This window comes from Caulobacter segnis, assembly GCF_029543125.1.
In the GTDB taxonomy this organism is placed as follows: domain Bacteria; phylum Pseudomonadota; class Alphaproteobacteria; order Caulobacterales; family Caulobacteraceae; genus Caulobacter; species Caulobacter segnis_D.
The window spans coordinates 57672-113721 of record NZ_JARQWW010000007.1 but is presented as its reverse complement, the minus strand read 5'-3'; the positions used below and the strand labels follow the sequence as shown (position 1 = coordinate 113721).

The 56050-nt window shown below is 68.3% G+C and carries 50 protein-coding genes, 1 tRNA gene and 1 pseudogene (2 of these 52 only partly in view); 21 read left to right on the top strand and 31 right to left on the bottom strand.

Annotated features, from left to right (window positions below; translation table 11 throughout):
• Together P7B02_RS18635 and P7B02_RS18630 are read right to left on the bottom strand one after the other, a co-directional pair.
• Positions 1 to 519, bottom strand: partial view of a hypothetical protein gene (locus P7B02_RS18635; RefSeq protein ID WP_277787864.1) — the 5' portion only. 78 nt of this gene lie to the left of the window's left edge; only the first 519 of its 597 coding nucleotides appear in the window; its start codon is at positions 517 to 519; its stop codon lies beyond the left edge, outside the window.
• A gap of 201 nt (positions 520 to 720) precedes the next feature.
• A complete protein-coding gene (locus P7B02_RS18630) occupies positions 721 to 1497 on the bottom strand; it encodes a class II aldolase/adducin family protein (RefSeq protein ID WP_277787863.1) in 777 nt (258 codons plus the stop codon).
• Between the two features lie 182 nt (positions 1498 to 1679).
• Between P7B02_RS18630 and P7B02_RS18625 the strand changes: the two genes are divergently transcribed.
• The 3 genes from P7B02_RS18625 to P7B02_RS18615 all read left to right on the top strand — a co-directional run bounded on the left by P7B02_RS18625 (position 1680) and on the right by P7B02_RS18615 (position 4192).
• On the top strand, positions 1680 to 2786 hold the full coding sequence (locus tag P7B02_RS18625) for a DUF2336 domain-containing protein (protein WP_277787862.1): 1107 nt from the start codon (positions 1680 to 1682) through the stop codon (positions 2784 to 2786).
• 40 nt (positions 2787 to 2826) lie between these two features.
• A complete protein-coding gene (locus tag P7B02_RS18620) occupies positions 2827 to 3609 on the top strand; it encodes an NAD kinase (RefSeq protein ID WP_277787861.1) in 783 nt (260 codons plus the stop codon).
• Positions 3610 to 3712: 103 nt separating this feature from the next.
• Positions 3713 to 4192, top strand: coding sequence for an Hpt domain-containing protein (locus tag P7B02_RS18615; protein WP_277787860.1), 480 nt, complete (start codon positions 3713 to 3715; stop codon positions 4190 to 4192).
• Positions 4193 to 4252: 60 nt separating this feature from the next.
• Here the strand turns inward: P7B02_RS18615 and P7B02_RS18610 are convergent, their stop codons facing one another.
• A complete protein-coding gene (locus tag P7B02_RS18610; protein WP_277787859.1) occupies positions 4253 to 4543 on the bottom strand; it encodes a hypothetical protein in 291 nt (96 codons plus the stop codon).
• Between the two features lie 357 nt (positions 4544 to 4900).
• Positions 4901 to 6046: a DUF2336 domain-containing protein gene (locus P7B02_RS18605; protein WP_277787858.1), complete on the bottom strand. Its 1146-nt coding sequence runs from the start codon at positions 6044 to 6046 to the stop codon at positions 4901 to 4903.
• 160 nt (positions 6047 to 6206) lie between these two features.
• Between P7B02_RS18605 and P7B02_RS18600 the strand changes: the two genes are divergently transcribed.
• Positions 6207 to 8000 (top strand): ATP-binding protein, encoded by a 1794-nt coding sequence (locus tag P7B02_RS18600; protein ID WP_277787857.1) that lies wholly within the window; start codon positions 6207 to 6209, stop codon positions 7998 to 8000.
• Here the strand turns inward: P7B02_RS18600 and P7B02_RS18595 are convergent.
• The 3 genes from P7B02_RS18595 to cysT are packed head-to-tail and all read right to left on the bottom strand — an operon-like array spanning position 7997 to position 10736.
• Positions 7997 to 9025, bottom strand: coding sequence for a sulfate/molybdate ABC transporter ATP-binding protein (locus P7B02_RS18595; RefSeq protein WP_277787856.1), 1029 nt, complete (start codon positions 9023 to 9025; stop codon positions 7997 to 7999). The genes P7B02_RS18600 and P7B02_RS18595 overlap by 4 nt on opposite strands.
• A gap of 14 nt (positions 9026 to 9039) precedes the next feature.
• The gene (gene cysW, locus P7B02_RS18590; RefSeq protein WP_277787855.1) at positions 9040 to 9882 is read right to left on the bottom strand and encodes a sulfate ABC transporter permease subunit CysW; all 843 of its coding nucleotides are present in this window, start codon (positions 9880 to 9882) and stop codon (positions 9040 to 9042) included.
• A complete protein-coding gene (gene cysT, locus P7B02_RS18585; RefSeq protein ID WP_277787854.1) occupies positions 9879 to 10736 on the bottom strand; it encodes a sulfate ABC transporter permease subunit CysT in 858 nt (285 codons plus the stop codon). The genes cysW and cysT overlap by 4 nt, the downstream gene beginning before the upstream one ends.
• 225 nt (positions 10737 to 10961) lie before the next feature.
• Here cysT and P7B02_RS18580 point away from each other — a divergent pair, with 225 nt between their 5' ends.
• Entirely contained in the window at positions 10962 to 12665 is a 1704-nt protein-coding gene (locus tag P7B02_RS18580; RefSeq protein ID WP_277787853.1) for a tetratricopeptide repeat-containing sulfotransferase family protein, read from the top strand.
• A 128-nt stretch (positions 12666 to 12793) separates the two neighbouring features.
• Here P7B02_RS18580 and P7B02_RS18575 read toward each other — a convergent pair whose 3' ends face one another.
• The 5 genes from P7B02_RS18575 to P7B02_RS18555 form a co-directional block, all read right to left on the bottom strand.
• Positions 12794 to 13861 carry an acyltransferase family protein gene (locus P7B02_RS18575; RefSeq protein WP_277787852.1) on the bottom strand — a complete coding sequence of 356 codons (1068 nt, stop codon included), beginning with the start codon at positions 13859 to 13861 and terminating at the stop codon, positions 12794 to 12796.
• Between the two features lie 3 nt (positions 13862 to 13864).
• Complete coding sequence (gene nagE / locus P7B02_RS18570) at positions 13865 to 15565, bottom strand: N-acetylglucosamine-specific PTS transporter subunit IIBC (protein ID WP_277787851.1); 1701 nt, start codon at positions 15563 to 15565, stop codon at positions 13865 to 13867.
• Positions 15562 to 18078, bottom strand: coding sequence for a phosphoenolpyruvate--protein phosphotransferase (gene ptsP / locus P7B02_RS18565; RefSeq protein WP_277787850.1), 2517 nt, complete (start codon positions 18076 to 18078; stop codon positions 15562 to 15564). The genes nagE and ptsP overlap by 4 nt, the downstream gene beginning before the upstream one ends.
• Positions 18079 to 18081: 3 nt before the next feature.
• On the bottom strand, positions 18082 to 20328 hold the full coding sequence (locus tag P7B02_RS18560; RefSeq protein WP_277787849.1) for a family 20 glycosylhydrolase: 2247 nt from the start codon (positions 20326 to 20328) through the stop codon (positions 18082 to 18084).
• A 164-nt stretch (positions 20329 to 20492) separates the two neighbouring features.
• Complete coding sequence (locus P7B02_RS18555; RefSeq protein WP_277787848.1) at positions 20493 to 23132, bottom strand: TonB-dependent receptor; 2640 nt, start codon at positions 23130 to 23132, stop codon at positions 20493 to 20495.
• A gap of 254 nt (positions 23133 to 23386) precedes the next feature.
• Here P7B02_RS18555 and P7B02_RS18550 point away from each other — a divergent pair, with 254 nt between their 5' ends.
• From P7B02_RS18550 to nagA, 3 genes are read left to right on the top strand one after another with little or no spacing between them, the layout of a single operon-like run.
• Positions 23387 to 24121, top strand: a complete 735-nt coding sequence (locus P7B02_RS18550) for a GntR family transcriptional regulator (protein ID WP_277787847.1) — start codon at positions 23387 to 23389, stop codon at positions 24119 to 24121.
• Positions 24122 to 24128: 7 nt separating this feature from the next.
• Positions 24129 to 25184: an SIS domain-containing protein gene (locus P7B02_RS18545; RefSeq protein WP_431355833.1), complete on the top strand. Its 1056-nt coding sequence runs from the start codon at positions 24129 to 24131 to the stop codon at positions 25182 to 25184.
• Positions 25184 to 26305, top strand: a complete 1122-nt coding sequence (gene nagA / locus P7B02_RS18540; protein ID WP_277787846.1) for an N-acetylglucosamine-6-phosphate deacetylase — start codon at positions 25184 to 25186, stop codon at positions 26303 to 26305. The genes P7B02_RS18545 and nagA overlap by 1 nt, the downstream gene beginning before the upstream one ends.
• 30 nt (positions 26306 to 26335) lie before the next feature.
• Here nagA and P7B02_RS18535 read toward each other — a convergent pair whose 3' ends face one another.
• Positions 26336 to 26995, bottom strand: a complete 660-nt coding sequence (locus P7B02_RS18535) for an RpiB/LacA/LacB family sugar-phosphate isomerase (protein ID WP_277787845.1) — start codon at positions 26993 to 26995, stop codon at positions 26336 to 26338.
• 196 nt (positions 26996 to 27191) lie between these two features.
• Between P7B02_RS18535 and P7B02_RS18530 the strand changes: the two genes are divergently transcribed.
• The gene (locus P7B02_RS18530) at positions 27192 to 27776 is read left to right on the top strand and encodes a hypothetical protein (protein WP_277787844.1); all 585 of its coding nucleotides are present in this window, start codon (positions 27192 to 27194) and stop codon (positions 27774 to 27776) included.
• Positions 27777 to 28627: 851 nt separating this feature from the next.
• A complete protein-coding gene (sugE, locus tag P7B02_RS18525; protein WP_277787843.1) occupies positions 28628 to 28948 on the top strand; it encodes a quaternary ammonium compound efflux SMR transporter SugE in 321 nt (106 codons plus the stop codon).
• A gap of 14 nt (positions 28949 to 28962) precedes the next feature.
• Here sugE and P7B02_RS18520 read toward each other — a convergent pair whose 3' ends face one another.
• Positions 28963 to 29655: a GNAT family N-acetyltransferase gene (locus tag P7B02_RS18520; RefSeq protein ID WP_277787842.1), complete on the bottom strand. Its 693-nt coding sequence runs from the start codon at positions 29653 to 29655 to the stop codon at positions 28963 to 28965.
• Between the two features lie 110 nt (positions 29656 to 29765).
• On the opposite strand from P7B02_RS18520, the gene P7B02_RS18515 reads away from it, so the two are divergent.
• Positions 29766 to 30608 carry a hypothetical protein gene (locus P7B02_RS18515; protein ID WP_277787841.1) on the top strand — a complete coding sequence of 281 codons (843 nt, stop codon included), beginning with the start codon at positions 29766 to 29768 and terminating at the stop codon, positions 30606 to 30608.
• Here the strand turns inward: P7B02_RS18515 and P7B02_RS18510 are convergent.
• The 4 genes from P7B02_RS18510 to P7B02_RS18495 form a co-directional block, all read right to left on the bottom strand.
• Positions 30605 to 31666, bottom strand: coding sequence for a sensor histidine kinase (locus P7B02_RS18510; RefSeq protein WP_277787840.1), 1062 nt, complete (start codon positions 31664 to 31666; stop codon positions 30605 to 30607). The two genes, P7B02_RS18515 and P7B02_RS18510, sit on opposite strands and share 4 nt — an antisense overlap.
• Positions 31667 to 31762: 96 nt before the next feature.
• Positions 31763 to 32116 (bottom strand): DUF1428 domain-containing protein, encoded by a 354-nt coding sequence (locus P7B02_RS18505; protein WP_277787839.1) that lies wholly within the window; start codon positions 32114 to 32116, stop codon positions 31763 to 31765.
• Between the two features lie 74 nt (positions 32117 to 32190).
• Entirely contained in the window at positions 32191 to 32850 is a 660-nt protein-coding gene (locus P7B02_RS18500) for a lysoplasmalogenase family protein (RefSeq protein WP_277787838.1), read from the bottom strand.
• 266 nt (positions 32851 to 33116) lie between these two features.
• Entirely contained in the window at positions 33117 to 33761 is a 645-nt protein-coding gene (locus tag P7B02_RS18495) for a DUF2306 domain-containing protein (RefSeq protein WP_277787837.1), read from the bottom strand.
• A 105-nt stretch (positions 33762 to 33866) separates the two neighbouring features.
• Between P7B02_RS18495 and P7B02_RS18490 the strand changes: the two genes are divergently transcribed.
• Both P7B02_RS18490 and P7B02_RS18485 read left to right on the top strand, forming a co-directional pair.
• A complete protein-coding gene (locus P7B02_RS18490; RefSeq protein WP_277787836.1) occupies positions 33867 to 34637 on the top strand; it encodes a LytTR family DNA-binding domain-containing protein in 771 nt (256 codons plus the stop codon).
• Positions 34638 to 34694: 57 nt separating this feature from the next.
• Complete coding sequence (locus P7B02_RS18485) at positions 34695 to 35468, top strand: pseudouridine synthase (protein WP_277787835.1); 774 nt, start codon at positions 34695 to 34697, stop codon at positions 35466 to 35468.
• 46 nt (positions 35469 to 35514) lie between these two features.
• Here P7B02_RS18485 and P7B02_RS18480 read toward each other — a convergent pair whose 3' ends face one another.
• Positions 35515 to 36168, bottom strand: coding sequence for a hypothetical protein (locus P7B02_RS18480; RefSeq protein ID WP_277787834.1), 654 nt, complete (start codon positions 36166 to 36168; stop codon positions 35515 to 35517).
• A 290-nt stretch (positions 36169 to 36458) separates the two neighbouring features.
• On the opposite strand from P7B02_RS18480, the gene P7B02_RS18475 reads away from it, so the two are divergent.
• Positions 36459 to 36599 carry an entericidin EcnA/B family protein gene (locus tag P7B02_RS18475; protein ID WP_277787833.1) on the top strand — a complete coding sequence of 47 codons (141 nt, stop codon included), beginning with the start codon at positions 36459 to 36461 and terminating at the stop codon, positions 36597 to 36599.
• Here the strand turns inward: P7B02_RS18475 and P7B02_RS18470 are convergent.
• The gene (locus P7B02_RS18470; protein WP_277787832.1) at positions 36596 to 37162 is read right to left on the bottom strand and encodes a hypothetical protein; all 567 of its coding nucleotides are present in this window, start codon (positions 37160 to 37162) and stop codon (positions 36596 to 36598) included. The genes P7B02_RS18475 and P7B02_RS18470 overlap by 4 nt on opposite strands.
• A 69-nt stretch (positions 37163 to 37231) precedes the next feature.
• Positions 37232 to 37453 (bottom strand): hypothetical protein, encoded by a 222-nt coding sequence (locus tag P7B02_RS18465; RefSeq protein ID WP_277787831.1) that lies wholly within the window; start codon positions 37451 to 37453, stop codon positions 37232 to 37234.
• Positions 37454 to 37572: 119 nt separating this feature from the next.
• Here P7B02_RS18465 and P7B02_RS18460 point away from each other — a divergent pair, with 119 nt between their 5' ends.
• From P7B02_RS18460 to P7B02_RS18445, 4 genes and pseudogenes are all read left to right on the top strand, one after another.
• The gene (locus P7B02_RS18460) at positions 37573 to 37968 is read left to right on the top strand and encodes a DUF983 domain-containing protein (protein ID WP_277787830.1); all 396 of its coding nucleotides are present in this window, start codon (positions 37573 to 37575) and stop codon (positions 37966 to 37968) included.
• Between the two features lie 76 nt (positions 37969 to 38044).
• A complete protein-coding gene (locus tag P7B02_RS18455; RefSeq protein WP_277787829.1) occupies positions 38045 to 38200 on the top strand; it encodes a DUF3309 family protein in 156 nt (51 codons plus the stop codon).
• 65 nt (positions 38201 to 38265) lie between these two features.
• Positions 38266 to 39600 (top strand): annotated as a pseudogene (locus P7B02_RS18450) (MFS transporter).
• A 3-nt stretch (positions 39601 to 39603) separates the two neighbouring features.
• Positions 39604 to 40338, top strand: coding sequence for a DUF599 domain-containing protein (locus P7B02_RS18445; RefSeq protein WP_277787828.1), 735 nt, complete (start codon positions 39604 to 39606; stop codon positions 40336 to 40338).
• On the opposite strand, the gene P7B02_RS18440 is transcribed toward P7B02_RS18445, so the two are convergent.
• Positions 40324 to 40674: an MmcQ/YjbR family DNA-binding protein gene (locus tag P7B02_RS18440; RefSeq protein ID WP_277787827.1), complete on the bottom strand. Its 351-nt coding sequence runs from the start codon at positions 40672 to 40674 to the stop codon at positions 40324 to 40326. The two genes, P7B02_RS18445 and P7B02_RS18440, sit on opposite strands and share 15 nt — an antisense overlap.
• On the bottom strand, positions 40671 to 41324 hold the full coding sequence (gene msrA, locus P7B02_RS18435; protein WP_277787826.1) for a peptide-methionine (S)-S-oxide reductase MsrA: 654 nt from the start codon (positions 41322 to 41324) through the stop codon (positions 40671 to 40673). The genes P7B02_RS18440 and msrA overlap by 4 nt, the downstream gene beginning before the upstream one ends.
• 116 nt (positions 41325 to 41440) lie before the next feature.
• On the opposite strand from msrA, the gene P7B02_RS18430 reads away from it, so the two are divergent.
• Both P7B02_RS18430 and P7B02_RS18425 read left to right on the top strand, forming a co-directional pair.
• A complete protein-coding gene (locus P7B02_RS18430; RefSeq protein WP_277787825.1) occupies positions 41441 to 42343 on the top strand; it encodes a 3'-5' exonuclease in 903 nt (300 codons plus the stop codon).
• 336 nt (positions 42344 to 42679) lie between these two features.
• A complete protein-coding gene (locus P7B02_RS18425; RefSeq protein ID WP_277787824.1) occupies positions 42680 to 42952 on the top strand; it encodes a hypothetical protein in 273 nt (90 codons plus the stop codon).
• 320 nt (positions 42953 to 43272) lie between these two features.
• Here the strand turns inward: P7B02_RS18425 and P7B02_RS18420 are convergent.
• A tRNA-Ser gene (locus tag P7B02_RS18420) sits at positions 43273 to 43362 on the bottom strand.
• Between the two features lie 174 nt (positions 43363 to 43536).
• Between P7B02_RS18420 and P7B02_RS18415 the strand changes: the two genes are divergently transcribed.
• Positions 43537 to 44229: a Crp/Fnr family transcriptional regulator gene (locus P7B02_RS18415; RefSeq protein WP_277787823.1), complete on the top strand. Its 693-nt coding sequence runs from the start codon at positions 43537 to 43539 to the stop codon at positions 44227 to 44229.
• 630 nt (positions 44230 to 44859) lie between these two features.
• On the opposite strand, the gene P7B02_RS18410 is transcribed toward P7B02_RS18415, so the two are convergent.
• From P7B02_RS18410 to P7B02_RS18380, 7 genes are all read right to left on the bottom strand, one after another.
• Positions 44860 to 45141 (bottom strand): DUF5985 family protein, encoded by a 282-nt coding sequence (locus tag P7B02_RS18410; protein WP_277787822.1) that lies wholly within the window; start codon positions 45139 to 45141, stop codon positions 44860 to 44862.
• Positions 45138 to 45410, bottom strand: coding sequence for a DUF5985 family protein (locus P7B02_RS18405; RefSeq protein WP_277787821.1), 273 nt, complete (start codon positions 45408 to 45410; stop codon positions 45138 to 45140). Before P7B02_RS18405 ends, P7B02_RS18410 begins: the two co-directional genes overlap by 4 nt.
• The gene (locus P7B02_RS18400) at positions 45407 to 45781 is read right to left on the bottom strand and encodes a hypothetical protein (RefSeq protein WP_277787820.1); all 375 of its coding nucleotides are present in this window, start codon (positions 45779 to 45781) and stop codon (positions 45407 to 45409) included. The genes P7B02_RS18405 and P7B02_RS18400 overlap by 4 nt, the downstream gene beginning before the upstream one ends.
• Positions 45781 to 47805: a response regulator gene (locus P7B02_RS18395; protein ID WP_277787819.1), complete on the bottom strand. Its 2025-nt coding sequence runs from the start codon at positions 47803 to 47805 to the stop codon at positions 45781 to 45783. The genes P7B02_RS18400 and P7B02_RS18395 overlap by 1 nt, the downstream gene beginning before the upstream one ends.
• A 3-nt stretch (positions 47806 to 47808) precedes the next feature.
• On the bottom strand, positions 47809 to 53634 hold the full coding sequence (locus P7B02_RS18390; protein WP_277787818.1) for a HAMP domain-containing protein: 5826 nt from the start codon (positions 53632 to 53634) through the stop codon (positions 47809 to 47811).
• Positions 53635 to 53823: 189 nt separating this feature from the next.
• Positions 53824 to 55419: a fatty acid--CoA ligase gene (locus P7B02_RS18385; RefSeq protein ID WP_277787817.1), complete on the bottom strand. Its 1596-nt coding sequence runs from the start codon at positions 55417 to 55419 to the stop codon at positions 53824 to 53826.
• A gap of 20 nt (positions 55420 to 55439) precedes the next feature.
• A protein-coding gene (locus P7B02_RS18380) for an acyl-CoA dehydrogenase family protein (RefSeq protein WP_277787816.1) crosses the window boundary here: on the bottom strand, positions 55440 to 56050 show its 3' portion. It continues 589 nt past the right edge of the window; only the last 611 of its 1200 coding nucleotides appear in the window; the start codon falls outside the window, past its right edge — the gene reads right to left on this strand; its stop codon occupies positions 55440 to 55442.

Genomic DNA, 56050 nt, shown 5'->3' with positions numbered 1-56050 from the left:
CGCCTGCACCCGCCAGGTCTCCCCCACCCGCCGGACGACGGAGACCTCGCCTTTCAGCCAGACGGGCTTGGCGAAGTCCCGCTCGGCGCGGCCGGCATAGGCCTGAACCAGCACCTGCCACGCCCGCGCCACCTCGACGCCAACGGTGGCGTCCAGCCGCATCTCGTCAGGCATTCCATTGCGAAACAATCTGGCGACCTGGGCTTCGCCGAACGCCTCGCGGCCCAGCACCTTGATCGACCGGCCAGCCAGCAGGCGAAGCGCCAGATCGACAGCCCCGCGCCCTGGCGGCGCATAGATGATGTTCCGCCCGACCCCGTCGATGATCGCCCCGCCATAGACCGCCACCGCCGTGCGTTCTCTCTGCACAACCGCATAGCGCGCGCCGACCTCGACAGGCCGCTGCCCCCAGTAGGAGATGTGAAGGTTCTGGTCCTCGAGGACATGGCCCTCGACCACGCTGACCTTGGTCTGCACGGTCAGTTGATCGCTCACCCCGCGCTCGCGCCACTGAGTCACCGCCCTCTCGGGGCGGGTTTGCCGGCGGAGCGCCCCCCTCGGTGATCGAAGTCCAGCTTCGAGCGAGTGGACTCATACTTGACGATCGACTGCCCCGATCCCGCCTCCGGCGCCCAGGCCCCTGCGTGGGCTTTACCGCACATAAAAACCGCCGCGAACCCGAGGCTCGCGGCGGCGAATTTTCGTCCCTGGGACTTGGTGTCAGGCGTCGTAGCCAGGCAGTTCCCGATCCAGTTTCCGCAGGCAGCCCGGCCAGGCCAGCCCGCCGATCATGCCCATGCCCATCCCCGTCTGGCTGCGCACCTCCGCCTGGGCGGCCTCCGGCGCCAGCAGGACCTTGTCCCGCCCGATGCTCAGGGCCATCACCTGCTGGGCGCAGGACCGCTCCAGGAAGAAGATCCCCAGCCACGCCTCGGCGGCGGTGGAGCCCACCGCCAGGGTGCCGTGATTGCGCAGCAACATCAGGCGCTTGTCGCCCAGATCGGCGACGATGCGTTCGCGCTCCTCCAGGTTCAGGGCGATGCCCTCATAGTCGTGATAGGCCAGTTGCGGCTGCGTGATCAGGCAATGCTGCGTCAGCGGCAGCAGGCCCTCGGCATGGGCCGACACCGCCGTCCCCGCATCCGTGTGCAGGTGGATGACGAAGTTGGCGTCCTCCCGCGCATTGTGGATCGCGGAGTGGATGGTGAAGCCCGCCGGATTGATGAAGCCGGTCGTCTCCTGGACGATGTTGCCCTCCAGATCGACCTTCACCAGGCACGAGGCGGTCATCTCGCCGAAGAACATGCCGTAGGGATTGATCAGGAAGTGATGCTCCGGTCCCGGCACGCGGGCGGAGATGTGGGTGAAGATCATGTCGTCCCACCCGTGCAGCGCCACCAGCCGGTACAGCGCCGCCAAGTCGACCCGGGCCTTCCACTCGCCCTCGCTCACGCGTCCCTTCAGCGAGCCAGCGCCCGCTACGGCTCCATCGGCCATGGTGTTCCTCCGTGATCTTATTGGTTTTGATGAAGGTTCGCGCCGCGCCGGCCGTGCGTCAAGAACAATGACGCGGCCGTCAACTTCGCCGCCAAGTCGTTCTCCGTCGGCATTAAAACTCTTTTCACGCCAAGGGGTCAGGGTCAGTACTGAGCAGTACAAGCTTTCCAAGGATCGATCGGGTGACCAAAGCCGCCCAGACCGACAAGCTTCTTTCGATGGCCAAGAGCCGCGATCCCGCCGAGCGCGAGCGTCTGCTGCGCGGCATCGCGGACCTGTGCGACGGCGCCGCCGCCGGCGGCTCTACGACGTCGCCCGCCATCCAGGAGCTGCTGGACTCCATCTTCATGTCCCTGGTCATGCAGGCCGAGCGCGACATCCGCGCCCGCCTGTCTGAACGCATCTCGGAAGCCGCCTGGGCTCCCGCCGCCCTGGTGAAGATGCTGGCCGCGGACGAGATTGACATCGCCCGCCCGATCATCGCCGCCAGCCCGGTCCTCAAGGACCAGGACCTGATGCGCCTGCTGGTCGAGGCCACCATCGAGCACCAGATCGAGGTCGCCCGCCGTCCGAAGATCGGCGCCGCCGTGGTCGAGGCCATCCTGCAGAAGGGCGAGCCGCTGGTTCTGGCCGCCCTGGCCGGCAACGACAGCGCCGACCTCAGCGAGGCGGCCATGGAGCGCCTGGTGGACTTCGCCAAGCGCGTGGCCGGCGTCCGTTCTCCCCTCGCCCGCCACCCCAGCCTGTCGGCCGAACTGGCCGAGCGGCTCTATCAGTGGGTGGGCCAGTCCCTTCGCGCGGCGCTCGCCTCGCGCTTCCGTCTCGACCCGACCAAGCTGGACGAGGCCATCGCCCGCTCCATCCAGGACGCCCATACCGGCTCGCCCACCGTCGCTCCGGCGCGTGAGGAGGACCGGGACATCATGGACCGCATCCTGATCGAGAAGCTGCACGCGGCCGGTCAACTGCGCCCCGGCTATCTCGTCCGCACGCTCAAGGAAGGCCAGCTGGAGCTGTTCGTCCTGGCCATCGCGGTTCTCGGCGGCTTCGAACCTGATCACATCCAGCGCGCCATCGACGGCGACCGGCCGGAGCTGCTGGCCCTGGCTTGCGCCGCCGTCGGCATCGACCGCAGCGTCTTCCCCACGGTCCTCGAACTGGTCCGTCGCCTGAACGGCGGCCGTCCCGGCGGCGGAGCCGAGGGCGCCCGCCGCGCCATCGGCGCCTTCGGGCCGTTCCATGCCGACATCGCCGGCACCGCCTTCCGCAAGGCCGCCGCCCGCGCGTGATCTTGACGGAGCGCGGCCGTTCAGGCCTTGCTCCGCAACGATGTACAGTCCCCAGCCCGTCGTCACGCGCTTCGCCTTCACGGCCAGCGACCGCCCCGAAGCGCAGGACGCCAAGGCGCGTCTGTCCAAGCGTTACGGAGAGGTCTCCGAAGAAGACGCCCAGGTGGTCGTGGCCCTCGGCGGCGACGGCTTCATGCTGGAGACCCTTCACCGCCATATCGAGGCGCCGAAGCCGATCTACGGCATGAATCGCGGCTCGGTCGGCTTCCTGATGAACGAATACAGCGAGGATGATCTGATCGAGCGGATCAACGCCGCCGAACGGACCATCATTCACCCGCTGAGCATGGTCGCCATCGACACCAAGCGCCGTCAGCATCGCGCCTTGGCGATCAACGAGGTGTCGATGCTGCGCCAGACGCGGCAGACCGCAAAGCTGCGCATCTCCATCGACGGCAAGCTGCGCATGAGCGAGCTGGTCTGCGACGGCGCCTTGGTGGCCACCCCGGCCGGCTCCACCGCCTACAACCTGTCGGCACACGGCCCGATCATTCCGATCGAGTCCGACGCCCTGGCCCTCACCCCGATCAGCGCATTCCGCCCTCGCCGCTGGCGTGGGGCGCTTTTGTCGCACAAAGCCCGCGTCACCTTCGAGGTGATGGAGGCCGACAAACGCCCCGTCAGCGCCGTGGCCGACAACTTCGAAGTCCGCGACGTGGTCGAGGTTCACGTCTCGGAAGACCGCTCCATCAGTCTTTGCATGATGTTTGACGCCGGCCGCAGCCTCGCCGAGCGGGTCCTGGCCGAGCAGTTCTCCGCCTGAGGACGCAGATCGGGCTTTTCCCCTGTGGCGTTAAGCCCAATACGCGTTGTTAACGTCCACGCCCTAGCTTGGCGGGAACGTACAGCAGAGCGGAGGCTCCCTCGTGGGCCAGACTCAGACCAAAGCCGAGATCATCCAGGTGCCGAATCTTCTGCGCGCCAAGGTGGGCGGCGGAAGCATCGACAAGTCGGCCATCGCCAAGGCCGAAGCCGCCCTGCAGGCTCTGTCGAGCAATTTCGGCCAATGGCTTCAGGACGAGATCGACAAGCTCGAGACCGCCCGCAAGAAGATCGAGTCCGACGGCCTGTCGACCGAAACCATCGACGGCCTCTACCTGCGCGCCCACGACCTGAAGGGCCTGGGCTCGACCTACGACTATCCGCTGATCACCCGTCTCGCCGGCTCCCTGTGCCGCCTGATCGACGAGCCGGAGAAGCGCATGAAGGCGCCGATGCGCCTGATCGACGCCCACATCCAGGCCATCAAGGCCGCCGTCCGCGACGGCATCAAGGTCGACAGCCATCCGATGGGCAAGGCCCTGGCCACCGAACTGGAAAACCAGGTCGCCCAAGCCCTCGCCTAGTTTCGGCGCCAGAATCCGAGAATTCGAAGGGGACGCTCCGGCGTCCCCTTTTTCGTGAGATCAGCCAGCGCCCATGAAGCTGGCGTAGTCTTCCGCCGACGGGCGAACCTCCCTTCCGCCATGATGCTGGATCAGCTTGTAGCGCGCCACGGCGTAGATCCAGGGACCAAACGGCTCGCGCCGATGGTAGGCGGCGCGTCGCCTGTGGGCCGCCGACAGAGTCGCCGCCACCAGCGCCTCGACCCGATCCGAACCGCCCAGGCGTAAGGTGAAATACCGTCGCAGATGGTCCGCCACCGTCGTCAGCAGAATGCGGTAGGCCTGCGCGTCGCTATCCAGACTGCGCAGCATGAGCGCCCTCAACGCTTGCTCATCCATAGAGAACTTCCCGAAGGAGGGCGTCACCATCGACGGCGTCACCTTCCAGCTGGCCGACCTGTCCAAGTTCGACTTCAGCAAGGTCCAGCACTTCCTGTCCGGAGACTCCATCCGGACCTGCGGCTCGGGCGTGGCCGTACAGGCCGCGAACGAAGTCACGTGGCAGGTTCCGACGTCCGAAGACGGCGCCGTCATGGAGATGGATTTCGCCGGGATTGACCTGCGGGGATCGACCTGTCGGGCGTTACCTTCCACACCTTCGCGTTCTGACGCGGGCGGGTCCGTCCGCGGATCTCCGGGAAGGCGGGGCGCTTCGACGCTCCGCCTTTTCTATGCCGCTCCGGCCAGGGCCTTTGCCTTGTCCTTGCTGCGCAGGCGGTCGAGCTTGCCCAGCAGGTAGTCGGTGTCTTCACGACCCGGCGTCTGCGGCTGGGTCAGGAACCGCTCCAGCATGCGGCGCTGGAAATGCTCCGCGTTCTGGGGAACGCCATCGGTCTCCAGGGAGTGGTAGGCGTCCACCCCGGCTCGGAAGGCGCCGAACATGCGGACCGGCAAGGCCGCCCGCTCATAGATCGCCCGCAAGCCCAATGGCCCGGCGTCGTGGATCATCAGCCAGGTGCGATGATGCGGCACGCCGGACAGCTCCGCCACGCCCCACTCGAAGAAGCTCATATGCCCGTGCGCCAGCCCGCGCAGCAGCAGCGAGGGCGTCAGCCGGCCGCTGCGGTTCAGGTGCTTCACGAAGTCCTTCAAGTCGGCCGCCAGGCCTGCCTGATCGACCAGATCGACGGTCGCCCGCTCCAGCGTATGCTCGACCACATCGTTGGCCACGTCCGCCGGCAGCGGATGGTTGGCGAGGATATGCGCGCGCACCCGCTCGCCGACCATCCTCACCAGACGCTCGGTCACCGACAGGGGCAGCACCCGGCGATAGGCCACGGCGGTCAGAACGGCTTCGGCGGCCTCGAACCGCTTCAGCACGGTCTTCAGACCGCCTTCCGAGAACTCGGCGTTGTCGTTGGCGATCGCGGTGCGCACCACCTCGCCGTCACCGTGGACCGCCAGGGCGTCCGTGACCTTCGCCTTCAAGGCCGGGCGGCGAGCCACAGCCGATTGCCGCGCCGTGTCGCCCAGCCGCACGATCTCGGCCAGGTCTTCATCGCTGAACGACGGCGATTCCATCAGGATTGGAATGGCGATGGTGTCGATGTCGCGCGCCAGCTTGTTCGCCACGTCGCGCGGCACCAGGGGCGAAGCGCGGAGCGTCACCGCCAGGGCGCGCCGCACCAGATCGGCGGCGTCGGCGGCCATCACACGCAGGATGTCCTGGGCGCGCGCTCGCTCCTCGTCGGTCAGTTCGGCGGTCTCGATCTTGTGGCAGATCTTCTGGGCCGCGACCGCCCGCTCATCCGGGGTCGCCCCCTTGATCAGCATGCGGATGTCGGTGTCGGTCAGCGCCCCCCGCGTCATCGACATGCCCCTGATCGTCCTCAAATTGCGGCGTTTTGCGATTCGAAATGATGGCTGAGCATGCTTAACGCTTGGTCACCATCTTCTGCTGGGGATTAAGGATGTCTTGTAACATCTCTCGAACCGCGCCGGACTAGTCTCCCCCGCTTTCCAGGGGGAACAGCGTTTGTCGAAGACCGTCGAGACAGCAGAGACAGGACCGGGCGCGACCGTCGCGCGCCTGCTGTCGCTCGACATGCGTCGCGACACCCTGCGTCACGCCCTCACCACGTTCGCGGTCTTCGTGCCGGTTCTGGCGGTCGCCGCCAGCTTCGCCCGCAACCCCGGCGCCATGTCCCTGAGCCTCGCGCTCTATACGGCGGGCTGCGGCGGGTTCTACGCACTGATGAAGGGGCTTCAGCGCGAACGCGTCACCGTTCCGCACCGCGCCTGGCGCCACCTGGCCGCCACCGCCGTTTGGGCCGGCGCCGCGATGCAGGTGGTGGTCTTCGCCCACGACGCCGGCCCCATCCGCGAGGCGTTGGTGCTCATCGCCATGAGTTCCGGCGTCTGCGCCCTCTTCTTCGCCACACCCAGCCGCACCAGCGCGATCCTCGCCTCCGCCGCCCTGCTTCTTGGTCCGCTCAGCCTCATGGCGGCGCCCGGCGGCGGGTCATCTGCTGCGCTGACCGGCGGGATATCCCTGCTCGCCATCGCCATGGCGGCCATCACCAACCACATGCTGCGCGCCCAGTTCCTGCGCGCGGCGGAGCGGGAGCGCCTGCTGGAGGAGCGCGCCGCCGCCCTCAACGACGCCAAGGCCCTGGCCCAGGCCAAGTCCGACGTGGTCGCCGCTCTCTCGCACGAGATCCGCAACGGCCTGACCGGCGTCACCCACGTCCTGGCCGGCGCCGCCGGCGGCGAGGGCCGCACGCCCCCCACCCGCGAACAGTTCTCCGCCGCCCTGGAAGCCGCCCGCGACCTGATCGGCGTGCTTAACGTGACCCTCGATTCCGAAACCGCCGGCAACGGTTTGCTGGCGGTGGAGATGGGCCGGTTCGACCCCACTCGCCTGGTCCATGACCTGGTGCTGTTGGAGCGCGCCCACGCCTCGGCCAAGGGACTGGAGCTCAACCTGCACATTGCGCCGGAGCTGGAGATCCGCGGTTCAGGCGCCGTGACCGCCGACGCCCTGCGCACGCGCCAGATACTCGCCAACCTGATCAGCAACGCGATCAAGTACACCTCGCGCGGACGGATCGAGGTGCGGCTGGAGCGTCCCCGCCCGGACTGCGTGACCTTCGCCATCGCCGACACCGGCCCCGGCCTGTCGCCGGACGAGCTGGTCTACGCCTTCGAGGCGTTCCGCCGCGTGGAGCGCACCGGCGCCGGCGTGCCGGGCGCGGGCCTGGGCCTGTCACTGTCGCGTCAGCTGGCCCAGCTCATGGGCGGCCGCCTGTCGGCCCAGAGCGCGCTGGGGGTGGGCTCCTGCTTCACTGTCGAGTTGCCCTACGATCCCCACGCCGTTCTCGAAGGCGAACAGCCCGACGCCGACGAGCATGTCCCTGCCCCCGTGCGCGGCCTGCGCGTGCTGGTGGCCGAGGATGACGGCCTGAACGCCGCCATGATGCGCGCCATTCTCGAACAGCTCGGCCATCAGGTGGTCCACGCCCAGAACGGCCGCCGCGCCTTGGAACTGGCGGAGCTGTGCGACTTCGACCTGATGATGCTGGACGGGCGCATGCCTTATCTGGACGGTCCCCAGACCGCCGCCGCAGTCCGCCGCCTGCCGGGCCATCGCGGCCAGACCCCGATCATCGCCGTCACCGGCGGAGATGATGAAGAGACCCAAGCCTGCATGGACGCCGGCGCCGACGCCGCCGTCCGCAAGCCCGTCACCGTGGCGGGCATCGCCCGCGCCGTGTCGGACGTCACCCAGCCGCGCAAGCCCGTCGCCGAAGACCAGCGCGCCGCCGGCTAGACCGGGAAGATATGCGCCTTGGCGGTGCTGAGCTTCAGGGGCTGCCCGACGCTCAGGTTTGAGGCCTCGGCCCGCGCCACCACCGCCTCGATCGCCGCGCCGGCCGAGGTCGTCACATCCAGATGCGCCACCGCCCCCTGCACCGACACCCGCTGCAACGTCGCGGCAAAGGCGTTCGCCCCGCCCAGCGCCAGGTCGTAGGGCCGCACAAAGGCGCAGGCCGGGCCGTCGGCCACGCCCTTGGCCGGCAGCTTCACGCCGCCGCCGTTGAACACGCCAGCGGCCACTAGGCCCTCGATCCGGTTGGCGTCGCCCACAAAGCCGCAGACGAAGGCCGTGGCCGGGCTGTCATGCACCTCGTCCGGCGTGCCCACCTGCTCGATGGCGCCGGCGTTGAGGATCGCCACCCGGTCGGCGAGGCCCATCGCCTCCTCCTGGTCGTGGGTGACGAAGATGGTGGTCACGCCCGTGGCGTCGTGGATGCGCCGCAGCTCCTTGCGCAGCGACTTGCGCACCGTGGCGTCGAGCGCCCCGAACGGCTCGTCCAGCAGCAGCACCGACGGCGACACCGCCAGGGCCCGCGACAGGGCAACGCGCTGCCGCTGCCCGCCCGACAGCTGCGACGGATAGCGCCCGCCCAGCCCGTCCAGCTCCACCAGCTTCAGCAGCTCGTCCACGCGCTTGGTGATGTCGGCCTTCGACGGCTTCTCACGGCCTTTGCGCACGTCCAGTCCGAAGGCGACGTTCTTGGCCACGGTCATGTGCTTGAACAGGGCGTACTGCTGGAAGACGAAACCCACCCGACGCTTGGCCGCGCTGGCGTAGGTCACGTCCTCGCCGCCGAACAGCACCTGGCCGGCGTCCGGAAACTCCAGCCCGGCGATGGTCCGCAGCAGGGTCGTCTTGCCAGATCCTGACGGCCCCAGCAGGGCCAGCAGCTCGCCGTCGGCGATCTCAAGGCTGACGTCGTTCAGCGCCGGGTATCGGCCGAAGCGCTTGTCGACGGAGCGGATCGAGATGGTCATGGACACCCTTGAGGTCAGTGGCCGCGCCCGCGCACGGCGGGCTGGGCGATCTCGAGCAGTCCCTTCAGCACCAGGGTCGCCACGGCCAGCAGGCACAGCAGGGCCGCGACGCTGAAGGCGCCGACGAAGTCGTACTCGTTGTACAGGATTTCGACATGCAGAGGCATGGTGTTGGTCAGGCCCCGGATATGGCCGCTGACCACCGACACCGCCCCGAATTCGCCCATGGCGCGGGCGTTGCACAGCAGCACGCCGTACAGCAGGCCCCAGCGCACGTTCGGCGCCGTCACCCGCCAGAAGGTGTAGAGGCCCGACGCGCCCATCGATATGGCCGCCTCCTCCTCCGCCGTCCCCTGCTCCTGCATCAGCGGGATCAGCTCCCGCGCCACGAAGGGAAAGGTGACGAACACCGTCGCCAGGATGATCCCCGGCACGGCGAAGACGATCTTGATGTCGTGGTCGATCAGGGCCTCGCCGAACCAGCCCTGCATCCCGAACACCAGCACATAGATCAGGCCCGCCACCACGGGCGAGACGCTGAAAGGCAGGTCGATCAGGGTGATCAGGAAGCTCTTGCCCGGAAACTCATGCTTGGCGATCGCCCACGAGGCGCACAGTCCGAACACCGCATTGAACGGCACCGCTATGGCCGCCGTCAGCAGGGTCAGCTTGATGGCCGCGATGGCGTCGGGATTGCTGACCGCCCCCATCACCGCCCCCGCCCCGCGCCGGAACGCCTCCACGAACACCGCCGCCAGCGGCAGCAGCAGCACCAGCGCCAGGAAGCCCAGCACCAGGGCGGTGATCAGCACCTTGGCCCACAGCGGGTCCTCGGTCGGGTGACGCGCGCGGCTCATCCCTCGATCCTCCGCGCCCAGGCCTGGATGGCGTTGATGACGAACAGCATGGCGAACGAGGCCGACAGCATGACCAGCGCGATGGCCGCCGCCGCCGCGTACTCGTACTGCTCAAGCTGGATGATGATCAGCAGCGGCGCGATCTCGGACTGGTACGGCATGTTGCCGGCGATGAAGATCACCGAGCCGTACTCTCCCACCGCCCGGGCGAAGGCCAGGGCGAAGCCTGTCAGCCAGGCCGGGCCCAGCGCCGGCAGCACCACCCGCGCCACGGTCTGGATGCGGTTCGCGCCCAGGCTGGCGGCGGCCTCCTCCACATCGGCGGCCAGATCGCGCAATACCGGCTCGATGGTCCGCACCACGAACGGCAGGCCGATGAAGGTCAGGGCGATCACCACGCCCAGCGGGTTGTAGGCGGCCTTGATCCCAAGGGGCGTCAGGTACTGCCCCACCCAGCCGTTGGGCGAATACAGGGTCGCCAGGGCGATGCCCGCCACCGCCGTCGGCAGGGCGAACGGCAGGTCGACCATGGCGTTGACGATGGACTTGCCGGGAAACTCGTAGCGGACCAGCGCCCAGGCGGTCAGCACCCCGAACACCCCGTTGATCACCGCCGCCGCAAAGGCCGCGCCGAAGGTCAGGCGATAGGCGGCGATGGCCCGCTCTGAAAACGCCGCCGCCGCGAACTCGGCCGGCGACAGCTCCGCCGCCTTGATGGCCACGGCGGACAACGGAATCAGCACCACCAGCGACAGCACCGACAGGGTCACGCCCATGGTGAGGCCGAAACCCGGAATGGCTGACTTGCGCCGGAACAGCGGCCGTCGTCGTGTGGCGGTCGGGGTGCTGGTCAAAGGGCGGGGCTGCGTTCTGCTCACGGTCGGTAACGCCGGCCCCCGCCGCATGTTGCAGCGTGATCCAGCCAGTTCCGCCGATAATCCCCACCCGGAAGCTGGACAATCAAGTTTTTCTGGCTCGGTTGGGAGCAAAACCTTCTAGCGCCCCGTCTCCAGCACGCGTTCCGCTCCCCTGAACGGCGAACTTCCGCTACTCCTCAACCGTCACATTGGGGATCACGCTTGTCGCCAGCCGCCAATCCGCTCATCCAGCAGGGCCGCGACGCCATCGGGCGCGGCGATCTGGCTTCCGCCGAACGGGCCGCCGAGACGCGGCTGATGACCGATCCGCGCGACGTGGACGCCCTGGAGATCCGCCGCTTGGTGCAGGAGGGGCGCGGCGACATCGACGGCGCCGTCGCCACGCTCCGCCAGATCATCACCCTCGCGCCCGACGCCGACTGGGCGCACGACGATCTGGTCACCCTTTTCATCAAGCACGGCCGCATGCGGGACGCCGAGAACGCCGTCCGTGACGCCCTGCGCGCCGATCCGAACAACCCGGACGCCCACAACCTGTTCGCCGCCCTGCTGGCCGCCCGCAACGACCTGCCCGCCGCCGAGCATCACACCCGGCGCGCGCTTGAGCTCGCCGGCCCGCATCCCGGCGTCCTCGCCAACCTCGCCGCCAACCTGCTGCAGCAGGGCCGCGTGGACGAGGCTGAGCCCCTGTTCCAGCAAGCCCATCAGCTGGAGCCGGACAACGTCGCCACCCTGGCCGACTGGTCACGCGTCCATGAGGTCCGCGGGGAACTCGACAAGGCCCAGGCCCTGCTCGACCGCGCCGAGGCCGCCGCCCAGCGAACGGGCCAGGACGTCAGCCTGCGCCGCGCCGTCTATCTGGCCCGCCAGAACCAGCCGGCGGAGGCAATGGCCCTCCTCGACGCCGCGCCCAAACCCCTGGCTGGCGGCGCCCTGCTGGAGCGGGCCCGCCTGCTGGATCGCCTAGGTCGGGCCCGCGACGCCTGGCCCGCCTTCGTTGAGGCCAAGGCCGCACTCGCCGCAGAGATCGGCGCCGCTTACGACCACGCCGCCGTGGCCAGCGAGTTCGCCGCCCTGAAGTCCGTCTTCACCCGCGCCAATCTCGCTCGACTGCCGAAGGCGTCGAAGCGCGCCGACCAGCCGCAGCCGATCTTCATCCTCGGCTTCCCCCGCTCCGGCACCACGATGATCGAGCAGATGCTATCCAGCCATTCGAAGGTGGCCGCCGGCGGCGAGCTGCCCTTCGTCAGCGAGATGGCGGACTTCATCGAGCGCCTGCTGCCCGGCCCCGGCGCCTTCCCGGCCCGCCTGTTGGAGGCGACGACCGCTGACAACCGGCACGCCGCCGACATGCTGCGCGACTACTATTTCGCCCGCGCCGCCAGCTACGGCGTCATCCGGCCGGGCGCGGCGTTCTTCACCGACAAGATGCCGCTGAACGATGTGTACCTGCCGCTGATCCGCATGGCCTTTCCCCAGGCCCCGGTGATCCGCATGGTCCGCCATCCGCTCGACGTGACCGTGTCGATGATGGCCAACAACCTGACCCACGGCTTCAACTGCGGCTTCCGGGTCGACACTATCGCCGCCCACGTCCTGGCCATGACCGACCTGACCGCCCACTACGGACGGGAGCTGGACGATCTCGGCTTCACCCTGCGCTACGAGGATTTCGTGGCGCGACAGGAGATCGAGACCCGCCGCCTGCTCGACCACATCGGCCTGCCCTTCGACCCGGCCTGCATGGCCTTCCACAAGAACCGCCGCTTCGCCCCCACCCCCAGCTACGCCCAGGTGACGGAGCCCCTGAACGACCGCTCCATCGGCCGCTGGAAAGCCTACTTCGCCGAACTCGCGCCCCTGGGCCAGCGGCTGGCGCCGGTCATCCAGGCGCTGGGGTATTAAATCGCCCCCTTCCCCCTTGATGGGGGAAGGGGCGGGTATTGGGGTGATGCGGCATTGAAGGCCGTTCACCGGAACCTCAGCATTCACCCCCACCCTGCCCTCCCCCATCAAGGGGGAGGGTTCCATCTTCAAATCTTGACCACCCAGCCCTCGCGCTGGAGCCAGGCCATGGCCGCCCAGTTCAGGGCCAGGAAGATCAGCACCGGGACCAGCGCCGCCGCCGGCCCGCCCAGCACCGGCAGCGTCCAGTCATAAGGCAGCTTCATCGCGTCCGCCGCCAGCACCACCGAGGCCAGGTAATGCAGCACATAGGCGGCGATGGCGTTGACGCCGAAGGCCGTGGCGATGCTCCAGCCCCGCCCGATCTCGCGCCCGTCCAGCCGCACATGCAGCGCCGCCAGCACCAGCAGGGTCAGCCCGCTGGTCAGCAGCACATAGCTGCTCGTCCAGATGTCCTTCACCACTGGAAACACCAGGCCCCAGGCCAGTCCGGCGACCGTCATCACCGCCCCGCCCGCCGCCAGGGCGCCCGTGCGTTTCGGCTGCTTCAACAGCCACTCACCCACCAGACAGCCGATCAGGCCCTGGGCGATGGCCGGGAGGGTCGACAGGACACCCTCGGGGTCATAGCCCGCCGCGCCCTTCACATAGGCGTGGCTCCCCAGAACGGCGCGGTCGAACCAGGCGACGAAGTTGTAGCCCCGCGCCCAGATGTCGGTGGCCGTGCCGTCCGGCGACGGGATCAGGCACAGCGGCCAGTAGAGGATCAGGATCAGCCCCGCGATCCCCAGCCGCGTCCGCCAGCCCGTGGTCATGAACAGCAGCGCGGCCGCCCCATAGACGAGACCGATCCGTTGCAGCACGCCGAACGGCCGGAACGCATAGGCGTCCATATCCGCCAGCCAGTACATGTTGGTCAGCAGCAGCCCGACCAGGATCAGCCGGCCCGCCCGCGCCAGGATTTTGCCCGCGCTCTGGGGTCGTCCCTGCGCCGCCATCGGTATGGAGACCCCAACCATGAACAGGAAGGCCGGGAACACCCAGTCGGCCAGGGTCAGCCCCGCCCACTCCGAATGCATCAGCGCCGGATAAGCCGGAAAGCCGTTCACGTAATGCACGTAAGCCGCTGAATTGACTAGGATCATGCCGATCACGGTCAGACCGCGCAGCACGTCCAGTGAGACCAGCCGCTGCAAGGCTCAGGCCTTCTTCAACGCCGCGGCCACCGCCTCGGCCTTGGGTCCGATCACCACATGCAGCGCGCCGGCGGGGCGGGCGAAACCGCGAGCGCCCAGCCGCCGCAACGCCGCCTCGTCCACCCTGCCCTCGTCGGCGACCAGCAGCCGCAGACGGCTGGAGCTCACCGACAGCTCGCGAATATTGCCCGCCCCGCCCAGGCCCTTCAGCCAGGGCCCGCTGTCGATCTCGATCACCGGAACCTTGGCGGTCTCGGCCACGGGCGCGGCGGCCTTGGCCTGCCCGCCGCCGGCCGCGCGTATCTCGCTGGCCACGGTATCGGCCACCGGCCCCAGCACCACCTGCAGCGCCTTGTCCGACGGCCGCACGATCCCGCGCGCGCCCAGGGCCTTCAACCGCGCCTCGTCCACCACCTTCTGGCTGTTGACGATCAGGCGCAGGCGCGTGGTGCAGGCGTCCACGGAGACGAGATTGCCCGCGCCGCCCAGCGCCTCCACGAAGTCCGCGCCGCGTCCGCCGCTGCTCGCCAAATCCGCCGCCGCTGCGATCTCCCCCTCCGGCTCACGCCCCGGCGTCTTCAGGTCGAACCTGGCGATCGCCCAGCGGAAGGCGAAGTAATAGACAGCCGCATAGGCCGCCCCGATGGGCAGCAACATCAGCGGCTTGGTCGCCTTGCCGAAGTTCAGCACGTAGTCGAACAGCCCGGCCGAGAAGCCGAAGCCCAGCCGCACGCCCAGAACGTCCATCAGCGCCATGCCCGCGCCGGTCAGCACCGCGTGGATCGCGTACAGCGCCGGGGCCAGGAACATGAAGCTGAACTCGATGGGCTCCGTCACCCCCGTCAGGAAGGCGGTCAGGGCCATGGAGAACAGCATGCCGCCCACGGCCTTGCGCCGCTCCGGCCGGGCTGCGTGGTACATGGCCAGGCAGGCCGCCGGCAGGCCGAACATCATCACGGGGAAGAAGCCGGCCTGGAAACCGCCGGCCGTCGGGTCGCCCGCGAAGAACCGCTTGATGTCACCCGTCGCGCCGTTGAAGTCGCCCACGATGAACCAGGCGATGTTGTTCAGGATGTGGTGCAGGCCGGTGACGATCAGCAGCCGGTTCAGCGCGCCATAGATGAACAGCCCGATCTCGCCGGAATTGACGATGGCCCGGCTCAGCCCGTCCATGCCGCCGTTCACCGCGTCGTAGCCAAGCCCGATCACCAGGGCCACGAACAGCCCCGCGAAGCCGCTGACGATGGGCACGAACCGCCGCCCGCCGAAGAAAGCCAGATATTCCGGCAGTTTGATGTTGCTGAACCGGTTGTAGAACAGCCCGCCCAGCAGGCCGCTGAGGATGCCGATGGGCACCGCCAGCTTGGCGATGGCCTTGGCCTTGAACGCCGCGACGGCCAGGTCCTCCGTCACCTCGGGCGGTACATGCAGCAGCACCTTCGCCCCCTCGGTGGCGATCAGGAAGCCGACCAGCCCGGCCAGCCCCGCCGCCCCGTTGTTCTCCTTAGCCAGGCCCACGGCCACGCCCACCGCGAACAGCAGACCCAGGTGCGCGAAGATCGCGTCCCCCGCCGCCGCCACGAACGGGATGTTCAGCAGGTCCGGCTGACCCAGCCGCAGCAGCAGGCCGGCGATAGGCAGGACCGCGATGGGCAGCATCAGGGCCCGGCCCAGGGGCTGCAGGATTTCGAGCGGCGACTTCATGCGGCGATCCCCGGAATGAATTGGCTGGCCAGGCCGCGGACGTCCTCGGCGGTCGCCTGGGCCAGGGCCTCTTCGGCCAGGGCGCGGCAGGCGGCCCGGTCCAGCGTGCGGATCAGGGCCTTCAGCTCGGGCACGACCGCCGCCGTGGCCGACAGCTCGGTGACGCCCAGCCCGATCAGGATCGGCGCCGCGGCGAGGTCGGAGGCCAGGCCCCCGCACACCCCGACCCAGCGGCCATGCTTGCGCGCCCCCGCCGTGGTCTGGGCGATGAGGCGCAGCACGGCGGGATCGAGCGCGTCGATCCGCGCCGCCAGCTCCGGATTGCCCCGGTCCATGGCCAGCACGTACTGGGTCAGGTCGTTGGTGCCGATGGACAGGAAGTCCGCCTCGGCCGCCAGGACGTCGGCCATCACCGCCGCCGCCGGCGTCTCCACCATCACGCCCAGCTCCACCGTCTCGGTCACGCCCAGCTCGCGCTTCACCTCGTCCAGCAGGGCACGGACGGCGCGCAGCTCGTCCACCCCGCTGATCATCGGCAGCATGATCTTGCACTGGCCCAGGGGCTGGACCGACAGAATCGCCCTCAGCTGCGTCTTCAGGATCGCCGGCCGCCACAGGCCGATGCGCACCCCGCGCAGGCCCAGGGCCGGATTCTCCTCCGCCGGCATGGGCAGATAGGGCGCCGGCTTGTCAGCCCCGATGTCCAGGGTGCGGATCACCAGCGGCCGGCCCTCCAAGGCCGAAGCGATGGCCTGGTACTGACGCGCCTGCTCCGCCTCGTCCGGCGGCGTCTCGCGCTCCAGGAACAGGAACTCGGTGCGCAACAGGCCGCTGCCCTCCGCCCCCGCCGCTACGGCGGCCTCGGCGTCCTTCAGGCTGCCCACATTGGCGAACACCTCGATCCGCGTGCCGTCGCTCATGCGGCAGGCTTCCTTCGCCGCCGCTTGGGCCGCCGCCCGGCGCTGCTGGCGGGTGGCCAGGGTCATCTGCGCCGCCTCCAGCGCCCGCGCGTCCGGCGCGATGCGCAGCAGTCCGGCGTCGGCGTCCAGGATCAGGGCCGTGCCCTTGGTCACCGACAGCACCCCCTCGCCCGCCGCCACGATGGCCGGCAGGCCCATGGCCGCCGCCAGGATCGCCACGTGAGAGGTCGGCCCGCCCCGCGCGGTGCAGAACCCTGCCGCCTGCCCCGGCTTCAACGCCATCAGCTGCGACGGCAGCATTTCGTCGGCCAGCAGGATCGCGTCCGGGGGCAGGTCGAGCGTCCCCTCCGGGTCCTCCCCCGCCAGGGTCAGCAGCACCTGCCGCTCCAGGTCCAGCAGGTCATCCACCCGCTCGGCCATGCGCCGGTCGCCCAGGCTTTTCAGCACGTCCACATAACCGCCCACGGCCTTGCGCCAGGCGAAGCCCGCGCTCTTGCCCGCATCGGTCAGACGGCGCGCGGCGGCGATCAGCTCAGGATCGTCCAGGAACGCCGCGTGCGCCGACAGGATGGCGCGCCGCGCCGCGTCGCCGCTCTGGGCGTTGTCCTCAGTGCGGGCGCGGACGGACGCCAGGGCCGCCGACAGGGCGTCGCCCTCCAGCTCCGCCCCGTGGCCCTGCTCCTCCACCGCGATCTCGCGCGACGCCAACGGCACCGCCCGGCCGATGGCCAGACCGGGCGAGGCGGTCACCCCGCGCAAGGCCCCATCCACCGGCGCTGGGGCGGCTTTGGGCTTCGGCGGCGCGACAACCTCCGGCGCCGGCGCGGCCGCGGCCTCGCCCATGCCGCCCTCGATCAGGCCGGCCACGGCGAACACCGCGTCCTCCGCATCCGCACCCTCGGCGCTGACCGTGATCTGGTCGCCATGACGGACAGCCAGGGACATAATCCCAACCGGGCTTCGCGCGCTGGTCCGGCGGTTTAGGGCGCTGATGAACACCTCCGCCTCGAAGCCCTTGGCGATGGCGGCGATGCGCGCGGCCGGGCGGGCGTGCAGCCCATGCGCCAGCGGCACGGTCAGACCCCGGCTGGCGACGGGCCCGCCGGGCGCGGCCTCCGCCGCCCCGCCGCCGCCCGCGCGGCGCAGGACCAGCAGCGGCTCACCGACCTCCACCTCGCGGTTCAGCTGACGTGTGGAGATGGCGAAGGCCTCGCCATTGGTCACCACCACCGGGGTGATCAGACTCTTCGCGCGCTGGGCCAGCAGGTCCAGGTCGAAGGTCACCAACGGCTGGGCCGCCTTCACCGCCTGCCCCTCGGCCACGTGGACGGTGAAGCCCTCGCCTTCCAGCGCCACGGTCTCCAGGCCCAGGTGCATCAACACCTCGACCCCGTCCCTGGAGCGCACCGTCACCGCGTGTCGCGCCCGATGGATGTTCACCACCTCGCCGTCGCAGGGCGCGTGCAGCACCCCGTCGGTCGGGTCGATCGCCACGCCGTCGCCCATCATCCGTTCGGCGAAGACGGCGTCCGGCGTTTCGTCCAGCGGCGCGATCCACCCCTTGAGGGGCGCGAGGAGGACGATGTCGGCCATAAGCTACTCTTTCGACGTCACGAGCTGCACGCTGTCGATGGTCCACATCGGATCGACGCCGCGCGCGGTGTAGGTGAAGCACAGGTCCTGCCGCCCCGCGGCCGCCTTCAGCGGCGCGGTCAGCTTCGTCACCTGCGGATTGTTCACGGCCGGGGCCAGCGGCAGGGTCGCCACCACCGCCCCGTCACAGCCGCCGGCCCGGACCTCGAACTCCCCGGCCGGCGAGACCGGCGGGCGGAACTTGATCTCGTCCTTGGCCGCGCCGATCTGGAAGTTGAACGGCACCTGCCCCACCGACAGTTCGATCCCGCTCACCCCGGTCAGGTCAACGTTCTTCCAGACCCAGCACGGCTCCATCACGTCGACCAGGAAGAACTTCCGCTCGCCCTTGGCCGGCGCGTCGTCCTCCAGGTTCAGGACCAGCTTGTCGCTGCACATCTTCAGCTGTTGGCTGGTGCGGAACAGCGCGCCCTTCGCCGTCGCCGTCCAGGTCTTCGCCGCGCCCAGCGGCTGGTCGCCCACATAGGTCGCCGCCGTCACCTTGGCGCCCTCGGCCAGGGTCAGCGGCTTGTCGTAAACCGGCGACGCCGCCGTCACCGGCCCGTTCACCGCATAGCGAACCGCCACCTCCGGCAGGGGCGACTTCAGGGTCGCGGTCAGCTTGCCGTCCACCCGGTCGACCACCGCCTGGGCCTGCAGGGACACGCCGTTATAGCCGATGCCCAGCGCCTTCTCCCGCGCCAGCTCGCCCGGCAGGCGCTGGACGAAATCGCCCCAGCTCCGGCGCTTCTCCGGGGTCCAGGCCACCTCGGCCAGGGCCGCAGCGCGGGGGAAGGCCTGGGCCGTCACCCGATCCTGCGTCCGCATATGCTCGGCCCACAGGTTCGCCTGCACGCCCAGCACGTGCTTGCGCTCGGCCTCGGTCAGGGCGTCCGGCGCCGGGTTGAAGCCATAGACCTCCGCCAGGCTGATCACCGCCCCGCGGCCCGGGGCCTCGTCGGGCGAGGTGCTCTGGCGATTGTCGAAATACAGGGTCGGATGCGGCGACAGTACTGTGTCATGACCCGCCCGCGCGGCGGCGATGGCGCCGTCGATCCCGCGCCAGGACATCACCGTGGCGTCGGGCGCCAAGCCGCCTTCCAGGATCTCGTCCCAGCCGATCAGGCGGCGGCCCTTGGACGACAGGTGCTTGCCCAGCCTCTGGATGAACCAGCTCTGCAGCTCATGCTCGTCCTTCAGGCCAAGCTCCTTGATCTTGGCCTGGATGGCGGGACTGGCCTTCCACTGGTCCTTCACCGCCTCGTCCCCACCCACATGGATGTAGGTCGACGGGAACAGGGCCATCACCTCGTCCAGCACGTCGGTCAGGAAGGCGAAGGTGCTGTCGTCGGTGTTGTACAGATACGGGAAGACGCCCCAGTCGCCGGACGTCTGGGTCGGCGGCGTGGGGGCCGAGCCAAGCTGCGGATAGGCGGTGATCGGCGCGTGGGCGTGGCCCGGCGTCTCGATCTCGGGAACGATGGTGATGTTGCGCTTGGCGGCGTAGGCGACCACCTCGCGGATCTGGTCCTGGGTGTAGAAGCCGCCGTACTTGCCGGCCTTGCCCGCCTCGCCCAGCGGAATGCGCCAGGCGCCGACCTCGGTCAGCTTCGGGTACTTCTTGATCTCGATCCGCCAGCCCTGATCGTCCACCAGGTGCCAGTGCAGGGTGTTGAACTTGTAGACCGCCATGCGGTCGATCATCGCCTTGATCCACTCCACCGATTGGAAGTGGCGGGCGCTGTCCACCATCAGGCCGCGCCAGGCAAAGCGCGGGCCGTCCTTGATGGCGACTTCCTCGATGACGGCCGAGCCCTTGCCGGGCGCCGCCTGGGTCATCTGCCAAAGGCTCATGGCGCCGTACAGCAGGCCGGCGTCGTCGCTGGCGGTGATCACCGCCCCCTGCCCGCCCACGATCAGGTCATAGCGCTCCTTGGCCATGCCCGGCGCGCGCACGAACCGGACGGAACCCTGCGCGCCCGTCAGCGGCGCATCCAGGCCGCGCCCACGCTTCAGCAGGTCGGAAAGCTGTTGGGCGGCGAACCGCGCGCCCTCGTCGCCGGCCGGGACCACAATGCCCGACCCGGTCTTCCATTCGAATGTCTTGCGGGTCGTGACCATCTCGGCCGGGGCCGGGACGATGTTGGGCGCCGCGAGGGCGGCGGTGGCGATGGCGGAAAAAGCGGCCGTAGCCAGAAGCCTGGTCAGCATGACGTCACCCGCGAAAAAAGAGCGGAGCGGCGAGCGCCGTCCCGCTTCAGTTGCAGACCTTGGGGATACTGAAGGCGGCGCGGCTGAAAGATCATGGGTCGATCCTGAAGCAAGCCGCGCCGTAATCAACTCACGGAGCCCGGGCGGAGCCCGGCCCCGTTCACTCAGAACTTGAACCGGGCGCCGGCGTAGAACACGCGGCCATTGTCGTAGATCGCGCGCGGAATGCTCGGATCGCCCACGTAGTAGACCAGCTTCTCGCGGGTCAGGTTCTGGGCGTCGAAGCTCAGGGCCACGTTCTCCGTCAGGTTGACGATGAGCGAGGCGTCCAGGGACGAGATGTCGTCCTGCCACATGTCCGTGCCACGATCGACGCCGGACTTGAACTTGGACCGGAAGTTGTAGGCCACCCGGGCGCTGATCAGATCGTTCTCGAAGTAACCCGTCAGGTTGTAGGTGTTCTTCGAGCTGCCATCGATCGGCTTGCCCAGGTCGGTTTCAGCGTCGGCATAGGTGTAGTTCACCAGGAAGCCGAAGCCCCCGCCGATGGGCTGCTGCAGGCTCGCTTCGAAGCCGCGGTTGGAGCCGCCGCCGCCGTTCACCGGACCGGTGATGCGGAAGTTGGCGCCGTTCGGGTTCTGCTGCGTGCGGTAGAAGGCCGTGAACGTCTGGCTGGTGATGTAGCTCTCGATGTCCAGGTAGAACACGCCGACCGACAGCAGGGCCTCGGGGGCGTAGTACCACTCGCCGACCGCGTTGAACTGCCAGGCGCGGAACGGATCCAGGTCCGGGTTGCCGCCGGCGGTGCCGGTCAGGGCCAGTTCGTTCAGGCTCAGCGAGCTGGCCAGTTGGGCGTAGCCCGGACGCGCCATGACCTTGGCGGCGGAGAAGCGGACCAGCACATTGTCGGTCGCATCCACGGTCAGGTTGGCGCTGGGCAGCACGTCCCAGTAGTCGCGGCTGTTGTTCACTTCGCCCCAGCTGCCGAACTGGTTGGTGATCGTCAGGTTCGAGGCGGTGGACGAGTACTGGGTGGTGTCGGCTTCGGTGCGGACCGCGCGCAGGCCGACATTGCCCCGCCAACGCTCGCCCTTCAGCTTGACCATCCCGTAGAGGCCGCTGGTCTTCTCCTGCACGGAGAAGCTCTGCGGCGGATAGAAGGCGAAGCGGCGGCCGCCGTTGTTGCCGTCCAGGAACGCCCGCACCTTGCCCATGTCGGAGATGGTGTAGCCCTGCAGGCCGCCGACGCCCGAGCCGTAGTTCGACGGGGTGGCGTCGCCGTCATAGACCGCGCCCAGGCCCGGCGTGGCGGCGTTGCCGTTCCCGCCCCAGCTATAGGCGGTGTAGTTGCCTTCGCGGGTGTGGTCCGTGAAGCGCGCGCCGAAGTTCAGGCTCTGGAACACGCCGCTGTCGAGACGCCATTCGGCGTCGCCCTTGACGTAGAACTCCTCGTCCGGGCTGACCTGACGGCCGCCCCACGACCAGCTGTAGAGGTTGTTCAGATAGGCCGGAGCCGTCGGATCGCTCGGCATGCCCGTATAGGTCACCGAGGTGATCGGCGAGCCGAGCGTGTAGCTCATGCCCGTGTTCCACAGGGTCTCCCACGCGTAGGTGTCCTTGGTGACGCCCTTGCCCTCGGTGTAGCCGATCTGGCCCGACAGGGTCAGGTTGTCGTTGACCTCGTACTTGCCGTCCAGGTTCACCACCCAGGTCGACGAATAGGCTTCGCGGAAGATGTCGTCCTGCACGCGGCCCTGCACCAGACCGCCGCTGGCGGTGGTCGGACGCCAGGTGGCCGAGGTCAGCACGCCGTTGGCGATGGTGTAGCTGGCCAGGGCGTCGTCGGGGCTGCCGACGGTGGAGTTGGTGTTCAGCAGACGCGACACCCACGCCATGTTGTTGGCGTTGACGTTGTCGGCGTCCATCCGGGTGTAGAGGCCCGACAGCTCAAGCTCCAGCTTCTCGTTCGGCTTCCACTGAGCGACGATGTTGCCGCCCTTGCGGACGCGGGTCTGCTGGAAATAGGCGTTGCCGATCAGGGCCGGGGCCAGGACCGTCTGGCCCGTGCCGCGGAAGTTGGCGACCTCGTTGTAGCCGAGGATCTCCTGGCCATCACGGCGCAGGTGGCGCTTCTGGTAGAAGCCCGCGACCAGCACGCCGAGGCTGCCGGTGTCGTCCTTCCAGCTGGCCAGGGCCGAGACCTGCGGGTCGAACTTGTCGGCGCGCTGGGCGTACACCCCTTGGGCCGTGGCGTTGAAGGTCATGCTCGGCAGATCGAGCGGCTTGCGGGTATGCACGTTGACCGTGCCGCCGACGCCGCCTTCCGGCAGGTCCGCCTGTGAGCTCTTGTAGACTTCCAGCGTGCCGACCAGCTCGGCGGGCAGCATGGAATAGTTGAATGAACGGCCGCCGTTCTGCTGGTCCAGGACGAACCAGTCGCCCGTCGCCAGGTTATGGCCGTTCATCAGGGTCAGGTTCAGGTTCGGGTCGGTGCCGCGGATCGAGACGCGCTCGTTCTCGCCGAAGCCGCCGGCCGCGGCCGAGCCCGTCACCACGTTCACGCCGGTCACGCGGCTCAGGGAGTCGGCGATGTTCTTGTCAGGGAACTTGCCGATGTCCTGGGCGGTCACGACCTCTTGGATCATGTCGGCGTTGCGCTTCTGCTCAATGGCCGCCTGGAGCGAGGCGCGAATGCCGGTGACGACGATTTCGTCGACGTCGGTGTCCTGGGCGAACGACGGCGCGGCGGCCATCATCGCGATCATGCCGGCCGTTGTGGCCAATAGAGTCTTCTTAAGAGTCATCCGGCTTCTCCCCTCTTCGCCGGGGTACGCAGCCCCGGAGCCGACCTAAGCCCAATAGGATACCAATGCGCGACGTCCCCCGTCGCATTTGGCCGTAGCAATGGCCTCGGAACGGGACTGTGAAGGAAAAATGGCACTTGGCAAGCCCAAAATATTACCAATCAAACCCACTCGACAAATTGGTATTAAAGTGGTCAGGTGACTATCAACCAAGCCGGGGCTGGCTTTAGGATTCGAAACCAGGGAGGGCGCACATGACGTTTGCAGACCGCATCGGCCGCCTGGACGAAGCCGACCACGCGCCGCTCTACCGGCAGCTCCAGCGCGCCCTGCGCGAGGCCATCAAGACCAAGGTCCTGTCGCCGGACGACGCCCTGCCGGCCGAGCGTGATTTGGCCGAGGAGTTCGCCGTCTCCCGCATCACCGTGCGCAAGGCGCTGGACGGCCTGGTCAACGAAGGCCTGCTCACCCGCCGCCAGGGAGCCGGCACCTTCGTCGCCGCCCGGGTGGAGAAAAGCTTCTCCAAGATCTCGTCCTTCTCCGAGGACATGCTTTCGCGCGGCCGCGTCCCGCACAGCGTCTGGATCAACCGCTCCGAAGGCACGGTGACGCCCGAGGAATCGCTGACCCTGGGGCTCAGCCCCGGCGCGCCGGTCTATCGCTTCCACCGCATCCGCTACGCCGACAACGCGCCCATGGCGCTGGAATTCGCCACCATCCCGGCCTTCGCCCTGCCCTCTCTGGAGACGGTGAAGTCCTCGCTCTACGAGGCGCTGGAGAAGACAGGCCACCGCCCCGCCCGCGCCCTGCAGCGGCTGCGCGCGGTGCTGTTGACCACCGACCAGGCCGATCTGATGGGCCTGTCGCCCCGCGACCCGGCCCTGCTGATCGAGCGTCGCGGTTTCCTGGCCGACGGACGGACCGTCGAGATCACCCAATCGTTCTATCGCGGCGACGCCTACGACTTCGTCGCCGAACTGACCCTGTAGTTTTCGCGTGCTGGAGACTGTCTTGACCCGATCGGCCTCGCCCGAAACCACCCGGATGTTCGCCGAAGCCGCCGAGGCCTCGACCGCCGTGAAGCGGCAGCTGGACGCCAACGCCCAGGCCGTCGCCGCCCTGGGCGAAAAGCTCCGCGCCATGAAGCCCCGCGCCGTGGTCACCTGCGCCCGGGGCAGCTCGGACCACGCCGCCACCTTCGCCAAGTACCTGTTCGAGACGCGGGTCGGCGTCATCACCTCCTCGGCCGCCCTGTCGACCGCCTCGGTCTATGGCGCCCAGGCGGACCTGGACGGCGTGCTCTACCTGGCCATCTCCCAGTCGGGCCGCAGCCCGGATCTGCTGGCCTCGGTCGAATCCGCCAAGGCCGGCGGCGCCTTCGTGGTCGCCCTGGTCAATGACGCCGCCTCGCCGCTGGCCGCCATGGCCGACGCCTTTGTGCCCCTGCATGCCGGGCCGGAGGTCAGCGTCGCCGCCACCAAGTCCTACCTCTGCACCCTCGCGGCCCTGGCGCACCTGACCGCCGAGTGGACGCAGGACACGGAGCTGTCCGCCGCCCTCCAGACCCTGCCCGTCCTCCTCGCCGAGGCCTGGCGCCAGGACTGGAGCGAGGCGGTGGAGCGCCTGAAGGACGCCGCCAACCTCTATGTGGTGGCCCGCGGCCTCGGCTTCGCCGCCGCCCAGGAAGCGGCCCTGAAGTTCAAGGAGACCTGCGGCCTGCACGCCGAGGCCTTCTCCGCCGCCGAGGTCATGCACGGCCCCCTGGCCCTGGTGCAGCCCGGCTTCCCGGTGCTGGCCTTCAGCCAGGACGACGAGACCCGCGACAGCGTCCTGACCCTGGCCGAGGGGCTGAAAAGCCGGGGCGCCCAGCTGCTGTTCGCCGATATCGAGGCCACGGGGCCCGGCGCCCTGCCCGCCCTGGCGGCGCATCCGGTTCTCCAACCGGCCCTGGCGATCCAGAGTTTCTACCGTATGGCCAACGCCCTGTCGGTCGCACGAGGTTATGACCCTGATCAGCCTCCCCACCTGCGCAAAGTGACCGAAACCGTCTGATGTCCACAGCCCTGGTCAATGGCCGCGTCCTCATCGGGGACGCCCTGGTCGAAGGCGTCGCCGTCGTCATCGAGGGCGAGCGCATCGCCGCCGTCCTGCCCGCCGACCAGGCGAAGGCCGACGAGACGCGCGATCTGGGCGGCGCCCTGCTGCTGCCCGGCTTCATCGACACCCAGGTCAACGGCGGCGGCGGCGTGCTGTTCAACGACGCCCCGACGGTGGAGACCATCGCCGCCATCGGCGCCGCCCACCGCGCCTATGGGACCACCGGCTTTCTGCCGACCCTGATCAGCGACGACCTGTCGGTGATCGCCCAGGCCATCGCCGCCACGGACGCCGCCATCGAACAGGGCGTCCCCGGCGTGCTCGGCATCCACATCGAGGGCCCCTTCCTCAACGCCGAGCGCAAGGGCATCCATGACGCGTCGAAGTTCCGGGTGCTGGATGACGAGGCCTTCGCCCTTCTCACTTCGCTGAAGCGCGGCCGCACCCTGGTCACCCTGGCGCCGGAAAAGACCACGCCGGAGGCCATCCGCCGCCTGGCCGACGCCGGGGTCATCGTCGCCGCCGGCCACACCAACGCCGACTACGACACCGCGGTCCAGGCGTTCCGCAGCGGCGCCACCGGCGTCACCCACCTGTTCAACGCCATGTCGCCGCTCACCAGCCGCACTCCGGGCGTGGTCGGCGCGGCGCTGGAAAGCGACGCCTGGTGCGGGATCATCATCGACGGGGCGCACATCCACCCCGCCACCCTGCGCATCGCCCTGGCCAGCCGCCCGCACGACCGCTTCATGCTGGTGTCGGACGCCATGCCGACCGTGGGCGGGCCCAAGACCTTCACCCTGCAGGGTCGCGAGATCACCGTGAAGAACGGCGTCTGCGTCGGCCCCGACGGCACCCTGGCCGGCTCGGACCTCGACATGGCCGGCGCCGTGCGCAACGCCATGTCCATGACCGGCCTCACCCTGGCGCAGGCCGTCAACATGGCCTCGCGCAGCCCCGCCGCCTTCCTCGGAATCGAAAAGGCCGGGAGCATCGCCCCCGGCCTCCGCGCCGACCTTGTGGTCGCCGACGATCAGTTGAACGTCATCGAAACCTGGATCAGCGGCGCACTCTGACGCCGCTGACCGCCAGGTCGACTTCGATCCTCAGGCGTTCTCGAGAACGCGCGAGTCCACCAGACCCTTGATGTAGTCGCGGATCCCTTCGTCCTGGGCGTTGGCGAAGAAGTACTCCTGGAACTTCTCGCCAGCGATGGCGGCCTTCACCAGGTCCTGGTCCAGGGCCTTCAGGGCCGACAGCATGTCCTTGCAGGTCGCGGCCTTCACGGTCTTCAGGATGCCGCGGTTCTTGGCCATGATCTCGGCGCGCTCCTTGGGGTAGCCCAGGCCGCGCTCGCCTTCGAACAGCTTGCGGTAGACGTCCTGCAGGTTCAGCTCGGCGGCCCAGCCGAAGCCCTTGGCGTAGGGCATCGAGATGGCGTTGCCGTCGTTGATCTGGCCGAACAGGAAGGCGTCGGTCGGGTCGATGACCAGGCCGCAGAACACGCCCGGCATGGAGTTGCAGGCCAGCATGGCGCCCATGCCCGTGCCGCAGCCGGTGACGACGAAGTCGGCGGCCTTCGAGTTCAGCAGGATGCCGGCCAGGATGCCGTTCATCACGTAGGTCAGCGAGGCCTTATCCTCGGCCGAGTACATGCCGTAGTTGAACACCTGGTGGCCCAGCGGCTCCGCCACGGCGGTCAGGGCCGTGTGGATGATCTCGTTCTTGGCGGCTTGGCTGTTCTCGGTGATCAGAGCGATTTTCATAGGATGTCCTCTCGGCGGGATGGCGGACGGGGGGAGCTCGCCGCCTCTACGTTCGTCGGCCCCGTGATCTCTGAACGAGGCGGGTTCGTCAACCGACTCCTGACCTTGCGTCACGTTCCAGGCGCATCCGCCGCGCCATCAATTCGACATTGTGCGCCGGGAGCTTCGCCATCCGAGCTTGCATCCGGGGTGGAGCATGAGGGGGACGAGACGGCGCACGGCGCCCGCGACGCTGGCCGTCGCCATCTCTGTCGCCCTGCATCTGGTGTTCATCGCGATCTTCGTGGCCGGCCTGGTCCAGAGGCGGCCGCCGCCATCCGCCCCAATCGTCACCGTGGAGCTGTTCCGCCTCCCGATGCCGGAGCCCGCCCGCCCCCTTCGCCGCGCAGCCGAAGCTAACACAGCCCGACAGGCCCGCGCCGCGTCCGAGCCCCCTGCCCAAGCCGCCATTCCCGAAGGCGTGCCGGCGCTCCCGCCCGCCGTCGCGGCGCCTGATTCCGGCGCCCTCGCCCGCCAAGCCCTCCGCAACCGCATGGGCTGCCTGAACCTGGCGCAGATGCCGGAGGAGGCGCGCCGCCGTTGCGAAGAACGCCTCGCCCAACTCCGCACACGCAACATTCCCGTGGACCTGTCCAAAGGCGGCCGCTTCGCCCCGCGCGATGAAATCCCCTACCTCAACCGCCGCCCCAAGAACGGCTGCAAGCCGAGAGCCGCCGGCAGCGCTACGCCAGAGGGCGACGAAGGCGCCGCCATGGGCATCGACTGCCGGTTCAGCTTCTGAACGGCCGGCTGTGGAAAATCACCGAAACAACTACGGATTTCTGACTCGGAATCCGCTGCTATTCCAAATCTCGGGAGGCCCTCAGCCCACCCACACCCCAGGCTCGGCCCGTGTCCCCCAACACGGGTCGAGCTGCCTTATCCCCTCGCCCCCTTCTGGGGGAGAGGGCAAGGGTGAGGGGGCGCTGAGGTTCAGCGGGCGAGGCTGTGCAAGCGGAACCGCTGCAAGCCCCTCACCCTACCCTCCCCCACGCGTGGGGAGAGGAGACGACTTATCCCCTTCCTCCCAACCTCCCGTAACCTCCTCCCATCTCCCCGCATGGGAGGGCGTGTGGCCACGTGCTGTCGTTGCGGGAAGAGCGGGCTCCCCCTGGAGGCCGGCCGTCGCCGGGCATGTCATACGAAGGCGTCGGTCGCAGCGTTCACGACAAGGACCCGCGCGGAGCGCCGGACGATCTTGCTGTCCACTCCAACCCAAATCGAGAGCCGTTTGTCGCTCCGCCGCCCTCCCGACCTTGCTGGATTTCCAGCGAGGGCGCTTTCGCACGCCATAACCAATCCCCGTCACCCTAGGCCTCGTGCCTAGGGCCCAGAAGCTCCGCATGGGCCGCACTGGCGCGACGGCTCCGCTTGACGAACCCAGGACCTCAGCCGTTTCTGGGTCCTCGCCACAAGGGCGAGGAAGACGGAGGTGGGGGAGCGCCTTGTCCACCACCGCACTTCCCCCAAGCTTGAACCCCCGCGCCCCAGGCGCTATCTGAGCCCCGCGCGGCCACGTCCGCGCCCCTTGAGCCGGGTTCCGGCGAGGGAGATCAAGACCGGGACGGCCCGGCGCCCTCAAAGGAGGTCGCCATGGCGTGGCTGTTTCTTGTTGTCGCTGGTCTGCTCGAGGTCGTCTGGGCCTATTCCATGAAGCTGTCCGACGGGTTCACCAAGCCCGTGCCGTCCGTGATCACGGCAGTGACCATGCTGCTGAGCTTCGGCCTGCTGTCCTGGTCCATGAAGGTCCTGCCCCTGGGCACGGCCTACACCGTGTGGACGGGCATCGGGGCGGTGGGCGCCTTCATCGTCGGCATCATGTTCCTGGGCGAGGCCGCCAGCCTGATGCGCATCGGCGCGGCGGTGTTGATCGTCGGCGGCCTGGTGCTGATGAAGCTTTCCAGCGCGCACTAGCAAGCGCCAGGCGGTCACACCGCCCGCAGGAACGTCGCCGTCATCAGGGCGCGGGGGCGGAAGCCCAGGGCCTCGTACAAAGCCACCGCGCCCGCATTGGCCGTATAGCTGTGCAGGAACGGCGTCTCGCCCCGGGCCAGGATGCGCGCGGCCACCAGCCAGGTCAGCATGGCCCCGTGCCCGTGGCCGCGATGGTCGGGATGGGTGCAGACGCCGCTGACCTCCGTATGGCCGTCCAGGCGCATGCGCTCTCCCGCCATGGCCAGCAGGCGGCCGTCCCCGTCCTTCACGCCCCAGAACTCGCCCAGGCGATGGGTCTGGGCGAAGAACGGGCCGGGCTCGGTCAGGGTGGCCAGGGCCAGCATCTGCGGCGCGTCGGCGTCGGTCAGGCGGACGGCGGGCTCGATGGGACGGGGCGGAGTGGCGCTGGTCAGGCTGGCGGCCACCATCTGCACGCACTCGCCCTGCTTCTCCACATTCAGGCCCGGCAGGGGCGGCGTGGCGGCGGCCTGCAACAGGACGCCGGCCCCCGCCTCACGGATGATGCGGCCCAGGTCGGCGTGGGAAGCCTCGCTGTCATCGCGGCAGGCGGCGAAGAGGGCCGCGTCCGAGGCGTAGCGCACCGCGCGCCCGGCGGGGATGGCGTAGGAGGCCTGCCGCCCGTTCAGGGCATGCCAGGCGGGACGGTCGAGGGGCGCTTCGCTCATGCCGTAAGCCGTAACCAGACCGACGGCGGCCCGCAAGCAAGCTTGACCACTCGCCACGTTCCTGACGCGAGGCTGGGCTTGAGTACGGCGTCACGTTGTCCGGAGCCTGGATGAACCGCCCGCCCCAGACCCCGTCTCGAGGGACCCCGCCCCGCAAGCGCCGCAAGGGCCGCGTGCCGGCGGCTGTCGTCAGCCTGGCGGGGCATGGGCTGGTGCTGACCGCCCTGTTGTGGAGCCTGCCCGATCCGCCGGACATGACCGAGCCGCCCTCGGTCCTGGTGGAGATGATCCCGCCCGCCCCGCCGCAGGCGCCCGCCGATGCGCCAGCCGGCGGCGGCTCGGCCGGCGATCCCGCCGCCGACGCGCCGGTGAAGCCCGAACCGCCGAAGCCGGAGACGCCGCCCTCTCCGCCCCTGCCCCGCCAGACCACGCGGCCCCGCCCGCCGGTTCCGCAGGTGGAGCCCCTGCCCGCCTCCGCTCCCGCGTCGCAGCCGTCCGCCATCGTGCTGGGCCCCGCGGCCCTGGCCGGGGCGAAGACGGCGGGGACCGGCGTGGGCTCGGGAACGGGGTCAGGCTCCGGCGCCGGGTCTGGTTCGGGCGACGGCTGCAACATGGTGCGCCTGCTGCAGGACGCCCTGCGCCGCAACGCCAAGGTCCGGGCCGCCGTCGCCAGCGCCCATCCAGGCGGAGGCGACGGCGACAGGGCGCTGCTGGTCTGGAACGGCGACTGGGTCCGCAACGGCGCCCAGGACGGCAAGGGCTTGGCCGGCGTGCGCCAGGCCATCGCGCTGGAGGTCGCCTTCGCCCCCGAGCCCTGCCGGCGCGAGCCGGTGCGCGGGCTGGTGCTGATCTCGCTGAACGACGCCCCGGGCTCGGTGGGGCTGGCGCTGGGCCAATCCTCCTGGCGCTGGTCGGACCTGCTGTTCGCCGAGGGCGTGCGCCGGGGCGGCTAGGCCGCGATCCGCGGGCGCTCGGCCAGAACCAGCGGCAGGGTCAGGATCACGCGGAAACGATCCTCGCGCGGCTCGATGTCCAGGCTGGCCGCCTCGCCATACTCGGCCGCCAGTCGCTCGGCCACATTGCGCAGGCCGGTGCCGGTTCCGGGTGCCTGATGGCGCTGGATGGTGTTCGTCACCTCCAGCCGCAGGGTCCCGCCGACGGCGTGCGCGGCGATGAAGATCTCCGCCCCCTCGCCGCCCAGCGTATGCTTCACCGCGTTCTCCACCAGGGGCTGAAGCAGCAGGGCGGGAACCAGCGCGTGCTCCAGCACGGGGGGCAGTTTGATCCTGACCTTCAGCTCGTCGCCAAAGCGGGTCTGCTCAATGGCCAGATAGGTGCGCTGCAGCTCGATCTCCCGGACCAGCGGGATCGCCTGGCGGGGATCAAGGGTGAGGGTGAGGCGGAAGAACGCGGCCAGGCGCAGCAGCATGGTCTCCGCCGCCTGATTGCGCCGTTCCAGCACCAGGGTCGAGGCGGCGTTGAGCGTGTTGAACAGGAAGTGCGGATTGATCTGGTAGCGCAGGGCCAGAAGCTGGGCCTCCTGCGCCATCTGCTGCGCCTCGGCCAGCTGCCGCTCGCGCGCCAGCACGTCGCGATGGAAGCAGTAGGCCACCAGCCCCGCGCCATTGAACATGAAGGGGATCACCATCGTGTAGATGCGGCCGAAGTCGTACAGCTCCGACCACGACCGCGTCGGAAAGTCGGTCATGTGCCGGAAGATCAGGCTGATCATCGGCAGATGCACGAAGCTGGCGATCACCGCCGTCACCACCGCCGCCACGATGCGGCCGGTCAGCCTGAACCGCCGGCCCGCGCCCTCGATCGCCAGATACATGCCGTAGGTCACGGCCGTCATGGTGCTGTAGGCCAGGACCTCGGCCGGCAGGTGCGAAAGCTTGGGCGGATAACCGTCCGCCGCCGAGCGGATGGTGATCAGGACATCGACCACCGCGACCATGATCAGGATCAGGACGAGGGCGCCCTTGTCGATGATCGGCCGCCTGATCTTCACTCGTGCCTCCCCCGCTTTCGGCGGCGAAAACTAAAGCAGCAACGGACCGCAACCAATCCGAGATTGCGGCCCGCCTCTAGCCTTCAGCACGATTGGTCAGGCCTGAACCACGACCTCGAAGCCGCCGAAGATCATGCGCTTCCCGTCGAAGGGCGCGTTGTCCATGCTGCCCTTCATACGCTCATCGGCCATGACCTTGGCGTTGATCTCGTCCCGCTGGGCGCGGCCGCGATAGGTGATGAACGAGAAGAACACCACCTCGTCCTCCTTGGCCTGAACGGCGCGGGGGAAAGACGTCAGCTCGCCATAGGGCACGTCGTCCGCCTGGGCTTCGACGTAGGACACCGCGCCATGCTCCATCCACACTGTGCGGCCGAGCTCGGCCATCTCCTTGTAGGCGGCCAACTTGTCCTTGGGGACCGCGAGCACGAAACCGTCGACATAAGCCATTGGGCGTCTCCTCTGGTTGTTTGCTTCCTAAGGACGTCGGCGCCGGAAGCGATCCGACACCCTCCCCCGATTTTTCATCCGCCGGGCTTCGGCCGCTTCACCACCGCCAGGCAGATCAGGACATTGCCCGCCAGGTAAAGGCCCCAGACGCCGAACCCGACCCAGGCCTGCCCCTCCAGCGGGCCGATGCGGGCGAAGATCAGCAGGTCGGAGATCACGAACAGCACCCCGCCCAGCCCGGCGCCCGCCGCACTGAACCGGCTGGCCAGTGCCGTGGCCGCCATCAGCGACAGGCCCAGGGCATAGAGCGCGATCCCCGGCGCGAAGCTGCGATCCGTCGGCAGGACCCAGGAAATCCCCACCGTCGCCGGCACGACCGCGATGGCCAGAAGCAATTGCAGGGGCGGCAGCGGCGTTTGCCGGTTCCGCAAATACAGGACCATGGCCACGACGTGCCCGGCCAGGAACGCCACCGCCCCGCGCGTCAGGCCGATCACCTCCAGCAGCACGTCGCCCAGGGCGTAGAGCGCCAGCATGGCGCAGGCCAGCCAGCCGTCACGATCCTGAGCCTTCAGCCCGGCATAGAGCGCCAGCAGCGACACCGCCGCCCCCTTCCAGACCGTGCTGGCCACGGGCGGCAGCGGCAGTTGCCAGGACGCCATGTAGCTGAGCCCCGCCACGATGGCGGCGATGAGAATGAGGTTGGGCGGCAGTCCCCCGCGCGACGTCGTCATGTTCCCCCCATGCGGCTCGGCCGCTTGTCTTGCTTGGGCGGGAGGATGCTGCGGATTTTCGCCGGGGCCAAGATGGCCTTGGGGGGGAAGCCTGGGTCGATCAACGCCCCCCCGCCCTCCCCGAGAAACCGCTCTCCCCCGCGAAGGCGGGGACCCAAGCTGACTCTGAGTTTGTGGCGCAGGCGGGAAATCACCTGCCAGCGCGGCTTGGATCCCCGCCTTCGCGGGGAGGAGCGGCATATGGTGTGGCGCTCTGCTGAACCAGCCTAAACGGTGTGCGCTATCGCGACCCGCCGCCGAAGCCAGAGCTCCGCCACGATCAGGTTGGGGACCCAGCACAGGAAGGCGATGGCCCGGTACCAGGGCACGAACGGCAGGCCCAGGATCATCACCGTCGGCAGATAGAGGCGCAGGGTGACGGCGGCCAGGGTCAGCGCCCAGGAACGGATCATCCAGCGTCGATGCTCGAGGAACCGCCCCTGCAAGGCCGCCCGCCAGCCGAGGATGTTCACGACGATCCACGCCACCCCCAGGCCTCCGAAGCCCGCCGTGGCGATCGGACCGGCGGACGATCCCAGCGCCAGGATCAGCCCGGCCGCTCCCCCGATCAGGCAGCAGACGACATAGGTCCGTCCGATCCACCGGTGCGGGCTGTTTCCGCCCCGCCGCCAGCCGGGGATGAACTGCACCACCCCCAGGGCGAGCGCCACGACCGAACCGGCCACATGGATGACCAGCCAGGGCACGCCGAACGCGTTGCCCAGCGCCTGCGCCGGCGTCTGGGGCGGATGCAGCAGATAGCGGGCTGAAAAGCCGGCCACGCCCAGACACAGGATGACGAGCAACGCCCAGCCGATCCGGGCGGGCCAGGTCGAAGGCGGGGACGCGGGTGATGCGACGGATGTGGTCAAGCGACGGTCCTTGCGGGCTGTTTCGCCGAACCTCATTGCCGCCTCGACGATGGCTCGCTAGGCCTGGCTTCGCGAATGGCGCCAGGGCTGCGCGAACGGGACGGCATGAACAGCAAGGCGAAGGAGCCAGGGGCCGTTGCGCGCCAGTGGGGCGTCGACCTGGGCATGCTGATCACCATCGGCCTGCTGATGGGATTCCTTGGGCCGTTTGGTTCGAACCGCGTGCCTGCCGTGGAGCGCTACATCTACTGGATGATCTGCATCGTCGGCGGGGGCGTGATCGCCGTCCTCGGTGATCAGGCGTTGGGCCGACATCTGGTCGTGACATGGCGACGGGTGATCATCGTGTCGGCGCTCATGACGCCGCCGGTGGCGCTGCTGGTTCTTTGCACCGAGCACGTCCTCATCGGCGGCCGCCTGGATCTGCCGGGCTTCCTTCGGCTGCTCTGGAGGGTGTCGCCGATCGTGCTGGCGGTGATGACCGTCCGGGCGCTGGTTTGGCGACGGCGGCCGGCGCTGGTCGAGACCCGAACCGTCATCGCCCCTCCCCTGCCCGAGGCCGAAGCGACTTTCCGCCGGCGGCTGTCGGCCAAACGCCGCGCGGCGCGCCTGATCGCGGTGGAGGCGCATGACCACTACCTCAAGGTCCATACCGACGCCGGCGCGGAGCTGATCACCCTGCGTTTCTCGGACGCCCTGGACGAACTGGCGTCCGCCCACGGCTGGCGCACCCATCGATCCTGGTGGGTGGCGGCCGATGCGGTTGAAGGGGTGCGCTGGCGGCGGGGCGTCGGCGAAATGCGCCTGGCCGACGGGCTCACCGCACCGGTCAGCCGAACCTATGGCCAGGTACTCAAGGACGCGGGCTGGTTCTAGCCTTCCGCTTGGAAGCGCGCCGTTTCGCCTGAACCCGAAAGGCTCTAGAACGCCGCCATGGCTTGGACCCGACGCTATGAAGACGCCGAACCCCAGCGGGTGAACCGTTGGCTCGCCCAGAGCGGCGTGTGCTCCCGCCGCGAAGCGGAGGGCCTGATCGCCGACGGGCTGGTCTCCATCGACGGCGAGACGGTCAACGACGCGGGCCGTAAGATTCTGCCGGGCCAGACCCTGGTGCTGGCCGACCGCGCCACCGCCAAGTTGGAGAGCGCCCTTACCGTCATGTTGCACAAGCCGGTGGGCGTCGTCTCCGGCACGCCCGAAGGCGAGCAGATCCCGGCGGTGCGCCTGCTGACCAAGGCCGCGCTGCAGGGCGCGAGCCCGTCGATCCCGGGCTTCAAGAACAAGTTCGCCCCGGTCGGGCGGCTGGACCAAGACTCCCGCGGCCTGCTGATTCTGTCCGAGGACGGCGTGGTGGCCAAGGCCGTGATCGGCCCCGCCTCCGACCTGGAGAAGGAATACATTGTCCGGGTGGCCGGCAAGATCGACGCCCGCAAACTGGCCATGCTGCGCTGGGGGCTGGAGCTGGACGGCCGCAAGCTGAAGCACGCCAAGGTCGAGGAGATCGGGGCTCAGACCCTGCGCTTCATCCTCAAGGAAGGGCGCAATCGCCAGATCCGCCGGATGTGCGATCTGGTGGAGTTGCGCGTGGTGGACCTGCTGCGCGTGCGGGTCGGCGACCTGGCCCTGGGCGATCTGCCGGAAGGCAAGTGGCGCGTGCTGACCGCCGAGGAGCGCGCCAGCCTTATCAAGGGCGGCGCGGGCGCATAGAAAAAGGGCGCGGATCGCGCTCCGCGCCCCGTATTCTACGGCTAGATCAAATGCCCGGGCCGCAGCCCTGACCGCCGGTGCGGCAACCGCCCAGTTCGATCATGCGGCGCTGAATCTCCTTGGTCTCGCGTTCTTCCTCGGCCATGTCCTCGCGGGTCTTGCAGACGCGCTTGCCCATGCGGGAGCCGACCTGTTCGACCTTCTTGCAGACGATCTCCTGGCCCGACATGTCCGACAGCAGAATCTTCGGCGGGACGCCGGAAGGCGGCGAGAAGTGCTCGCCCACAGCGGCGCATTCGTTGAGGTACATGTTGGCCGGCGTGCGTCCGCCCGTGACGCCGCCGCGATCCGCGACGGCTTCTTCGAACGTCGTGCGGCCGAGAGCGACATAGGACGCCAGGTCATCGCGCGCCTGCGCCGCCTTCACGCCGCGGTCGATCATGTAGCGCTTCACCGACTCCGTATGGAAATACTTGGCGGCGGCGGCGCTTCGCTCGGTCGAGCGGGAGCGGCTGGTCTCAAGGGCGGTCAGCCCTTCCATCAGACCGGCGCAGCGCGCCTGGATCTGCCACAGGGCGAAGCCGTCGTAAGGCGCCAGCGCCTCAGGCCCCTTCAGGTGCTTGTAGACGAGATCATTCGCCGAAGCCTGACTGGCGACGGCGAGTACAGAGACTGCGGCGATAGCGGCGAGCGCGCGCATGGCAGGTACCCCCAAAATAAAACCGAGGCCTGGGGCCTCATCCGTTGAACGAAGAACACATGCCCTCGGCGGCGAGCCCCATCCCGCGCTCCCGACCTGCAACCTCCATCCGGCGGCCATTCCATAACCTTGGTTATCGACTGACAAGAGGCCAACCAAGCGTTGCAGAGATTTATCGATGAACGGCTGAAGCGGACTATTTCGGAGCAGGCCTTGCGTATTGGCCAAGCTTTTGACGACATCGTCGTCGATTGGGTAAAGCTTCACCATAGCCATAGTGGAGCTCACCCATGCGCAATATCCTCGTCCCCGCCGCCCTGCTCGCCGTCCTGCTGGCGACCACCGCCTGCAACACGATCTCGGGCGTGGGCCGCGATGTCACCGCCGCCGGCCGCGCGGTGACCGGCACGGCCGAGGACGCCAAGCGCTAGTGGTCGGAAAGCGGCGGCGCTTCGGAGGAATACTCCAGGCCGAACGATCGGTCGTAAGCGCCGCCATACGGCCCCGCCAGGGGCCCAACGAACGGGCCGCCAAACTGGCCCGCAAAGCCCGGGCGGTATCCGTAGCCGGGCCAGGCGCGATAGAGATTGCGTCCCTCGCCGCCCGACAGGGTGAGCGTTCCGGTCTCGCCCACAGGCATGGAGACCGTGCCCCAGGCGCCGCGGGCGCCGCCCGTTCCGATCATCGCCGACACCTCCCCATGGACCTGACGGTCCATCTGGGTGCGGGCCGAGGGTGTCAGGTAGCGGGACAAGTCCCGACGCAGCATCTCGTCAGGGGAGCCGTCATCGGCGGCCTCGGGCGATGAGGCCAGATAGCCGGCGATCTGCTCCGACGTGGTCATGGGCTTGAACACCGGCTCCGCCGCCGGGGCGGCGGCAGGCGCGGACGCCGGCAGCTCGGCCGGGCGCGTGGTGATCGGCGCCTCATTGGCCATGGCGGGCACCGCGGCGGCGAGCGCCAGGAGGACGGCGGCTCCGGTCAGGCGTTTCATACGGCGTCCTCCAAGCGATGCTTAACCTAAGCTAGTGCGTCGCCGCGGCGGGAAAAGGGCGTGATTGTTTCAGGCGTCGCTTTGCCGCGAGGCCTCTTCAGCCACTTCCGCCTTCTCATCCTTGTCGATGTGGCGCGGCTCGGCTTGGCGAGCGACCTTTTCAGCCAGGGAGGTCGCGCCGGCGTCATCGGCCGCGATCTCATCTTCGGCCTCGCCATTCGGGGCGGTCGCCCGGCGCAGGGCGTCCTTCAGGTCATCGTCACTGTTCTGGGGCGTCAGGGCCTGGGTCATGGGGCGTCTCCTTTATCCCAAGGAAAACAACGCGCGAGCCGGGCCAGTTCCTCCAAGGCGCGGCTTGCGACCTTAGGCCCCCTTCCCCCGCCTCAGCTTTTGCGTGCATATCGCCGCCGATGAGCGAGACGGACCAGCCCGAAAGCGCCTATCCCGGCCTGATGACCGCCATCCGGCGGGGGCTGGCGCACAAGTGCCCGGCCTGCGGGAACGGGCGGCTTTACCGCCGCTACCTGAAGGTCGATCACGACTGCGAGGCCTGCGGCCACGAGCTCGCGCGCTATCCGGCCGATGACGGCCCGGCCTATGTGACCATCCTGCTGGTCGGCCACCTGATCGTCGCCCCGCTGCTGTTCTTCCCCTTTGTCTGGGAATGGCCGGTGGCGATCACCCTGCCGCTGACGCTCATCCCGCTGTGCGCCCTGACCCTGCTGCTGCTGCCCCGGATCAAGGGCGCCTTCATCGGCCTGCTCTGGCACGTGGGGCTGCGCCGGCACGAGGACGCGCCGAGCTAGGTTCCGGAACCGGATACGACCAACGCGGGTTGTCCAGCCGAAGCGGCGCCTTTGCGGCGGCGCAGGGAGGAACAATATGCTTGGCACCATTCTGATCATCATCCTGATCCTGGCCCTCATCGGCGCGCTGCCGTCCTGGGGCTATTCGCGCTCGTGGGGCTATTTCCCGTCGGGCGGTCTCGGCCTGGTGCTGGTGATCATCATCATCCTGGTGCTGATCGGCAGGATCTAGGGTTTCACCCCCGCCGCTTCTTCGCCTAGGCTCCGGCCAGGTGGGAAACGGCGGGGGGGAATCTCATGTCTGAAACGGGCGTCGTCGACGGCGGTGAATCCCAGGCGCCCGCGCCCAAGTCGCTGAGCCCGCAGGCACGCCTGAAGGCGATCCTCGGCGGTTCAGCCGGCAATCTGGTCGAGTGGTACGACTGGTTCGCCTACTCGTCCTTTTCCCTCTATTTCGCGCCCGTCTTCTTCCCCAAGGGCGACCAGACCGCGCAGTTGCTGCAGGCGGCGGCGATCTTCGCCGTGGGCTTCCTGGCCCGGCCGCTGGGCGCGTGGATGATGGGGATCTACGCCGACCGCGCGGGGCGCCGGGCCGCCCTGTCGGTGTCGGTGGCCATGATGTGCGCGGGAGCCCTGGTCATCGCGATCACCCCCGGCTTCGCCAGCATCGGCGCGGCGGCGCCGGTGATCCTGCTGCTCGCCCGCATCCTGCAGGGCCTGTCGGTGGGCGGGGAGTATGGCGCCAGCGCCACCTACATGTCCGAGATGGCGGGCAAGGCCCGGCGCGGCTTCTGGTCCAGCTTCCAGTACGTGACCCTGATCGCGGGGTAGCTGATCGCCCTGGGCGTGCTGATCACCCTGCAACGGCTGATGCCGGCGGACGCCCTGGCCGACTGGGGCTGGCGCATCCCGTTCTTCATCGGCGCGGCCCTGGCGGTGATCGTGTTCTGGATCCGGCGCGGGCTGGAGGAAAGCGCGGCCTTCACCAACGCCGCCGCCGACCCGGTGGAGAAGCGCGGCAAGACCATGATGCTGTTCATGCAGCACCCGCGCGAGACCCTGATGATCCTGGGCCTGACGGCGGGCGGCTCGCTCGGCTTCTACGCCTTCACCACCTACATGCAGAAGTTCCTGGTCAACACGTCCGGCTTCTCGAAGACCGAGGCGACGGAGATCAGCGCCGGGGCCCTGTTCTGCTTCATGGTCGCCCAGCCGCTGGTGGGCTGGCTGTCGGACAAGGTGGGGCGCAAGACCATGCTGGTCGGGGCGTTCGGCCTGGGGGCCCTGCTGACCTGGCCGATCATGACGGCCATCGCCGCCACGGACAGCGTCTGGGCCGCCTTCGGCCTGATGCTGTCGGCGCTGCTGATCCTGTCCGGCTACACGGCGATCAGCGCCGTCATCAAGGCGGAGCTGTTCCCGGTGCATGTTCGGGCGCTGGGCGTCGCCCTGCCCTACGCCCTGGCCAATGCGGTGTTCGGGGGGACGGCGGAGTCCGTGGCCCTGCTGTTCAAGCAGCAGGGGGTGGAGACCGGCTTCTACCTGTATGTGGCGGCGATCATGGGGGTGGCGCTGATCGTGTCGCTGATCCTCAAGGACACGGCCAAGCACAGCCGAATCGTGGAGGATTGAGCCATGCCGCTGTTCGACGTCGCCGTCCTCTGCCTCTTCCTGTTCTGCTGGCTGTTCTATGAGCCGCTGCTGCGCTGGCTGGGCCAGCACAAGGGCGCGATCAACACCGACATGACCATCGTCCGGCGCGGCTGGATGAGCGAGATGGCCAGCCGGGAGATCACGCTGCTGGACGGCCAGCTTCTGGGCCACGCCATCAACTCGGCCTCGTTCTTCGCCTCGTCCAACCTGCTGCTGATCGCGGCGGCGGCGGGCGTGCTGTTCGGCGGCGACACCACCTGGAAGAGCATCGAGGGGCTGGCGGTGCTGGCCCCGGCCACGCGGATGCTGTTCGAGGCCAAGCTGGCCCTGGTGCTGGTGGCCCTGGCGCGCGGCCTGCTCGATTTCATCTGGTCGATCCGGCAGATGAACTACTGCCTGGCGGCCATCGGCGCCGCCCCGCAGGACGCCCCGCCCGAACTGGCCAAGGCCTATGGCGAGGCGACGGCGCGGCTGCTGAATCCGGCCCTGTCGGCGTTCAACGCGGGGGTGCGCGGGTACTACTTCGCCCTCGCCGGCGCGGCGTGGCTGCTGGGGCCCATCGCCTTCCTGGCGGCGACGAGCGGGGCCATGTTCCTGCTGGTCTGGCGGCAGCGGCGCAGCCGGGCCTCGGCGGCGATCCGGGAGATCCGGGTGCTGCTGGAGAGCGCCCCACATCCCGCCGACCGCCCCCGGCCCGAGCGGTCAGAGAAGTCCTAGGTCCCTGCGCGCCGCCTTGGTCAGCTTGGCGGCGACCAGGGCGTGGGCGGTCTTCAGCCAGTCGGCGACCTCGGCGTCCTCATGGTCGTCCAGGCTTTCGAACCACACCCACTTGGCGCGGGCCAGATAGGGCGCGGGCCTGGCCATGCCGTTCTCGGTCATGACCTCGAACGCCAGATCCGAGGCCTTGAACGAATAGCCGCCCTTCCCCGCGCCGGGGCCGGCGACGGCGAACATCTTGCCCCCGACCTTGTAGACGTGGTCGTCGCCCCATTGGACGGTCATGGTCGCCGCCGGCAGGGCCATGCAGGCGTCGTGAAACGCCTGCGGACTCACGCCTGGACGCCGACGCCGATCGGGCAGACGACGCCCGTGCCGCCGATGCCGCAATAGCCGTTCGGGTTCTTGGCCAGGTACTGCTGGTGGTAGTCCTCGGCGAAGTAGAACGGCCCCGCCTCGACGATCTCTGTGGTGATCGGGCCCAGACCCTGGGCGGCCAGCGCCTGCTGATAGGAGCCCTTGGACGCCGCCGCCGTAGCGGCCTGGGCGTCGTTCTCCACATAGATGGCGGAGCGGTACTGGGTGCCGATGTCGTTCCCCTGGCGCATGCCCTGGGTCGGGTCGTGGTTCTCCCAGAAGGTTTTCAGCAGGGTCTCATAGGTGATGACCTTGGGGTCATAGACCACCAGCACCACCTCGGTGTGGCCGGTGCGGCCCGAGCAGACCTCTTCATAGGTCGGGTTCGGGGTGATCCCGCCCGCATAGCCGGCGGCGGTCACATAGACCCCCGGCAGGTTCCAGAAGACGCGCTCCACGCCCCAGAAGCAGCCCATGCCCAGGACGGCGGTCTCCAGACCGGCGGGGTACGGCCCCTTCAGCGGGTGGCCGTTGATGAAGTGGGTCTCGGCGGTGGGGATCGCCGCCGGCCGGCCCGGCAGGGCGTCAGCTTCGGTCGGCAGGTCCAGGTTCTTCTTGGCGAACAGCATCGGGGCCTCGGGAAAGAGGGAATGAATTGTCCGGCTCTAGATAGGAATTGTCGGGCCTTCATTCCAGAAGATCCGGCATCCGCGCGATCTTGCCGGAATCGGCGCAACATCGGGCGGTGAGCGACGACGCCAACCCCGCCGAACTGGAGCGCATGGCCCAGGCCCTGGAGGCCAGCGGCCGATACCGCGTCCTGCGCAAGCTGGACGCCCTGCCCTCGCGCCCCGCGCCGGAAGGCCAGATGCTGCGCCAGGGGATCATCCTCGACGTGGAGACCACCGGCGTCGATCCGGCCTGGGACGAGATCATCGAGATCGCCATGGTCCCCTTCACCTACGGGACCGACGGCGAGGTCTATGAGGTGCTGCCGCCGTTCCAGGCCCTGCGCCAGCCGTCCAAGCCGATCAGCGCCGAGATCACCCGCATCACCGGCATCACCAACCAGATGGTGGCGGGCAAGGTCATCGACGCCCGCGACGTGGCGGCCTTCATCGCCCCCGCCAACCTGATCATCGCCCACAACGCCGGCTTCGACCGCAAGTTCGCCGAGCGGTTCACCGAGGCCTTCACCGCCAAGGCCTGGGCCTGCTCCATGCGCGAGGTGGCCTGGGCCGAGGAAGGGTTCGAGGGGGTGAAGCTGGCCTACCTCGCCGCGTCCTGCGGCTATTTCTACGAGAAGCACCGGGCGACCAGCGACTGCGAGGCGACGCTGGAGCTGCTGCGCCGCCGGCTGGGCACGGGCCGCACCGCGCTCGACCACCTGCTGGAGTCGGCCCGCAAGCCGAGCTGGCGCATCTGGGCCGAGAACTCGCCCTTCGACCTGAAGGACCTGCTGAAGGCGCGCGGCTACCGCTGGAACGGCGAGCCCAACGGCCTGCCCAAGTCCTGGTACGTGGATGTCCCCGATGACACGCGCGAGGCGGAGCTGGAGTTCCTGCGAGCGGAGATCTACCGCGCGCCGGACTTCACGCCGCTGATGAAGCGGATCACGGCGTTTGAAAGGCATTCGGGGAGGTATTGAGGGGCGGGCGATGACCTGAGCCGCACCACAACTGATTGAGAGCGGTCGGTCAGGCGCGAGCACGACGGATGGGCGCCCAGCGGCAGTTGCTCCTGTCGGCAAAAAGCAGACGAGGATCCTCATGCCGCGGCCTCGACGGAGAATACGACTCCGCGCAGCTTCGCCACCGGGAGGCCATCAGTGATGTGGGATGATTGGACGCTCTGGGTTGGCGAGCAATCGCCTGCTTGGTGATGGCGGGAGTACGGGGTTCTCCCGTGGGCCGAAGCGAACCAAGGCGCGCTTTCTGCACTCGCGCTTCTGGCGGCGCTGCTGATCGCAATCAACGAGTATCGCGTGGCTCGCCAGAGCGAGGCGCGGGCAAAGGCGGCCGCGCGGGTGGGAGAGCTCGAGCGGCGATTGCTGATCGCCGGTGAAGCGTTTCGTCTGGCCGAGTTCTTCCTGCGGGCGATCGAGAACGACATCGGACGCAGCCCTGAAGAAAAATTGCGGTGGGTGATCACGACAGAAGCGACCCGCTTTGCCAGGTCTTTCTGGACCGGATGGAAACCCCGCGTAGCGATGCGACCGGGTTTACGGGCTTGCGTTTGGCAATACACCGGGTCCTAGGCGAGATGCGCGCCGTCGCCGCCTGGGAAATCGAAGGGCATTCGTACGCCACCGTCAGCAATTTCCGGATGGGCCTGCGGATCGCTGTGAAGGCGCTCTCCGCGCAGAAACTGTCGGCCGAACATGAGGTCGGCTTCCAGCCCGCGTTGGCAGAGGGACAACGGCGTCCACTTTTCCGAGGCCCAAAAAGTTTATCTGGCCGGTTCAAGCAGCCACCGGCACCTGGACACCCATGAACTCCCTGGCGTGATCCGCTCTTAGGGGCGCGGTGCGGCGCGGCCACAGAAGTGTCGGCTACGACTGAATTTGAACGAGAAGCGTGGCGGTGAGAGAGGGATTCGAACCCTCGATAGAGTTTCCCCTATACACGCGTTCCAGGCGTGCGCCTTCAACCACTCGGCCACCTCACCAGCACACTGGAATCGGGGGTGGTTGAAACCCCCTGCGCAGGAAGGCGCGCAATATACTCAGGGGCGCTCCCGTAGCAAGCGCTGTGTTCACGGACGGTCGGAACCCTCTCCGAGCAGGGCGGTTTTAAGCTGCACAGTCGGCTGGGGAGCCCGCACTAGACCCGGAAACTCGGCATGGAAGAAGCCAATCTCTTTCTCAAGGCCCTGAAGCCCGCGGACTCGGAGCGCATGGCGCGCATCCTGCGCAGAGTGTCGTTCCGGCAGGACGAGGTGCTGGCCGTGGAATACCAGCCGATCGAGCGGGTGGTCCTGCCGATCGACTGCATTCTGTCCGTGCTGGCGGTGATGCGCGACGGTCGGCAGGTGGAGACGCGGACCATCGGCTGCGAAAGCGGCTATGGCCTGCTGCACGCCCTGGGCTCGCCCGTGTCGTTCGAGCGCCTGCTGGTGCAGGTGCCGGGGGACGCCTGGGTGGCCAGCCTGAGCGATCTCAAGGCGGCGGCTGTCGCCTCGCCCGACCTGATGGAGCGGATCGTTCGGTATGCCCAGGCGACCCTGATCCAGGCTGCGCAATCCACGGCCTGCAACGCGCTTCACTCGGTAGAGCAGCGCATGAGCCGCTGGCTGCTGATGACCCAGAGCCGCCTGAGCACGCCGGTGGCGCCCCTGACCCAGGAGCACCTGTCGATCATGCTGGGCGTGCAGCGGACGACCGTAACGGCCACGGCCAGCGCCCTGAAGGCGCGTGGCCTGATAGCCTATAGCCGGGGCAATATCCGCATACTCGATGAGGCGGGCCTGAAGCGGGTTGCGTGCGAGTGCTTCTCGACCATAGACGCGGCGATGGAGATGATGCGCGAAGAGTGATCGCATTGTTGAAACAATATTGATCAACGACGCTTCGTAGTAGCTCGCGGCGCCATGCATGCCATCGCCGTCGATCAAGGCCAGCGATCGGGAGACGAAGATTTGTGGCAAAGCGAGTTGCATGCGTTGCCGCAGCTGGTCGTCACCGATTATCGCCCGCTTGTTGAAGCTTTCGTTGAACCATATCCGCGGATGATGGCCGCCGGGCGTAGCCTTCTCCCGGTCGTTGAAGTAGGTGCGTGTAGGTGTTGCCCAGGCTCGCCTGCGGTCTGAATCTGCGCGTCGATCCAACCCGCAAACCCAAGCGCCTGCACACCGGCGATGTCCGTATCCGTCGGTCTCCAGGTCGCCTGCGTCAGGAAACGCGCCGCCTCATGCGGGGTGGGCGGTTCGGCCTTCGGGCCGACGCCTGTCGACTTCAGCGCGGCGGTGACCACCGCGCCGGTGGCGACCAGGACCTTCGTGCTCGTTTCCATGATCGATTCAGCCTCCCAAATTCGAGGCTGAAACTGGCTAAAGCTGCGCCGTGCAACAAACGAGCGTTGTTGATGCGCGGTGAGGAGATTTCAGCGATAAGCGGAGGCTTATCAGTGGCTTGTGCGACGGAAGCCGTGCCCCTGCGGGCCGTGCTCAGCCCCGACGACCGCCCAGGTTCTTGCCAAGGATCGCCGCGATGATCAGGCAGAAGGCCGCCAGGCGCAGGAGGTAGATCCAGCTGGCCTCCTCCCGGTGGACGTTCAGCAGGGTCGGCAGGGCCTGGTTCGTGGCCATGAGGGCGAAGGCCGCCGCGAAGGCCAGGAACAGCCGATCCCGCGTCCGCGCCCAGAAGCGCAGGAAGAACAACCCGGCCATCAGATAGCCGACGGTAAGCGCTCCCGCCACGAAGGCGTTCATGATCGGATCGCCAGTCACCGGTCTGTCTCCCACACGAAGCCGTAGAGCAGCACGCCCAGAGCGGCGAAGGCGGTGATGCGGCGGTACGGCAGCAGGTAGACGTCCGGCAGCCAGACGAGGTCGGCCACCAGGAACAGGTTGTTCACCGCCAGCAGCGCGAAGCTGATCGCCGTCCACAGCAGCAGGCGCGAACGGCTGGCCCGCCAGGCGCGGGCCAGCAACAGGGCGCAGACCGCACTGGTGATCAGGCACAGCAGATAGACCGCCGTGGGTCCGAAGAAGCTCACGTTGATCCCCCCTTGAACCTGAAGGCGTCCGCCAGGCCTTTCAGCTTGTCCGGCGGTGTGGCGATGGTCTTGATCACGCTGACGGGGCGCTCCTTGAAGGCCACCGCCAAGCGGCCGCAGAGCTCGGCCATATGGGCGTCGGCGGGCGCGAAGCGGCGGCCGCCATCGGCGGCGCGCTCCACCAGCCGGGCGACTTCGAGACCCGCCAGGGCGCTCTCCACCAAGGTCTCGTTGGCGCGCATCTGAGCGGCGAGATCAGCGACCGTCCACCAGCGGTCGGGATCGCCGCGCATGAGCAGCAGCAGCTCCAGGGCCCATACCGAGGCGAATCGCTCCCGGATGAAATGAAAGAGTTCGGGATCGCGGAACATCAGACGGCGGCGGCCACGGCTTTGCTTGCCGCGTCGGCGTCCAGAAGCGCCCTTAAGCGGGCCGCCAGGGCGGGCGTTTCATACGGCTTGTCGATTAGCGGAAAGGCGTCGCCCCAAGCCTGCGCCCCATCGCCCACATAGCCGGACGTCAGGAGCACCTTCATCCCCGGGCGCAGCACGCGCGCCTGTTGAGCCAGTTCGAAGCCGGTCATGCCGCCGGGCATCACCACGTCCGAGAACAGCAGGTCGACCTTCCGCCGTCCCTGCAGCATCTCCAGCGCCGCCTGGGCGCTGTCGGCCGTGGCCACGTGATAGCCTAGGCCGGACAGGACATCGACGGTCAGGGCCAGGACGTGCGGATCGTCCTCGACGACCAGGATCCGTTCGGTGCCGCCGGAGACGGGAAGGTCCGTGCGTACGGCCTCGACCACCGTGCCGGCGGCCTCCGACCGCGGCAGGCGGATGTCGAAGCGGGCGCCCTGCCCCGGCCGCCCGTCCACGAACACCTCGCCGCCCGACTGGCGCACGAAGCCATAGACCTGGCTGAGGCCGAGGCCCGAGCCCTTGCCCACCTCCTTGGTGGTGAAGAAGGGCTCGAAGATGCGGGCGGCGACGTCCGGCTCCATCCCGGCGCCGGTGTCGGTGACGCTGACCACCACCTCGCCGCCGTCATGGCGCGCGGCGATGCAGAGGCTGCCGCGCTCCTCCATGGCGTCGCGGGCATTGACCGACAGGTTCAGCAGCGCGGTCTCGAACTGCGCCGGATCGAGGTGGACGTGCAGGTCATCGTCCAGCTCCGTCGTGATGGTGATCCCCTCGCCCACCGCCTGCCGCAGCAGGGGCACGAAGTTGAGGATCAGGGCGTTCAGCTCCACCGTCCGGGGATTGAGGTGCTGGCGGCGCGAGAAGGCCAGGAGCTGGCGGGTAAGCGCCCCGCCCCGCTCGGCGGCGAAGCGGATGGCGGCGGCCTGGCGGCTGAGCTTCTCATCATCCTCCACCCGCCTCTGCAGACGCTCCACATTGCCGAGGATCACGGTCAGCAGATTATTGAAGTCGTGGGCCACCCCGCCGGTGAGCTGGCCCACCGCCTCCATCTTGCGGGCCTGGGCCAGGTCCTCCTCCAGGCGGCGGCGCTCGGTGTTGTCCATCAGGGAGCCGAACACCGTGGCCGGCTCACCGTCGCGGGCCGGCGCCAGGACACCCTGATCGAGGAAGGAGCGATAGACCCCGTCCGCGCACTGCCAGCGGAATTCGCAGGCATAGTCGCCGGTCTCCAGAGCGTCGCGCAGGGCGTCCTCGACCAGATGACGGTCTTCGGGGTGGACGCGGTCCAGACCAAACTCGGCGTTCTCGGTGAAGGCCTCGACGTCGAAGCCGGTGACGTCCTTCACATTCGCGCTGACGAAGCGGGTGGCGAAGGGCGGCGCGGCGTCGCGCGAGTGGAACACCACCGGCAAGGCCTGGAGAATCTGCTCCTGCCGCTCCTGGGTGACGCGCAGGGTCCGTTCGACGGCCAGACGATCGGCGTGGGCCTTGGCGTTCTCCTCCAGCAGCAGGCGGCGCTGCTCCGACTGGCGCTCCACCTCCAGGGTCTTGAGGTGCAGGTCCACCAGCACCTGCACCTTGGAGCGCAGGATGAAGGGATCCACGGGCTTGAACACCACGTCCACGGCGCCGGCGGAGTAGGCCTTGAAGATGTGGGCCTCGTCGCGGAACACGGCGGTCAGGAAGACGATGGGCGTCTCGCGGTTCTTGCGCCTCATGCGGATCATGCGGGCGGTCTCGTACCCGTCCATGTCCGGCATGTGCAGGTCGAGCAGGATGACGGCGTAGTCCTCGGTCAGCAGGCGGCGCAGGGCCTCCTCGCCGGAGCGGGCGATCACCAGCTCCTGTCCGAGCGTCTCCAGGGCCTGTGTCGCCGCGAACGCATTACGCTCATCGTCGTCGACGATGAGGATGCGCGTCGTCGGCCGCTCCTCCCCCGGGAGCGGCTCGAGACTGTGATTGGCGACCGCCTCGACCATGCGTCAGACGGCGGCGGGGACGAGGGCGACGACCTTGTCGCCGGCCAGGCGCTGGGCGTCGGCGCGCTGCACCGAGACACGCAGGACCGAGATCAGCTGGTCGATGTCCACCGGCTTGGAGACATAGTCGGACGCGCCGGCCTGGATGCACTTCTGGCGGTCGCCCTTCATGGCCTTGGCGGTGACGGCGATCACCGGCAGGTCCGAGAACTGCGCTCGCGAACGGATCTCCCGCATGGTCTCGTAGCCGTCCATGTCGGGCATCATGATGTCGACCAGCACCATGTCGACCTCCGGCAGGCTGTCGAGCAAGTCCAGCCCCGCCCGGCCGCTTTCGGCGTAGCGCAGCTCGATGCCGTACTCCTCCAGCGCGCTCGCCAGGGAGAAGATGTTGCGGATGTCGTCGTCGATGACCACCGCCGTGCGGCCGGTCAGGACAGCGTCGGCATGGCGCCCCTGGGCCAGCATGGTGCGGGCGGGATCGGACAGCCCCTCCACCGGGGAATGCAGCAACAGGCTGACATGGTCGATCAACTGCTCCGGCGTGCGGGCCAGACGCGCCAGGCCGGCGAAGACCGCCAGGCGCAGACGGCGGTCGTCGTCGCCCTCAAGCTCCTGCGGTGCGTAGAGCACGGCGACGCCGGGGCGGATCTGGCGCTGCTTGAGCAGGTCGATGATGGGACCGACGGGGCCGCCGCCCACATCGACCACGATACAGCCCTGTTCACCCGCGAAGACGCTGTCGGGCAGGTCGGCCAGGCTGGCGGCGCGTTCGACGGCGAACGCCTGGGCCAGGGTCGTCTCCGCCTCGCTCTCGGCGTCGCCGCCGATGAGGACGACGGGCGCGGCCTGCTGGGCCGCGAGCTTCTTGACCTCTTCAAGCGACGAGATCACCGCCTCGCGGGCCACCGGCTTGGAGGTGAAGCCCACCGCGCCCATGGACAGGCCGAGCCCGCCATGATCGTCAGCCGAAATCACATGGACCGGGATGTGCCGCGTGTCGGGCGTGCGCTTAAGCAGGTCCAGAAGGGCCAGGCCATCCATATCCGGCAGGCCCACATCCAGCATGATGGCATAGGGCGAGAAGCGGCGCGCAAGGGAGGGCACGGCCGATCCCTCGCCCGTCACCACGCCCTTGAAGCCCACGTCGCGGACCAGGGACAGCAGGATCGACGAGAAGCGCGGATCGTCCTCCACGATCAGCACCACCGGGTCGCCGGGCTCGATCTGCTCGCGGTCGTCGACCACCGCCTCGGCCGGCTCGGCGTCGACGATGGAGGCCGTGGACAGGCGGAACGGCTGCGGCGCCACGGCCGGGCCGCGCGGGGTCATGACCGGTTGCGCGGCCGGGCTGAAGTTCAGCGGCAGGTACAGGGTGAAGGTGCTGCCCTCGCCCGGGGTCGAGACGACCTTCAACTCTCCGCCCAGCAGGCGGGTGATCTCGCGGCTGATCGACAGGCCCAGGCCCGTGCCGCCGTACTTGCGGCTGGTGGTGCCGTCGGCCTGCTGGAAGGCCTCGAAGATGATCCGCTGCTTCTCTTCGGGGATGCCGATGCCGGTGTCCTCGACCGAGAAGGCCAGGACCTGGCCGGCGGTGTTCAGGTGGTCGTTGCCCGTGGCCCAGCCGCCCGTGGCGCGCGCCACCTTCAGCTTCACAGACCCCGCCTCGGTGAACTTGAAGGCGTTGGAGAGCAGGTTCTTGATCACCTGCAGCAGGCGCTTGTCGTCGGTGTACATCGAGCGCGGCAGGCCGGGATCGACGTCGATGTTGAAGTCCAGCTTCTTGCCCTGGGCGATCTGGGCGAAGGTGCGGTCCATCTGGTCGCGCAGGCTGGCGAAGGACATCTCTGCGATGTCCAGGGTGACGGTGCCGGACTCGATCTTCGACAGGTCGAGGATGTCGTTGATCAGCCCCAGCAGGTCGGTGCCCGCGTCGTGGATGTTCTTGGCGAACTCCACCTGCTTGTCGCTCAGGTTCCCCTGGGCGTTCTCGCTCAGCATCTTGGACAGGATCAGCAGGCTGTTCAGCGGCGTGCGCAGCTCGTGGCTCATATTGGCCAGGAACTCCGACTTGTATTTGGAGGTCAGGGCGAGCTGCTCGGCCTTCTCCTCCAGCGCCATCTTGGCCTGCTCCACCTCGTGGTTCTTGGCCTCCACCTGCTTGTTCTGAGCGGACAGCAGGATGGCTTTGTCCTCGAGCTCGGCGTTGGTCTGCTGCAGCTCGTCCTGCTTGCTGCGCAGCAGCTCCTCAGACTGACGCAGGGACGCGGCCTGCTGCTCCAGGCGGTCGTTGGTCTTCTTCAGCTCTTCCTGCTGGGCCTGAAGCTCGCCGGTGAGGAGCTGCGACTGGGCCAGCAAGCCCTCGGTCCGCATGTTGGCGGCGATGGTGCTGAGCACGATGCCCACCGACTCCATGAGCTGGTCGAGGAAGGCCTGCTGGGTCTCGTTGAACTCGCCCAGGGTGGCCAGTTCGATCACCGCCTTCAGCTCGCCTTCGAACAGGGCCGGCAGGACGACGATGTTGTGCGGCGAGGACGCGCCGAGGCCCGAGCTGACCTGCAGGTAGTTCTTGGGCACGTTGGTGAGGACGATGCGCTCCTTCTCCACCGCGCACTGGCCGATCAGGCCTTCGCGGGGACGCAGCTGCGCGGCCGGCGGCTTCTTCGGATTGAAGGCGTAGCTGGCCGCCAGGGTCAGGACCTCCTCCCCGTTCTCGTCGCGGTCGGAGACATAGAACAGGCCGTGCTGGGCGCTGATCAGCGGGGCCAGTTCCGACAGCACCAGGTTTGATACGGTCGACAGGTCGCGCTCGCCCTGCAGCATGCGGCTGAACCGGGCCAGGTTGGTCTTCAGCCAGTCCTGCTCGGTGTTCTTCAACGTCTGATCCTTCAGGTTGCGGATCATCTCGTTGATGTTGTCCTTCAGGGCCGCCACTTCCCCCGACGCCTCCACGGTGATGGAGCGGGTCAGGTCGCCCTTGGTCACGGCGGTGGACACCTCGGCGATGGCGCGGACCTGGGTGGTCAGATTGGCGGCCAGTTCGTTCACGTTGTCGGTCAGGTCGCGCCACAGGCCGGCGGCGCCGGGCACGCGAGCCTGACCGCCGAGCTTGCCTTCCGAACCCACTTCGCGGGCCACGTTGGTCACCTGGTCGGCGAAGGTGGCCAGGGTCTCGATCATGCCGTTGATGGTGTCGGCCAGCGAGGCGATCTCGCCCTTGGCGTCCAGGGTCAGCTTGCGCTTCAGATCGCCCTGGGCCACGGCGGTCACGACGTCGGCGATGTTCCGCACCTGGCCCGTCAGGTTGGCGGCCATCATGTTCACGTTGTCGGTGAGGTCCTTCCAGGTGCCGGCCACGCCGGGCACCTGGGCCTGACCGCCCAGCTTGCCTTCGGTGCCCACTTCGCGGGCCACGCGGGTCACTTCCGAGGCGAAGCCGTTCAGCTGGTCCACCATGACGTTGATGGTCGACTTCAGCTCCAGGATTTCGCCCTTCACGTCCACGGTGATCTTCTTGGACAGGTCGCCGCGCGCCACGGCGGTGGTCACGTCGGCGATGTTCCGCACCTGGCCGGTCAGGTTGCCGGCCATCAGGTTCACGTTGTCGGTCAGCTCCTTCCAGGTGCCGGCGACGCCGCGCACATTGGCCTGACCGCCCAGCTTGCCTTCGGTGCCCACCTCGCGGGCCACGCGAGTCACTTCCGAGGAGAAGGAGTTCAGCTGGTCCACCATGACGTTGATGGTGTTCTTCAGCTCCAGGATTTCGCCCTTCACGTCCACGGTGATCTTCTTGGATAGATCGCCCATGGCCACGGCGGTGGTCACCTCGGCGATGTTCCGCACCTGACCGGTCAGGTTGGCGGCCATGAAGTTCACGTTGTCGGTCAGGTCCTTCCACGTGCCGGCCACGCCCTTCACCTGGGCCTGGCCGCCCAGCTTGCCTTCGGTGCCCACTTCACGCGCCACGCGGGTCACTTCCGAGGCGAAGCCGTTGAGCTGGTCCACCATGACGTTGATGGTGTTCTTCAGCTCCAGGATCTCCCCGCGGACGTCCACGGTGATCTTCTTGGACAGGTCGCCGTTGGCCACGGCGGTGGTCACGTCGGCGATGTTCCGCACCTGGCCCGTCAGGTTGGCGGCCATCAGGTTCACGTTGTCGGTCAGCTCCTTCCAGGTGCCGGCGACGCCCTTCACCTGGGCCTGACCGCCCAGCTTGCCTTCCGTGCCGACTTCACGCGCCACGCGGGTCACTTCCGACGAGAACGAGTTGAGCTGGTCCACCATGGTGTTGATGGTGTTCTTCAGCTCGAGAATCTCGCCCTTCACGTCCACGGTGATCTTCTTGGACAGGTCGCCCATGGCCACGGCGGTGGTCACTTCGGCGATGTTCCGCACCTGGCCTGTGAGGTTCTCGGCCATGAAGTTCACGTTGTCGGTCAGGTCCTTCCAGGTGCCGGCGACGCCCTCCACCTGGGCCTGACCGCCGAGCTTGCCCTCGGTGCCGACTTCGCGGGCCACGCGGGTCACTTCCGAGGCGAAGCCGTTGAGCTGGTCAACCATGACGTTGATGGTCGATTTCAGCTCCAGGATCTCGCCCTTCACGTCCACGGTGATCTTCTTGGACAGGTCGCCCTTGGCGACGGCGGTGGTCACCTCGGCGATGTTCCGCACCTGGCCCGTCAGGTTGGCGGCCATGAAGTTCACGTTGTCGGTCAGGTCCTTCCAGGTGCCGGCCACGCCTTCCACGCGGGCCTGGCCGCCCAGCTTGCCCTCGGTGCCGACTTCACGCGCCACGCGGGTCACTTCCGAGGCGAAGCCGTTCAGCTGGTCCACCATGACGTTGATGGTCGACTTCAGCTCCAGGATCTCGCCCTTCACGTCCACGGTGATCTTCTTGGACAGGTCGCCCTTGGCCACGGCGGTGGTCACCTCGGCGATGTTCCGCACCTGGCCGGTCAGGTTGGCGGCCATCATGTTCACGTTGTCGGTGAGGTCCTTCCAGGTGCCGGCGACGCCGCGCACCTGGGCCTGGCCGCCGAGCTTGCCTTCCGTACCCACTTCACGCGCCACGCGGGTCACTTCCGAGGCGAAGGAGTTGAGCTGGTCCACCATGGTGTTGATGGTGTTCTTCAGCTCCAGCACCTCGCCCTTCACGTCCACGGTGATCTTGCGGGAAAGGTCGCCGTTGGCGACGGCGGTGGTCACCTCGGCGATGTTCCGCACCTGGCCTGTGAGGTTGGCGGCCATCAGATTCACGTTGTCGGTGAGGTCCTTCCAGGTGCCGGCCACGCCCTTCACCTGGGCCTGGCCGCCCAGCTTGCCCTCGGTGCCGACTTCACGCGCCACGCGCGTCACTTCCGAGGCGAAGGAGCCCAGCTGGCCCACCATGGTGTTCACCACCCGGCCGATGCGCAGGAATTCGCCACGCAGAGGGCGATCCTCGTTCTCCAGGTCCATGGTCTGGGACAGGTCGCCCTTGGCGGTCGCGCCGATCACGCGAGCCATTTCGGCGGTGGGGTGCACCATGTCGGTGATCAGGCTGTTCACCGCTTCGACGCTGGCGCCCCAGGCGCCGGTGGCCCCGGACAGGGCCGCGCGGTGGTTGATCTTGCCCTGTTTGCCGACCACGTCGCCGAGCCGCTCGAACTCCTTGCTCATGCGGTCGTTGAGATCGACGACGTCGTTGAAGGCTTCGGCCAGTTCGCCGTCAACGCCGGTCAGGTCGCCCGGCAGGCGGACCGAAAAGTCGCCCCGCCGGAACGCACGAAGCGCCGCGAGAAGTTGATGGACGTCCAGGCTCGATTGCCGTTCGGCCGCCGCTGCAAGCATGACTGTGCTTCCTCGAAAGACGCGTTCGCGCTCGAGGCCGCATGGACGGCGTCAACACCCCGGAGCTCCCGCTCCTATGAAAGGCGTGTACCGCCCAAGCACCCCCGATCAGCGGCCAACGTTTCGAGACGACGCCGGTTCCCCAACCACAGGTATGGAACTGTGGAAAAGTTCCACTTTCGGCGTTCTTCAGTTCACCCGGCGCTCTCGGCCCTCCCAATAGGGCTCGCGAAGCTGGCGCCGCAGGATCTTGCCGGCGGCGTTGCGCGGCAGGGCCTCGATGAAGTCCACGCTCTTGGGCGCCTTGAAATGGGCGATGCGCGAGCGGGCGAAGGCGATGATGTCGTCGGCGTCCGGCGTCACCCCCGGCTTGGGCGCGACCACGGCCTTGACCGCCTCGCCCCACTTCTCGTCGGGCACGCCGATCACCGCCACCTCTCCCACGTGGGGATGGCCATAGACGGCGCTCTCCACCTCGGCCGGATAGACGTTTTCGCCGCCGGTGATGATCATGTCCTTCACCCGGTCATGGATGAACAGATAGCCGTCCTCGTCCATGTAGCCGGCGTCGCCGGTGCGCAGCCAGCCGTCGGCGGCCATGGTGGCGGCGGTGGCCTCGGGCAGCTTCCAGTAGCCGGTCATGTTGGCGGCGGAGCGGGTCGCCACTTCCCCCACGGTTCCGCGCGGGACCTCGTTCCCGGCCTCGTCCACCACCTTGATCTCCACCCCCGGCATCGGCAGGCCGGCGGAGCGCATGCGCGGCGTGCCGGCGGGGTCGTGATCCTCGGGCGGCAGATAGACGATGGTGCCGCAGGTTTCGGTCATGCCGTACTGCTGGACGAAGCCGCAGCCGAACACGTCCATGGCCTCGCGCAGCAGGTCGAGCGGGATCGGGGCTGCCCCGTACAGCATGTACTTCAGGCGGCTGTAGTCGATCTCCCGCGCCCGGGGCTGGCGCACGACGATCTGCAGGGCGGCGGGCACCAGGAACAGCTTCGACACCCGGTCGTGCTCGATGAAGTCCAGCACCTTGAAGGGATCGAACTCCCGCGCCACCACGCCGGTCGCGCCGTTGAACAGCCCCACAAGACCCCAACCGCTGCCGCCGATGTGGGCCACCGGCATGGCGACGAGGCTGACGTCGTCGGGAACCCAGGCGTTCCACTCCATGGGCTCCAGGGTCGCCTCGCGTCGTCCGCGCAGCAGGTTGCCGTGGCTGAGCATGGCTCCCTTGGGCCGCCCCGTGGTGCCGGAGGTATAGAGCTGGATCGCCACGTCGCGGTCGCCGATGGCGACGCCGGGGTCTTCCGCCGACTGGCTGTCGCGCCAGGTCTCGAAAGACGGCCAGCCGGGCTCGTCGCCTTCCATGACGATGACGGCGGAGCCGCCTTTCAGCTTGGGCTCCATCTCGCGGCCGGCGGCGACGCTTTCAGGTCCCACGAACAGCAGCTTGGCTTCGGCGTCCTCGACCACATAGGTGATCTCGGGCACGGCCAGGCGCCAGCCGATGGGGACCATGACCACCCCGGCCTTGGACGCCCCGGCGAACAGCTCGAAGTACCAGTCGCTGTTCTTGCCCACATAGGCGATCCGGTCGCCCTTCTTCAGGCCCGCCGCGATCAGGCCGTTGGCGACCTGGTTCGTGTGGCGGTCGAAGTCGGCGAAACTCGTTTCCCGCCCCTCGAACTTGAAGGCGGTCGCCTGCGGACGGGTCCGGCCGTGATAGCGGGCCACATCGCCCAGGGTCGGCATCTGGTCGAAGTCGATGGCGTTCTGATCGCCCATTTGTTTCTCTCCCTGCGCCCTCAGAGGCCCAGAACCAGCTTGGCGACGATGTCGCGCTGGATTTCATTGGAGCCGCCGTAGATCGACGCTGCGCGATTATTCAGGTAGCGGGCCGTCAAGGCCAACAGGTGTTCGGGTCCGATCAACGGAAAATTGCGACCTGCCCCGACGTCAACCGGCTGAGCGACCGCCGCATAGTGCGCGGCCGCCTCGATTCCGACCTCGTCGAGACGCTGCATGGCCTCCGTCCCCTGGGTCTTGAGCAGGGACGAGACCGCCCCCGGGTTCTTGCCCGCCGACAGGGCGCTGAGCACGCGGTGCTCCGACACCTCTACGGCCTGGACCGCGATTTCGGCGTCCACCAGCTTCATGCGGAAGCGCGGATCGTCGATCAGGCGCTCACCGTCCGCGGTCTCCAGCCGCGCCACTTCCCGCAGTCGCTCGATGGTGGCGCGAAGACCCGGAGACGCTCCCCCGCCCCGCTCGAACTCCAGCAGGTGCTTGGCGACGGTCCAGCCCTGGTTCTCCTCGCCCACGCGGCCCGATTGGGGCACGCGGACATTGTCGAAGAAGACCTGATTGACCTCGTGCTCCCCCGCCAGGGTGATGATCGGCTCGACCGTGATCCCGG

What these genes read in the sequence shown, in the direction of transcription:
- P7B02_RS18630 (WP_277787863.1), bottom strand. Translation starts at nt 1,497, where the DNA reads ATGGCCGATGGAGCCGTAGCGGGCGCTGGCTCGCTGAAGGGACGCGTG.
- P7B02_RS18620 (WP_277787861.1), top strand. Translation starts at nt 2,827, where the DNA reads ATGTACAGTCCCCAGCCCGTCGTCACGCGCTTCGCCTTCACGGCCAGC.
- P7B02_RS18610 (WP_277787859.1), bottom strand. Translation starts at nt 4,543, where the DNA reads ATGCTGCGCAGTCTGGATAGCGACGCGCAGGCCTACCGCATTCTGCTG.
- P7B02_RS18605 (WP_277787858.1), bottom strand. Translation starts at nt 6,046, where the DNA reads ATGTCGATGACGCGGGGGGCGCTGACCGACACCGACATCCGCATGCTG.
- P7B02_RS18595 (WP_277787856.1), bottom strand. Translation starts at nt 9,025, where the DNA reads ATGACCATCTCGATCCGCTCCGTCGACAAGCGCTTCGGCCGATACCCG.
- cysW (WP_277787855.1), bottom strand. Translation starts at nt 9,882, where the DNA reads ATGAGCCGCGCGCGTCACCCGACCGAGGACCCGCTGTGGGCCAAGGTG.
- nagE (WP_277787851.1), bottom strand. Translation starts at nt 15,565, where the DNA reads ATGAAGTCGCCGCTCGAAATCCTGCAGCCCCTGGGCCGGGCCCTGATG.
- ptsP (WP_277787850.1), bottom strand. Translation starts at nt 18,078, where the DNA reads ATGGCCGACATCGTCCTCCTCGCGCCCCTCAAGGGGTGGATCGCGCCG.
- P7B02_RS18560 (WP_277787849.1), bottom strand. Translation starts at nt 20,328, where the DNA reads ATGCTGACCAGGCTTCTGGCTACGGCCGCTTTTTCCGCCATCGCCACC.
- P7B02_RS18555 (WP_277787848.1), bottom strand. Translation starts at nt 23,132, where the DNA reads ATGACTCTTAAGAAGACTCTATTGGCCACAACGGCCGGCATGATCGCG.
- P7B02_RS18550 (WP_277787847.1), top strand. Translation starts at nt 23,387, where the DNA reads ATGACGTTTGCAGACCGCATCGGCCGCCTGGACGAAGCCGACCACGCG.
- nagA (WP_277787846.1), top strand. Translation starts at nt 25,184, where the DNA reads ATGTCCACAGCCCTGGTCAATGGCCGCGTCCTCATCGGGGACGCCCTG.
- P7B02_RS18535 (WP_277787845.1), bottom strand. Translation starts at nt 26,995, where the DNA reads ATGAAAATCGCTCTGATCACCGAGAACAGCCAAGCCGCCAAGAACGAG.
- P7B02_RS18530 (WP_277787844.1), top strand. Translation starts at nt 27,192, where the DNA reads ATGAGGGGGACGAGACGGCGCACGGCGCCCGCGACGCTGGCCGTCGCC.
- sugE (WP_277787843.1), top strand. Translation starts at nt 28,628, where the DNA reads ATGGCGTGGCTGTTTCTTGTTGTCGCTGGTCTGCTCGAGGTCGTCTGG.
- P7B02_RS18520 (WP_277787842.1), bottom strand. Translation starts at nt 29,655, where the DNA reads ATGAGCGAAGCGCCCCTCGACCGTCCCGCCTGGCATGCCCTGAACGGG.
- P7B02_RS18515 (WP_277787841.1), top strand. Translation starts at nt 29,766, where the DNA reads ATGAACCGCCCGCCCCAGACCCCGTCTCGAGGGACCCCGCCCCGCAAG.
- P7B02_RS18505 (WP_277787839.1), bottom strand. Translation starts at nt 32,116, where the DNA reads ATGGCTTATGTCGACGGTTTCGTGCTCGCGGTCCCCAAGGACAAGTTG.
- P7B02_RS18500 (WP_277787838.1), bottom strand. Translation starts at nt 32,850, where the DNA reads ATGACGACGTCGCGCGGGGGACTGCCGCCCAACCTCATTCTCATCGCC.
- P7B02_RS18490 (WP_277787836.1), top strand. Translation starts at nt 33,867, where the DNA reads ATGAACAGCAAGGCGAAGGAGCCAGGGGCCGTTGCGCGCCAGTGGGGC.
- P7B02_RS18485 (WP_277787835.1), top strand. Translation starts at nt 34,695, where the DNA reads ATGGCTTGGACCCGACGCTATGAAGACGCCGAACCCCAGCGGGTGAAC.
- P7B02_RS18480 (WP_277787834.1), bottom strand. Translation starts at nt 36,168, where the DNA reads ATGCGCGCGCTCGCCGCTATCGCCGCAGTCTCTGTACTCGCCGTCGCC.
- P7B02_RS18475 (WP_277787833.1), top strand. Translation starts at nt 36,459, where the DNA reads ATGCGCAATATCCTCGTCCCCGCCGCCCTGCTCGCCGTCCTGCTGGCG.
- P7B02_RS18470 (WP_277787832.1), bottom strand. Translation starts at nt 37,162, where the DNA reads ATGAAACGCCTGACCGGAGCCGCCGTCCTCCTGGCGCTCGCCGCCGCG.
- P7B02_RS18465 (WP_277787831.1), bottom strand. Translation starts at nt 37,453, where the DNA reads ATGACCCAGGCCCTGACGCCCCAGAACAGTGACGATGACCTGAAGGAC.
- P7B02_RS18460 (WP_277787830.1), top strand. Translation starts at nt 37,573, where the DNA reads ATGAGCGAGACGGACCAGCCCGAAAGCGCCTATCCCGGCCTGATGACC.
- P7B02_RS18455 (WP_277787829.1), top strand. Translation starts at nt 38,045, where the DNA reads ATGCTTGGCACCATTCTGATCATCATCCTGATCCTGGCCCTCATCGGC.
- P7B02_RS18445 (WP_277787828.1), top strand. Translation starts at nt 39,604, where the DNA reads ATGCCGCTGTTCGACGTCGCCGTCCTCTGCCTCTTCCTGTTCTGCTGG.
- msrA (WP_277787826.1), bottom strand. Translation starts at nt 41,324, where the DNA reads ATGCTGTTCGCCAAGAAGAACCTGGACCTGCCGACCGAAGCTGACGCC.
- P7B02_RS18415 (WP_277787823.1), top strand. Translation starts at nt 43,537, where the DNA reads ATGGAAGAAGCCAATCTCTTTCTCAAGGCCCTGAAGCCCGCGGACTCG.
- P7B02_RS18400 (WP_277787820.1), bottom strand. Translation starts at nt 45,781, where the DNA reads ATGTTCCGCGATCCCGAACTCTTTCATTTCATCCGGGAGCGATTCGCC.
- P7B02_RS18395 (WP_277787819.1), bottom strand. Translation starts at nt 47,805, where the DNA reads ATGGTCGAGGCGGTCGCCAATCACAGTCTCGAGCCGCTCCCGGGGGAG.
- P7B02_RS18390 (WP_277787818.1), bottom strand. Translation starts at nt 53,634, where the DNA reads ATGCTTGCAGCGGCGGCCGAACGGCAATCGAGCCTGGACGTCCATCAA.
- P7B02_RS18385 (WP_277787817.1), bottom strand. Translation starts at nt 55,419, where the DNA reads ATGGGCGATCAGAACGCCATCGACTTCGACCAGATGCCGACCCTGGGC.